At 41.0% G+C, this 57,671-nt stretch carries 35 protein-coding genes (2 of these 35 cut by a window edge); 9 read left to right on the plus strand and 26 right to left on the minus strand.

Features of this window, described 5'->3' with window-relative positions; genetic code table 11:
* Both ACGTJS_RS12770 and ACGTJS_RS12775 read right to left on the minus strand, forming a co-directional pair.
* Positions 1-4,109, minus strand: partial view of a filamentous hemagglutinin N-terminal domain-containing protein gene (locus ACGTJS_RS12770; protein WP_410473280.1) — the 5' portion only. It extends 3,160 nt beyond the left edge of the window; 4,109 of the gene's 7,269 nt are visible here — the first part of the coding sequence; it begins with the start codon at positions 4,107-4,109; its stop codon lies off the left edge, out of view.
* Positions 4,040-4,495, minus strand: coding sequence for an ESPR domain-containing protein (locus ACGTJS_RS12775; protein WP_410472351.1), 456 nt, complete (start codon positions 4,493-4,495; stop codon positions 4,040-4,042). Before ACGTJS_RS12775 ends, ACGTJS_RS12770 begins: the two co-directional genes overlap by 70 nt.
* A gap of 517 nt (positions 4,496-5,012) precedes the next feature.
* Here ACGTJS_RS12775 and ACGTJS_RS12780 point away from each other — a divergent pair.
* From ACGTJS_RS12780 to ACGTJS_RS12790, 3 genes are read left to right on the plus strand one after another with little or no spacing between them, the layout of a single operon-like run.
* Positions 5,013-5,855 (plus strand): integrase core domain-containing protein, encoded by an 843-nt coding sequence (locus tag ACGTJS_RS12780; RefSeq protein WP_410472002.1) that lies wholly within the window; start codon positions 5,013-5,015, stop codon positions 5,853-5,855.
* Positions 5,852-6,556 carry a replication initiation protein RepM gene (gene repM, locus ACGTJS_RS12785; protein WP_410472352.1) on the plus strand — a complete coding sequence of 235 codons (705 nt, stop codon included), beginning with the start codon at positions 5,852-5,854 and terminating at the stop codon, positions 6,554-6,556. The genes ACGTJS_RS12780 and repM (ACGTJS_RS12785) overlap by 4 nt, the downstream gene beginning before the upstream one ends.
* A gap of 33 nt (positions 6,557-6,589) precedes the next feature.
* The gene (locus ACGTJS_RS12790; RefSeq protein WP_410472353.1) at positions 6,590-6,793 is read left to right on the plus strand and encodes a hypothetical protein; all 204 of its coding nucleotides are present in this window, start codon (positions 6,590-6,592) and stop codon (positions 6,791-6,793) included.
* A gap of 40 nt (positions 6,794-6,833) precedes the next feature.
* On the opposite strand, the gene ACGTJS_RS12795 is transcribed toward ACGTJS_RS12790, so the two are convergent.
* The 8 genes from ACGTJS_RS12795 to ACGTJS_RS12830 all read right to left on the minus strand — a co-directional run bounded on the left by ACGTJS_RS12795 (position 6,834) and on the right by ACGTJS_RS12830 (position 19,754).
* Positions 6,834-6,971 (minus strand): IS630 transposase-related protein, encoded by a 138-nt coding sequence (locus ACGTJS_RS12795; RefSeq protein WP_410472347.1) that lies wholly within the window; start codon positions 6,969-6,971, stop codon positions 6,834-6,836.
* Between the two features lie 5 nt (positions 6,972-6,976).
* Entirely contained in the window at positions 6,977-7,198 is a 222-nt protein-coding gene (locus ACGTJS_RS12800; protein WP_410472348.1) for a hypothetical protein, read from the minus strand.
* 2 nt (positions 7,199-7,200) lie between these two features.
* Positions 7,201-7,290 (minus strand): toxin C-terminal domain-containing protein, encoded by a 90-nt coding sequence (locus tag ACGTJS_RS12805; protein ID WP_410472354.1) that lies wholly within the window; start codon positions 7,288-7,290, stop codon positions 7,201-7,203.
* 13 nt (positions 7,291-7,303) lie between these two features.
* The gene (locus tag ACGTJS_RS12810) at positions 7,304-7,786 is read right to left on the minus strand and encodes an Imm42 family immunity protein (protein WP_410472355.1); all 483 of its coding nucleotides are present in this window, start codon (positions 7,784-7,786) and stop codon (positions 7,304-7,306) included.
* 152 nt (positions 7,787-7,938) lie between these two features.
* The gene (locus tag ACGTJS_RS12815) at positions 7,939-8,394 is read right to left on the minus strand and encodes a hypothetical protein (RefSeq protein WP_410472356.1); all 456 of its coding nucleotides are present in this window, start codon (positions 8,392-8,394) and stop codon (positions 7,939-7,941) included.
* A 2-nt stretch (positions 8,395-8,396) separates the two neighbouring features.
* The gene (locus ACGTJS_RS12820) at positions 8,397-11,621 is read right to left on the minus strand and encodes a polymorphic toxin-type HINT domain-containing protein (protein WP_410472357.1); all 3,225 of its coding nucleotides are present in this window, start codon (positions 11,619-11,621) and stop codon (positions 8,397-8,399) included.
* A 334-nt stretch (positions 11,622-11,955) separates the two neighbouring features.
* Entirely contained in the window at positions 11,956-19,368 is a 7,413-nt protein-coding gene (locus ACGTJS_RS12825) for a filamentous hemagglutinin N-terminal domain-containing protein (RefSeq protein WP_410473281.1), read from the minus strand.
* Positions 19,299-19,754, minus strand: a complete 456-nt coding sequence (locus ACGTJS_RS12830) for an ESPR domain-containing protein (protein WP_410472358.1) — start codon at positions 19,752-19,754, stop codon at positions 19,299-19,301. The genes ACGTJS_RS12825 and ACGTJS_RS12830 overlap by 70 nt, the downstream gene beginning before the upstream one ends.
* A gap of 409 nt (positions 19,755-20,163) precedes the next feature.
* Between ACGTJS_RS12830 and ACGTJS_RS12835 the strand changes: the two genes are divergently transcribed.
* Positions 20,164-21,045 (plus strand): POTRA domain-containing protein, encoded by an 882-nt coding sequence (locus tag ACGTJS_RS12835; protein WP_410472359.1) that lies wholly within the window; start codon positions 20,164-20,166, stop codon positions 21,043-21,045.
* On the opposite strand, the gene ACGTJS_RS12840 is transcribed toward ACGTJS_RS12835, so the two are convergent.
* A complete protein-coding gene (locus ACGTJS_RS12840) occupies positions 21,020-21,862 on the minus strand; it encodes an integrase core domain-containing protein (RefSeq protein ID WP_410472002.1) in 843 nt (280 codons plus the stop codon). The two genes, ACGTJS_RS12835 and ACGTJS_RS12840, sit on opposite strands and share 26 nt — an antisense overlap.
* 56 nt (positions 21,863-21,918) lie before the next feature.
* Between ACGTJS_RS12840 and ACGTJS_RS12845 the strand changes: the two genes are divergently transcribed.
* Together ACGTJS_RS12845 and repM (ACGTJS_RS12850) are read left to right on the plus strand one after the other, a co-directional pair.
* Positions 21,919-22,893 (plus strand): ShlB/FhaC/HecB family hemolysin secretion/activation protein, encoded by a 975-nt coding sequence (locus ACGTJS_RS12845; RefSeq protein ID WP_410473282.1) that lies wholly within the window; start codon positions 21,919-21,921, stop codon positions 22,891-22,893.
* A 512-nt stretch (positions 22,894-23,405) separates the two neighbouring features.
* The gene (gene repM, locus ACGTJS_RS12850; protein WP_410472346.1) at positions 23,406-24,338 is read left to right on the plus strand and encodes a replication initiation protein RepM; all 933 of its coding nucleotides are present in this window, start codon (positions 23,406-23,408) and stop codon (positions 24,336-24,338) included.
* A 40-nt stretch (positions 24,339-24,378) separates the two neighbouring features.
* On the opposite strand, the gene ACGTJS_RS12855 is transcribed toward repM (ACGTJS_RS12850), so the two are convergent.
* From ACGTJS_RS12855 to ACGTJS_RS12895, 9 genes are all read right to left on the minus strand, one after another.
* Positions 24,379-24,516, minus strand: a complete 138-nt coding sequence (locus tag ACGTJS_RS12855; protein ID WP_410472360.1) for an IS630 transposase-related protein — start codon at positions 24,514-24,516, stop codon at positions 24,379-24,381.
* Positions 24,517-24,968: 452 nt separating this feature from the next.
* Positions 24,969-25,418, minus strand: coding sequence for a hypothetical protein (locus ACGTJS_RS12860; RefSeq protein ID WP_410472361.1), 450 nt, complete (start codon positions 25,416-25,418; stop codon positions 24,969-24,971).
* Between the two features lie 12 nt (positions 25,419-25,430).
* Positions 25,431-26,720 carry a polymorphic toxin-type HINT domain-containing protein gene (locus ACGTJS_RS12865; protein ID WP_410472362.1) on the minus strand — a complete coding sequence of 430 codons (1,290 nt, stop codon included), beginning with the start codon at positions 26,718-26,720 and terminating at the stop codon, positions 25,431-25,433.
* Between the two features lie 24 nt (positions 26,721-26,744).
* On the minus strand, positions 26,745-27,104 hold the full coding sequence (gene imm40, locus ACGTJS_RS12870; RefSeq protein WP_410472363.1) for an Imm40 family immunity protein: 360 nt from the start codon (positions 27,102-27,104) through the stop codon (positions 26,745-26,747).
* Positions 27,067-27,963, minus strand: coding sequence for a VENN motif pre-toxin domain-containing protein (locus tag ACGTJS_RS12875; protein WP_410472364.1), 897 nt, complete (start codon positions 27,961-27,963; stop codon positions 27,067-27,069). The genes imm40 and ACGTJS_RS12875 overlap by 38 nt, the downstream gene beginning before the upstream one ends.
* Before the next feature lie 525 nt (positions 27,964-28,488).
* On the minus strand, positions 28,489-37,833 hold the full coding sequence (locus tag ACGTJS_RS12880; RefSeq protein ID WP_410472365.1) for a hemagglutinin repeat-containing protein: 9,345 nt from the start codon (positions 37,831-37,833) through the stop codon (positions 28,489-28,491).
* Between the two features lie 25 nt (positions 37,834-37,858).
* On the minus strand, positions 37,859-38,047 hold the full coding sequence (locus tag ACGTJS_RS12885) for a hypothetical protein (protein ID WP_410472366.1): 189 nt from the start codon (positions 38,045-38,047) through the stop codon (positions 37,859-37,861).
* Positions 38,013-38,756: a filamentous hemagglutinin N-terminal domain-containing protein gene (locus ACGTJS_RS12890; RefSeq protein ID WP_410473283.1), complete on the minus strand. Its 744-nt coding sequence runs from the start codon at positions 38,754-38,756 to the stop codon at positions 38,013-38,015. The genes ACGTJS_RS12885 and ACGTJS_RS12890 overlap by 35 nt, the downstream gene beginning before the upstream one ends.
* Positions 38,687-39,142, minus strand: coding sequence for an ESPR domain-containing protein (locus tag ACGTJS_RS12895; RefSeq protein WP_410472351.1), 456 nt, complete (start codon positions 39,140-39,142; stop codon positions 38,687-38,689). Before ACGTJS_RS12895 ends, ACGTJS_RS12890 begins: the two co-directional genes overlap by 70 nt.
* Positions 39,143-39,595: 453 nt before the next feature.
* On the opposite strand from ACGTJS_RS12895, the gene repM (ACGTJS_RS12900) reads away from it, so the two are divergent.
* Together repM (ACGTJS_RS12900) and ACGTJS_RS12905 are read left to right on the plus strand one after the other, a co-directional pair.
* The gene (repM, locus tag ACGTJS_RS12900) at positions 39,596-40,294 is read left to right on the plus strand and encodes a replication initiation protein RepM (protein ID WP_410472367.1); all 699 of its coding nucleotides are present in this window, start codon (positions 39,596-39,598) and stop codon (positions 40,292-40,294) included.
* Between the two features lie 33 nt (positions 40,295-40,327).
* The gene (locus ACGTJS_RS12905) at positions 40,328-40,531 is read left to right on the plus strand and encodes a hypothetical protein (protein ID WP_410472353.1); all 204 of its coding nucleotides are present in this window, start codon (positions 40,328-40,330) and stop codon (positions 40,529-40,531) included.
* A gap of 40 nt (positions 40,532-40,571) precedes the next feature.
* Here ACGTJS_RS12905 and ACGTJS_RS12910 read toward each other — a convergent pair whose 3' ends face one another.
* The 6 genes from ACGTJS_RS12910 to ACGTJS_RS12935 form a co-directional block, all read right to left on the minus strand.
* Positions 40,572-40,709, minus strand: a complete 138-nt coding sequence (locus ACGTJS_RS12910) for an IS630 transposase-related protein (protein ID WP_410472360.1) — start codon at positions 40,707-40,709, stop codon at positions 40,572-40,574.
* Positions 40,710-41,070: 361 nt separating this feature from the next.
* A complete protein-coding gene (locus ACGTJS_RS12915) occupies positions 41,071-41,532 on the minus strand; it encodes a hypothetical protein (RefSeq protein ID WP_410472368.1) in 462 nt (153 codons plus the stop codon).
* A gap of 1 nt (position 41,533) precedes the next feature.
* Entirely contained in the window at positions 41,534-52,558 is an 11,025-nt protein-coding gene (locus ACGTJS_RS12920) for a DNA/RNA non-specific endonuclease (protein WP_410472369.1), read from the minus strand.
* Positions 52,521-53,267 carry a filamentous hemagglutinin N-terminal domain-containing protein gene (locus ACGTJS_RS12925; protein ID WP_410473284.1) on the minus strand — a complete coding sequence of 249 codons (747 nt, stop codon included), beginning with the start codon at positions 53,265-53,267 and terminating at the stop codon, positions 52,521-52,523. Before ACGTJS_RS12925 ends, ACGTJS_RS12920 begins: the two co-directional genes overlap by 38 nt.
* Positions 53,198-53,653, minus strand: coding sequence for an ESPR domain-containing protein (locus ACGTJS_RS12930; RefSeq protein ID WP_410472351.1), 456 nt, complete (start codon positions 53,651-53,653; stop codon positions 53,198-53,200). The genes ACGTJS_RS12925 and ACGTJS_RS12930 overlap by 70 nt, the downstream gene beginning before the upstream one ends.
* A 251-nt stretch (positions 53,654-53,904) precedes the next feature.
* Entirely contained in the window at positions 53,905-54,648 is a 744-nt protein-coding gene (locus ACGTJS_RS12935; RefSeq protein WP_410473285.1) for an ISAs1 family transposase, read from the minus strand.
* 58 nt (positions 54,649-54,706) lie between these two features.
* On the opposite strand from ACGTJS_RS12935, the gene ACGTJS_RS12940 reads away from it, so the two are divergent.
* Positions 54,707-57,671, plus strand: the 5' portion of a protein-coding gene (locus ACGTJS_RS12940) for a hemagglutinin repeat-containing protein (RefSeq protein ID WP_410472370.1). Its footprint extends 80 nt past the window's final position; only the first 2,965 of its 3,045 coding nucleotides appear in the window; it begins with the start codon at positions 54,707-54,709; the stop codon falls past the right edge of the window.

Here is a 57,671-nt window from a genome sequence, read left to right on the forward strand (position 1 = left end):
GTAGCATTGATTAGACCTGATTGGTTGGAGATATCGCTTGCTTGCAATACGGCTTTGCCGTTGGCTAAAATCCCCCGACCTTCGCCTTGGGTGTTTTGGTTATCTAGCAAACCAGTCGTGGTTAAGGTTAGTTGACCATCTTTATCCGCTTGTTGGATACTGCCACCTTGGTTATTTAGGCTTTGAGCAGCTATAGTCACATTATTACCAATGACTTGACCAGCATGGTTGTCCATGACGCCTTGCGTGCTTGAGTTGATATTGGTTTGCGTGCTGATCACACCTTGGTTAGTTAAGGTTTGTTGGGTTAAGTTGATATCTTTGCCCGCTTGAATATTACCGCTCGCTTGGTTAGTCAGTTTTTGGCTGCTTGCGGTAATGGCATCTTGGCTGCTGATGGTAGCATTATTGTTTAAGGTGTCACCGCCGATGTTTAATGCTTGATTGCTATAAATTAAACCAGCATTGGTATTATTGAGGGTGTCTGCGTGGATATCAGCGGTGGTATTGGCTAATAGCTGAGCTTTCGTATCATTATTTAAGGTTCGTGCATTGACGTACAATGCTTGAGCACTTTGGAGTACAGCTTTTTCACCGCTGTTGGCTAGAATGCCAGCGTTTACGGTTAAATCACCTGTGCTGGCAATGACCTGACCTTGGTTATTATTTAAACTGCCTGCGGTGACGGAAAGTTGATCGGCTTGTATACCCCCAATATCATTGTTAAGCGTACCAGACACCGTGGCAGTTAGTTTGCCATTGGATAGCAGTTTGCCCGTTTGGCTATTATCAAGATTTTGGGCAATTAGCGTCGCTGTGCCAGTCCCGGCATGAATGACTTCGCCACCTTGGTTCTGGATATCGCCCGTTGCCATTAAGCTAAGATTGGTGGCATTGCCGCCTAAGTGACCTTGCTGATTGTCAATGGTACCCGTGGTTAATACAAAGTCTTGAGTGCCTGTTTGCTCAAGGGTGCCTCGTTGGTTGGACAGTGATTGCACTTTAAGTTGGTAACTATCGGCTTGCGTTATAGCGGCATTGTGGTTAAGGGCGTTGGCGGTGAAACTGGCTTGTTGGCTAACTTTGTTTTGTGATTGACTTAAATCGATATTACCCAAGGTGTTTAATGACAGATTAACCACTTGATTACGACTGCCGTGGTAGTCGAGTGCTGAACCCGTGACTGTCATACCCCCACTGGCAACATTGTTACCTTGGTTATGCTGTACACCAGTACTGGTGATGGTCAAGTGTTGTGGGGTGGTTGATAAGCTATTATCAGGGCTTAATCCTGCCACCAATCGACTACTTTGGGCTTGATTAAGTTCACCGGTTTGAATTGCTAAACGACCTTGGGCGGCAATCGTTGCTGTGTTGCTCAAATTAGTTTGGTTGTTGATATGCGTATTGGCTAAACTTGAAATGCTGCCACGATTGTTCAAGATTTGACTGTTAAGGTTTAAGTCCCCACGACTGGTTAGCTGAGCTGAGTTGGTGACCGCTTGAGCCGTTAGGACCAAGCTGCCATTATCACTGTAAATAACCCCGTTACCGGTATTGTTTAAATCACCCTTGAGGTTAAGTTGATTGGCTTTTACGGTTCCTGTGGTATTGCTAGCAACCACTTGACCGTCGGTATTGATTAGGGTATGTGCACTAACGGTTAAGCCATCCCCTTGAATTTGTCCTTGGCTATTATCAATATCGCCAGCAATCTGCCAGGTTTGATCGGCTAGGCTTAAGATATTGCCCTTGTCGCTGTTATTTACATTATTTGCGGTTAAACTTAACTGACCATTACCTGCATGTTCAATACGACCCGCTTTATTTTTTAACGTTGGGGTATTGATTATGAAGTTTTGGCTATTGGTGGCAATCTGACCTTGTTGGTTGCTAATACCGCCAGCGAAATTAAAGGTTAAGTCAGCAGTACCACTTTGTCTAATTGAGCCGCGTTGGTTATTTAGCTGGTTGCCTGTTAGTTGCAGGGTTTGACCACTTAGTGTACCGTCTTGGTTATTTAGCGTGCCTTTAGCAACCAGCGTCAACTGATGGATGGCGGTAAGGCTTGCCCCTTTCGTTGATAAATCCCCTTGGCTTGCCATCTCAATATCCGCTGCTTGGGTTTTGCTGCCATTTAAGTCAGTTGGATTGCCTTGTAAGCTAGCTTTGCCGGTCGCAATATGGGTACCACTACTGGTGAGTATACCCACTGCATTCATGGTTAGGTTGGCTGGGGTGGTGCTTAAATTGCCTTGGGTGTCAATGCCTGCGGCTAATATGCCGGTGTTGTTGACGGTTTGGGCGTGAATATTGGTGTTGCCTTGAGCGGCGATTAAACCCGTAGCCGTGTTGGTCAGACTGCCCATGGTAAGCGTATTACCTGTGGTGCCATACAGTTGCCCACTGTTGGTAAGTGTCTGGCTGGTGGTGCTGAGTTTACCACCTGCTACCACACTGCCTTTGTCATTTTTGATATCGGTCGCATGTAAGCTCGCATCACCTTGAGCCATGATATGACCATTTTGGTTGGTCAGGTTGCCTTGGCTATCAAGGTTTAAATTGCCCTCCGCTTGAATCGTGCCTTGGCTGTTGTAAACTTGGGTAGCCGTGATGGTGGCTTGTTTGCCTTGAATACTGCCTTGTTGATTGTTTAATTCACTTGTGCTAAGGCTAATATCGCCTAGGGTGGCTAAGACACCTTGTTGGTTGTTAATTTGCGGGGCGGTGAGGCTAATCCCTTGTTTGGCAACAATTTGCCCTTGTTGGTTGTTAAAACGGGTTAACTGCCAATCGAGTTTGTCAAGTTGGATACGACTGTTGATGTTGTCAATTGCTTGGGTGTTTAATCCATTAACCACAATACTACCTTGGCGTTGATTGGTAACGCTTGGGCTGGTCACTGTCATGGCACCATTGGCAGTGATGACGGCATTATTGCCTTGGTTGACTAAATTGTCCGCTTGGATATTGCCATCGGCGGTTATGGGTGCAAGCACCGGTTGATGGCTGTCCGTTGTCGGTGTGGTAGCGGTTGAGTTTGCCACTTGCTTGGTTGATCCAGTTTGTGCGGTTGATGGGGCAGTGGCTAGGGTTGGGGTAGTCGTCGCTGGGTGCTTGTCGTATAGGCTTTGACCAATGACGGCGTTGTCTTGGTTGGTTAAGTGTTGACTGGTCACATCAAGTTTACCACTGCCGGTTTGTTCAATACGGCCTTGGTTGGCCAGGCTTGGGGTTTTTATATTGACTTGTCCGGCACTGATGAGCCCTGTGTTAGTGATTTGGCTTTGAGTAGTGGCATCGGTTTGGCCATGACTGCTAATGACGCCGCTGTTTTTAAGGGTTGGGCTGTCCAGTTTGACACTATCGGTGCTGCTGCTAACGGTGCCTTGGTTGTCAATACTACCGGTGTGTTTTAGATTTACCCCTTGTTTGGCGTTCATGGAGCCGGTGTTAATGAGGTTACCTTGGTTGTCTAGCGTGAGTGTGCTACTACTGCTGATGTCACCAGCATTGGTCACCCCCATACCTTTGTCGGTACCAATCAGACGAATTCTGCCAGCATACATGCCGCCTAGGCTTGAGATGTCTAAAGCCACGCCCGTGCTTTGATTGACACCGTTGTGACTAATTTTAGTGGTGGCTGGATTGGTTTCATAGCTAACCGTGTTGTTACCCGTAATGACATCAAGCTGTTTGCTGTAAACTTTAGCGTTAAGGGCAGTGGCTTGGCTAATCAGCTGGGTATAGTCGCTTTGGCTATCATCTAAGCCTTTGCCTTCAACGGTCATCTTACCGCTACCTATTTGAAATCCGGTTAAAGTGTCGTTGTTAAAGGTGGGTTTACCGGTGGTGAGCGTGGTACGAGCAGCGTTGATAAAACCACAGCCTGAGCAGGTGATACCCGCGGGATTGGCAATCACCAGTTCGGCTTTACTACCCGTAATTTCGGTGTAGCCAGCTAACTGGCTTGGATTACTAGAATTGACTTGGTTTAAGATGAGTTTGGCTTCACCTTTGGCAAGCCATGGGTTACCCTCTACCCAACCCGCAGTTTGGGTTTGTACATTGGTACGGCTGTTGTTAATAATAGCCCCATGCCTACCGATATCAAATTGACTAAAGGTGTTTTTAGAAACCCTTGGCTATTTGGGCTTTGAATGTTAATTTGGGCTAAGCCATTGGCAGTGTTTAACACCGTGGCTTGCTCATTTTTAGGAGCACCCTTATCTGCAATGATTTGGGTCTGTATCTCAGCATAGGCAACGTTTGCTACTCCTATGCTGACAAGGACAGCAGCAGTGAGACTAACCCATTTGCTATAGCAGTAGTACACGACCTCATTGCTTCCATCTAGTTGGCTGTCAGCTAAAACTACCTTGTTACTATTCGCACCTTGACTACCGGCTTTGCCTTGTGCCACAGTTTTTTCTGAGACAACAACTAATCGACCTAGGTGTTTGTTAAAGATAACACGATACAGACGGCTGTTCATATGGGGTTTCCTAATTTTTATCGGTATTTTAACCCCTATCCGTGTTTTTGTATAGTTTTTTAATAAATTAATAGGGTCTGCTATCGTTAAATTTAAGTTTAGTCTTTGATAAGCCATTCAAAAATTTTTTAATTTGGTTGATGTGATTGTAAACTTTACTAAACACTAAAAAATTAAGTTTTTTTACAATTAAAATTTATATTTATATGATAAATAGTCCAAAAATTCAAAAAATTAAAAATAAATTATCAAAAAATTTGTTTTATTGTTTTATAGCACTTTTTTATTGAGATTTTTTTATTATTTATCATGGGTTTATATGGTGGATTGTTTTTATTTAAAGGGGTTTGGTTACCAATATAAAGGGGTTTGGTTACCAATATAAAGTTAATTTTTATTTTTACTTTTAAAAGTAATTATAATATAATTACTTTTTTATTATTGGATATTTTTATGGGAAATCTAATTTGTAAGATATCCTAGCGTTATTTACAGTATTTAGGATAAAATACTGCAAATGAACATACATAAAAACACCAGACTGCTACCGTTTGAAAGAGAAGCTATTTGGATAGCCTATCATCAAAACAAACAAAGCGTAACATCACTTGCTGAAGAATACAAAGTATCAAGACCAACAATCTACAAGGTATTGAAACTTGCCAGAGTGAAGTTACTAAAACCACAAACCAGTGTCAATAATCGCTTTAAACAAGCGAAATTTGGCATTAAACGCTTAGCTAAAGTTGAAAAGAGTATACAAGACAAACTCAAAAAACAAGCCAAGCGTTATAATAAATCCTATCCTGGTGAGATGGTACACGTAGATACAAAACGCCTACCACTGCTCAAAGGACAAAATAGCAACAGCCCTAGAGAATATCTGTTTGTTGCCATTGATGATTATTCTCGTGAACTGTATGCTTGTATTATGCCAGACAAAACAGCTTTTAGTGCGGCTAAGTTTCTGACAGAACAAGTTATTAAACCTTGCCCTTATACGATTGAGGTGATTTATTCTGACAATGGCACAGAATATAAAGGCACAAAAGACCATGAATTTGTCAAAGCCTGTTATAATAACAACATCAATCAGAAATTCACCAAAGTTGCCAAACCACAAACCAATGGTAAAGCAGAACGAGTAATACGTACGCTCATGGAAATGTGGCATGAACAATGTGAATTTACAGGTAGTGAACATAGAAAGCAAGAATTAACAAGATTTCTTAATTTCTATAATACCGTTAAACCCCATTCATCTTTAACTAAAAAAGATGATATTACTGGCAAAACTCAAACCTTTACTCCTTATGAGTGGTTGGAGTTTTATTTTAAACAAAGTGTAAATAACGCTTGAGGTTCTTACATCTAATTGTTAAAGATAATGCGTTAATTGAAGCAAGTCATAAACTTGGTGAAGTAGGACAACGTCTTATATTGCTTGCAATATTAAAAGCTAGAGAATTCTGCGATAATATTGAGCAATTAAAAGATAAAGAATTAATTATTCATGCCAATGATTATATTAATGCTTTTAATGTAGAAAGACAAAGTGCATATAAGGCTTTAAAACAAGCTGTACTTGGTTTATATAGAGCTGAATGGGGATATAGATATATTAACAATAGGGGTAATTTGGCGGTACGTTACGAACGTTTCACCCAATCTGCCGAATATGTAGAAAATGAAGCCACCGTTAAATTTATGTTTGCTAACGCCATTATTCCGATGTTGGTGGAGCTTGAAAGGGCTTTTACAACTTATGAAATAGAACAAGTGGCAAAATTGCAAAGTCGTTATTCTATGCGATTGTATGAATGTTTAATACGTTTTAAAACCACAAAAATATTAAAAATTAGTTTAGAAGAATTACGTTTTAGATTGGGGTTATTAAGTCATGAATATATTCGTATGAGTGATTTTAAAAAAGATGTATTGAACTTAGCGGTTAAGCAAATCAACGAACACACCGATATTGACGTAAAATACGAACAACAAAAACAAGGGCGGAAAATTGTTGGTTTTACCTTTAGTTTTAAGCAGAAAAAGGATAAATAAAAACCTACCGATGATAATAGTAAACAAAATTCTATGATTAAAATGACTGACAAACAGCGTTTAATGTTTGCTAAAAAACTGGCGAGTTTGCCAGAGTTAGGCAGTTATGCCCCTATCGGAGCTAGTACTGATGATTTTGCAAACAAAATCGCTGATGAACTGCTAGACCCTACCAAATCTGAGTTTTATTTGCCTTTTTTGGGTAGGGTGGGGGTTAATTTGGGGGCGATTTACTAGTACCAATACAAAGAATTTTGCCGTTAAGCTGATGTTTTAACTACTTTATGTTCTGGTTGTTTTTCCAGTTTTGTAAAGTGGTCTTGCTGATTTTGTATTCACTTGCTAGCTTTCGATAGGATATGCCCGATTCGAGTTTCGCTAGTATCATTTGTCGGTAGTCAGTTGAGTATGCCATATATTTTATTGTACCAGTTTTATTTTTCTTTTACTATAGTATAAATTTGCAGCTAGCTCCCTATTTAGAGTTTCAGCGTCTACCAAACTTTCATATAGCTTGATAAGAAAATATTCCAATTTCCAATATTTATCCATATCCCAAATGTGTTTCTTTTCTAAAGAATAATTAAAAGACTCTTCATTCCAAAATATTTCATTACACTCATTATAATGATTAGCAATCATCTTTAATCACCTATCCTTTTCAAATTAGCATCGTATGTACCATCACGAGTTTCTTTTTTATTAATATTTTTTCTTGAATTAGTTTTTTCCATACACCACCATGATTCATTCTTTTTGTAATTCTTCAGGGAGACTCATAATTACCTTTTTAACAGTTCCTTTTTTTAATTTTATCTCTCGAAAAGTTTTACCATTATCCTCACTATAAAATAACCTTTCCATATCATTAGCATAACCCAAATACAATACAAGACACCCATATTCTTCATAACCTTGAAAACAATCTCCAATATCAGCAAGGTCGATTTTAATAACATCTGGAATCTCACCATAGCCTAATTGTTTATCGGTTATATTTTTCAATCCCAATTCTCCATTAGTTACTCCACCAGGATAATATGGATTATTAAAAGCTTTTTTCATGTTATGAAAAATAGCGTTTAGTGTATTGTCAAACCTTTCCTTCTTTGGAAAAAATTCTCCATCAATTAAAATTTTACATATCCCATAATAAAAACTATTGTCTTCTGAAGTTGATATTACTTCCCATAAGATACCAAATTCCAAATTATCATCTATAATTAGCATTAATTTAACCTCTTATTATTATTTTGTTCAGGAAAAGCTTTTTTAAGTTGGCTTTTTACATCATCTGTTGGTTTTAAAGGAGCCTTAGTATCGGCAGTACTACCTGCCCAATGCCAAGTGCCATTATTCGCATCAGTTTTAAAAAGATATTTTTATATAACGAACAAATTTTTATATAGTTCTCTTATATCCTCATAACTACATTGCCATTCTGAATATTTATCTCCATTGGCAGAAAAAATTTCTCTCTCTATGTTTAATGATAATATTTTCTGAATGTCTATTTCATTGTTACTTATATTCAAATAATCTTCTTTAAAAAAAATTTTTTCTTGAATATAAAAGTTATTGTGATTTAAATATATCATCCATGCTCTTAAAAATTCTATGTCCTTAATATCTTGAATATATGTAGGAAGTATTGCTGATTTATTTAAGGTTAATAAAAAATCTAACTGAATTAGCCAGATATCTTTATATTCTTCCAAACTCAAGAATTCGGTTGATATAAAAAAATCTTCGTTTAATTCACCTAAATTGAATTCAACAAAGTATCCAACTTCATTAAATTGGATACCTTCTTTTAAAATTTTTATATAATTTTTCATAACTATTTCTTAACATAATTAAGGTTTGTATCGAAAGTTCCTAATCTGTTGCCTTTAGCATCGAATTTTTTCCAACCATTAGTTACATTGTGCTTATCAATATCAAGTGTGATGTAATCCTTGGTTTTAGGATTATAAAATACTGTTTGCCCATGCGAATTGAAATGAGATTTATTCGCTGGAATCTCACGAGTATATCCTAATTCTTTTGCTTTTTGAGCTGGCACAAAGAAATCTTGAACCTGAGGATTTGTAGGCAGAGGTTTTGATGGAGGGTAAGCTTTTGGATTATAATATCGCCCATCTGAACCTTTATATGCAGTAACACGATTTCCATTTTTATCATTAAACGAATATAATGGTCGCCCGTCAGGAGTAGTTTTTCCAGTATTATAAGCATCTGAAGGTAGACTTTCCCAACAATTATTATGAACCCAAACACCTTCGACCTTATAATTACCCGCAATAAAGTAAGTATGGTCATTATCAACCGTCAGATTATAAGCAGATAATGGTTCATCTTTTACCTCCACATGCTGTACTACTTGCCATTTACCATCTTGTGATAAAAGCTCATATCCCGCTTTAAGATTACTCGCATCTACCCATTGAGCATTTTTAATATCACCTTGATAATTATGACCCTCTGATGATGGCGGTAGAGTTGAATTGTCTTCATTGGTGATACGAGTAAAAAATGGATGAATTTTATTGGAAACAATAGCTTGCGAGTTACCATTCTTATCTTTAATAGTTATATAAACTGTTTGTTGATAAGAATTATTATATTGATTCAAAACTTTTTGATAAGAAACTTCACCTGTAAATTCATTCTTCGCTAAAACCATATCGCCAATTTTAATATCGGCAATCGGTTTATAACCATTTTGAGTTTCTACAATCATGTCGCCACGGAAGGAGCATAAGCCTTTGGCGGGTTTTTGCTGAACAGCAGGTTTCGCCTTACTTACCGTACCTAATCTACCAGTTCCACCACCCCAAAGCTCTGCATTCATTAAATCTGCAATAGCATCCATAGTTCTATTTTCAGCTCGAGCAACATTACCTATACCACGAGTAATAGTGTTACTAAAAGCAAAGTCATTACTCATTGTTACATTTGCTCTAAGATTACCACCTCCTAGAGATTCAATTCTTGTATAATCGCTTGCAAAAGGTGATGTTTTATTTTCAGGAAACCCTGCATAAAAATTAGCAATTTCAGCTTTACATTGAGCATTATTAAATCTGGTTATACAAACGTTTTGAAGCCTCGCATCTTGTTGCTTACTTAAATTCTGATAGTAAGCATTTATACCCTGCTTACAATAATTATCATTTCCACAAGCTTTAAGCTGATCTCCCCATTTTTGTAACTGGACGTGATTTAAATAATTGTTCTCCGTCTGATTAACATTATTAGCAACACCACTTATCTCACCTGTAGTCCCACCAATACCAGCCGATAATCCAACTAAAACAGCTTTTCTAGTCTCATCATCATAGCCTTGATTTTTCAAATACTCATCAACTTTTGGTATCACAAATGCTGTACCACCACCAGCCACAGCCCCTTTAATAGAGCCTGTGCCTAACGCACTAACTGCGGTATGAAGTGCCACACGATAAACACCACCCTCACCCCATTTTTCGGCTTCTTCAGTATTTCCTACATGAATAAGCTCAAGTTGTTTTTGTCCTGCATAATCTCCGACCATTTTCGGAGCTTCCTGCCCAAACGCTTGCGTAATCTGAGTTTGATTGTTAAGTTCAGCATTTAACTGTTCTGCATTAAACGTATTTCTTAACGGCTCATTGAGTATGTCTACAGTCTTATTCGTCACCTGCGACTGCCCTGCCATCCCTGTCACCGCCCCATACGTGGTACTGGTATCACTATCCCCCACCTTACCATAACCAATACCGCTGATAGACGGCGAAGCTAACCCTGTTTTGTTGGCATTTAACCCTGCACTGATACCGCCACTTATCGATTGACCGTGATAATGAATGTGGTTTTGTATATCACCGACTTCTAACCCACCTTTAAACTGAGTCTGATTCGCTTCAGGGGTGGCAGTGGTAAAATATGCCCCATTAAAAGAGCTTTTACCATCAACCACCATATCAGAAGATTGGTACTGTAGCCCTGTCTGCTCAGTCACTTGGGCTAAGTCCATGGAGAGATTGGATTTACCGCCATTGATACTCACATTTTGTGGGATGCCTTGCATAGACACGTCGGCACTAAAGCCTACATTTTTTTGTTTACCGTCATATTTAGCGGTATCTTGACGACTGGTCGCAATAATCCCGCCACCGATGTGACCTGTGGCATAATCACCTTTCACCACCGCACCATCAAGCACCAAGTTACCACCGATGTTTTGATAGGTTGTACCACCGACATTGATATGAGAGTTGGCATTGGTGGTGGTTTCGCCATTGCCATAACCTTTTGCCATATTGGCATTGGCAGTAATACCTGCTCCATTTTGCGTGCTGGCATACACCCCAATGCCAAAGCCATTAGATTTATTACTGGTACGGTCATAGCCTGTACTGGATGCGGCTTGGTAAATCACATCACCTTCAACGTTATTATACAAGTCTCCCACTAAGTTGATGTCACTGCCTGTCACAGTAAAGTCACTGTCTTTACCTTTGCCTGCAATGTTTAACACTAAGTTATTGGCATCAATGCTTGATGCCTCATTTTTACCTGATAGGCTATCTTGCACGCTTTTGTTGGATTGACTGCCAAGTGTGGCTTGAATGCGAGTATTGCCTACCCCAGCTAATCCTTCTTTGCTTAACTCACTTTTTTGTAAGCTATCAACAGCACCTTGTACGCCTTTATCTAAGGTACGCAGCTTACTAAAGCCTGCAATACCCGCCATGACTTTCATTTTCTCACTGTTGGTGGTTTCACCCGCTTTCAGTAGACTATTAATGCTTTGAGCCTGATCGATTAAGCTATTAGACACACTCACGGTTAATCCGCTGGTTTTTTGGCTTTGGATATTGTGTGTTTGCGTTGTGGCAGTAGTATTACTCACGTTTGCCGATTTGGCATTAATCACCACCGTGCCATAATTGAGATCATGCACATTGTTCGTGGTTTGGTTTTTGGCATAGACTTTACTGCCAGTTTGCTGATAATGCTCACCTGCCGTGATAATGGTGTTACCATTTTTAGTTCCGACAATGCTACCAGTATGTGACACACTGTCCGTGCTGTTTTGATTTTGGGTTCTTTGTGTGCCAATGGTGAAGCTGGCACCCCCATTGCCAAATAGCCCAGATTTTTTCTCGCCATGACTGCTACTTTGATGTTCAGTGTTAGTCGCGCATCAATGGTGACGTTTTTTCCACCCTTGATATAGGTGCCTTGCTGACTGATTGCATCGGTTGCCGTTAAATGCACGTTGTTTTTGGCATCAATGATGACACGGTTACCATTAATACTGCCTTTGATGGCTAAATCATTGTTATAACTGTAGTTGTCTTGGTTGGTTTTCTTACTTAACCAGTTTCTTTGGGTGGAGCGACTAGCAGTTTCTACGTTATTGGTTTCTCGACCTTCTTTAAAGCTGATATCCCCATTGTCCGCTTTAAGATAGGTTGTCCCATCTTCACTGTGAATGGTCGCTGCCGTACCAGTAATGTTGCCGTTTTTTGAGCGGATGATGGTGTCACCTTTACTACCACCACACTGCCAACATCTTCAGTATGCCCAGCTTTGATATAGTTGTTGTTATCATGAATGGCGTTGGTTTGATAACCAGTGTTGACGGCATTAAAGGCGATATTGCCACTGCTAATCAGTTGGGTGCTACCACCATGGTTAATCAGCTGACTGGCATTGAAGCTCGTGTTACCTGCCACATCAATGGCTAACGTGGTCAGTGGGTTGCCTTCATTATCCACTTGACCTTTTAAGCCATCTCCCACGTAGATGCTGGCAATTTGGTCAAGCCCAGTACGCCAAGTATTACTTTTGTTTTTTGAGCTTTCTGTGTGATATGTCGTTGAGGTGTTGTTTAAATTACCGCCCACACTCATTGACATAGCACTGTTAGCTTTGATGGTACCACCAATGTTGTTGGTGTCTTTTTTACTATTGATTTGGATAAAGTTACCTTGAATGACACCGCCAGCATTGTTATTGACATTGTTGGCACTCACACGCAAGGCATGATGTCCCACAATGTTACCTGAATTGCTTAAATCCCCTGTGAGTTGTAGGTCAGTGTTGTAACCCGCTACTAAACTGCCATCCCCTTTGATGTCACCAACATTGGAGCGTACATAGACTTTAGGGACGAGGGCTTTTTGGGTTTGTCCATTAGGTAATGTCATGTCTTGTTCAACCAGCCAGACAATATCGGTGGTGAGCTGTGCCACCTGAGAAGCGGTCAGGGCAATACCTGGGCGTAGGTTTAACGCATTGGCACTGGTAATCCCATTGTCCATCAAGGCTTGGTACATGGCATCGTCACTGCGGTAGTCACCTAAGAAGCGTTTACCAGTGAGCACCATGATTTGATCACGAATCATGTGTTGTTCATAGTAGCCATCTCCCAGGCGTTTGTGCATATTGTCCTGATTGAGCCCCAAGCGTTTCATCATGTAGTCGGATGATAACCAGTTTTTATAACCGGCAAACGCAGGGTCAGTGACGATTAGATAGCCGTTGGGGTTGTTGGGGTCGATTTTGTAGAGAGCACTGTTGGGTAAGCTGACAGCGGCCCCTTGGGTGCGAATTTCTTGAGCTTTTTGGGTATTGATGCTTTGGTTTAGTTGGTTGATAAGGTCACTTAAGGTGGCGATATCAACTTTTTGTCCTCCTTGTTGGGCAACCACTAAGTCAGCTAGCTGTTTTTGTTGCTCAGCGGTTAGGTTGACTGGGTTGGTTTTAGTGAAGTCCTGTAAGGCTTTGATGGCGTCTTGGACCCTAGCAAGGCTTGCACGGTCAACTTGTGTGCCGTTATTGGCTGTTTTGACGACTGTTAGGAGCGTTTGTAAATTGCCAATCGCTTGGTTGACAGCTGCCACTTGTTTGGTATCAATTTGAGCTTGATTGGCTTGATTTTGATTGGCAACTGTGACCGCGGTGACATACACGCCACTAACTGGATTATTAATGTTGAGAATTTTTAAATCATAAGGAGTACCTGTTGTTTTAGGATTCAGCGGTTGAGCCATATCTAATGGGGTTGAATTAGTATTTGTACCCCATTTTCCTTTGTAACACCAATTCCCTATACTCCTCCGACAGGTTTCATAAGGGCTATAATGGGTACCATTAAAATTCTCGTAACTGTATTTGGGAGTGATAGTTGTGGCTTCAGCATCCACATTGCCTGCTTGACCATTTACTTTAATGGTACCGCCAGCAATAATTTGGCTTTTATTGGTGTTAAATTTACCCAAGTCAAATACCATGTTACTACCCGAAACAATTCGACTCGGGTCACTAGTCACGGTGTCTTGCCCACTTAATAGCTCTGTATATTTGTAGCCATAATAATTATCATATAGCTCACCCGTTTTTAGAATTTTTAATCTATGGCGTCCGTCATTGTTATCTTCAGACGTAATTTCAACTACTTTTTCATTATAAATTGGATTACTACCATCACCTGAAATGCTATACTCAACTATCGGATTATTTTCAAGGACCTTTAACGCTGTTTTAAAATCCGCATTGATATTATTGAGTGTTTCAGTGGCAATCTGCATCGCACCCAATGACTCAATGGTTGCCCCACGGTTGGTCACGGTGGTGGCTTTGCCAGTGGCATGATTCTCGCTGTCTAAATCACCCCCAATGTGCAACTCACCATTACTTAAAATCTGAGCTTGACCATTAAAATCACTGTTAAATTTACCACGACGTGCCGTATTTGGGTTATTGTTTAAGGTTTTTACCCCAATGTCCAAGCGTTCACGAGCGGCAATTACTGGGGCAGAATTAAGCGTATTGCCTGGGGTGTTATTAAGCGTATCGGCTTTAATCGCTAAATGCGTGCCATAGATACGACCCTCACTTAAATTATTCACCGCATTGCCAGCAGTAATCAAGGTGTCATTACCATTAATTAACCCATGATTGTTGATATCACCAGTGGCGTTTAATAACGTGGAGGCATTACTGACTAATTCACCGGTTTGGGTGTTGTTAATGTCTTTGGCATTGACCGTCAGTTGTTTGTCAGCAGATAACGTACCGTCATTATTTACATTGCCTTGAGTGGTGATGGTTAATTCATTGGCGAGTAATTTATCACCTTTGGCATTGGTATAGTCAACCATTTGGTTAAGTGTCAGGCGATTGCCGCTGATTTCGCCGCCGTTGCTGATAGAACTAGCACTCAAGCTCGTCTCATTAGCTCGAATCACACCGCCAGCATTGGTAATGTTGCCCGTACTGCCTTGAGTGGTAATGGTTTTGGCTTCAATATGTCCGTTAGTGTTAGTTAGGCTTTGTCCCATCGCAACCTGGATGCCTTGATTGGCTAATAGTTGCCCTTGGATGTTATTCAAGGTTTGGGCATGAATCACTAAGTCATTACCTGCCACAATACCTTGATTGAGACTAACTTTGGTTAAATCTTGTTTGGTGTTTTGGTTATCAATACTATTGACGTTTAAAGTCATATTCTTAGTGGCACTGATAAGGCTACCGACTCCCGTGTTGGCTAAACCATTGGCGGTAATCGTGGTACTATCGCCCCACAGTTTACCGCTTTGGTTGTTGAGTGTGGCACTGGTGCCTGTGATGATTAACTGCTGATTACTGCCTATCACTCCTTGTTGATTGTTAATCTCATTGCCTGTGCTGGTGAGCGATAAGGCATCAGTAGCATTGATTAGACCTGATTGGTTGGAGATATCGCTTGCTTGCAATACGGCTTTGCCGTTGGCTAAAATCCCCCGACCTTCGCCTTGGGTGTTTTGGTTATCTAGCAAACCAGTCGTGGTTAAGGTTAGTTGACCATCTTTATCCGCTTGTTGGATACTGCCACCTTGGTTATTTAGGCTTTGAGCAGCTATAGTCACATTATTACCAATGACTTGACCAGCATGGTTGTCCATGACGCCTTGCGTGCTTGAGTTGATATTGGTTTGCGTGCTGATCACACCTTGGTTAGTTAAGGTTTGTTGGGTTAAGTTGATATCTTTGCCCGCTTGAATATTACCGCTCGCTTGGTTAGTCAGTTTTTGGCTGCTTGCGGTAATGGCATCTTGGCTGCTGATGGTAGCATTATTGTTTAAGGTGTCACCGCCGATGTTTAATGCTTGATTGCTATAAATTAAACCAGCATTGGTATTATTGAGGGTGTCTGCGTGGATATCAGCGGTGGTATTGGCTAATAGCTGAGCTTTCGTATCATTATTTAAGGTTCGTGCATTGACGTACAATGCTTGAGCACTTTGGAGTACAGCTTTTTCACCGCTGTTGGCTAGAATGCCAGCGTTTACGGTTAAATCACCTGTGCTGGCAATGACCTGACCTTGGTTATTATTTAAACTGCCTGCGGTGACGGAAAGTTGATCGGCTTGTATACCCCCAATATCATTGTTAAGCGTACCAGACACCGTGGCAGTTAGTTTGCCATTGGATAGCAGTTTGCCCGTTTGGCTATTATCAAGATTTTGGGCAATTAGCGTCGCTGTGCCAGTCCCGGCATGAATGACTTCGCCACCTTGGTTCTGGATATCGCCCGTTGCCATTAAGCTAAGATTGGTGGCATTGCCGCCTAAGTGACCTTGCTGATTGTCAATGGTACCCGTGGTTAATACAAAGTCTTGAGTGCCTGTTTGCTCAAGGGTGCCTCGTTGGTTGGACAGTGATTGCACTTTAAGTTGGTAACTATCGGCTTGCGTTATAGCGGCATTGTGGTTAAGGGCGTTGGCGGTGAAACTGGCTTGTTGGCTAACTTTGTTTTGTGATTGACTTAAATCGATATTACCCAAGGTGTTTAATGACAGATTAACCACTTGATTACGACTGCCGTGGTAGTCGAGTGCTGAACCCGTGACTGTCATACCCCCACTGGCAACATTGTTACCTTGGTTATGCTGTACACCAGTACTGGTGATGGTCAAGTGTTGTGGGGTGGTTGATAAGCTATTATCAGGGCTTAATCCTGCCACCAATCGACTACTTTGGGCTTGATTAAGTTCACCGGTTTGAATTGCTAAACGACCTTGGGCGGCAATCGTTGCTGTGTTGCTCAAATTAGTTTGGTTGTTGATATGCGTATTGGCTAAACTTGAAATGCTGCCACGATTGTTCAAGATTTGACTGTTAAGGTTTAAGTCCCCACGACTGGTTAGCTGAGCTGAGTTGGTGACCGCTTGAGCCGTTAGGACCAAGCTGCCATTATCACTGTAAATAACCCCGTTACCGGTATTGTTTAAATCACCCTTGAGGTTAAGTTGATTGGCTTTTACGGTTCCTGTGGTATTGCTAGCAACCACTTGACCGTCGGTATTGATTAGGGTATGTGCACTAACGGTTAAGCCATCCCCTTGAATTTGTCCTTGGCTATTATCAATATCGCCAGCAATCTGCCAGGTTTGATCGGCTAGGCTTAAGATATTGCCCTTGTCGCTGTTATTTACATTATTTGCGGTTAAACTTAACTGACCATTACCTGCATGTTCAATACGACCCGCTTTATTTTTTAACGTTGGGGTATTGATTATGAAGTTTTGGCTATTGGTGGCAATCTGACCTTGTTGGTTGCTAATACCGCCAGCGAAATTAAAGGTTAAGTCAGCAGTACCACTTTGTCTAATTGAGCCGCGTTGGTTATTTAGCTGGTTGCCTGTTAGTTGCAGGGTTTGACCACTTAGTGTACCGTCTTGGTTATTTAGCGTGCCTTTAGCAACCAGCGTCAACTGATGGATGGCGGTAAGGCTTGCCCCTTTCGTTGATAAATCCCCTTGGCTTGCCATCTCAATATCCGCTGCTTGGGTTTTGCTGCCATTTAAGTCAGTTGGATTGCCTTGTAAGCTAGCTTTGCCGGTCGCAATATGGGTACCACTACTGGTGAGTATACCCACTGCATTCATGGTTAGGTTGGCTGGGGTGGTGCTTAAATTGCCTTGGGTGTCAATGCCTGCGGCTAATATGCCGGTGTTGTTGACGGTTTGGGCGTGAATATTGGTGTTGCCTTGAGCGGCGATTAAACCCGTAGCCGTGTTGGTCAGACTGCCCATGGTAAGCGTATTACCTGTGGTGCCATACAGTTGCCCACTGTTGGTAAGTGTCTGGCTGGTGGTGCTGAGTTTACCACCTGCTACCACACTGCCTTTGTCATTTTTGATATCGGTCGCATGTAAGCTCGCATCACCTTGAGCCATGATATGACCATTTTGGTTGGTCAGGTTGCCTTGGCTATCAAGGTTTAAATTGCCCTCCGCTTGAATCGTGCCTTGGCTGTTGTAAACTTGGGTAGCCGTGATGGTGGCTTGTTTGCCTTGAATACTGCCTTGTTGATTGTTTAATTCACTTGTGCTAAGGCTAATATCGCCTAGGGTGGCTAAGACACCTTGTTGGTTGTTAATTTGCGGGGCGGTGAGGCTAATCCCTTGTTTGGCAACAATTTGCCCTTGTTGGTTGTTAAAACGGGTTAACTGCCAATCGAGTTTGTCAAGTTGGATACGACTGTTGATGTTGTCAATTGCTTGGGTGTTTAATCCATTAACCACAATACTACCTTGGCGTTGATTGGTAACGCTTGGGCTGGTCACTGTCATGGCACCATTGGCAGTGATGACGGCATTATTGCCTTGGTTGACTAAATTGTCCGCTTGGATATTGCCATCGGCGGTTATGGGTGCAAGCACCGGTTGATGGCTGTCCGTTGTCGGTGTGGTAGCGGTTGAGTTTGCCACTTGCTTGGTTGATCCAGTTTGTGCGGTTGATGGGGCAGTGGCTAGGGTTGGGGTAGTCGTCGCTGGGTGCTTGTCGTATAGGCTTTGACCAATGACGGCGTTGTCTTGGTTGGTTAAGTGTTGACTGGTCACATCAAGTTTACCACTGCCGGTTTGTTCAATACGGCCTTGGTTGGCCAGGCTTGGGGTTTTTATATTGACTTGTCCGGCACTGATGAGCCCTGTGTTAGTGATTTGGCTTTGAGTAGTGGCATCGGTTTGGCCATGACTGCTAATGACGCCGCTGTTTTTAAGGGTTGGGCTGTCCAGTTTGACACTATCGGTGCTGCTGCTAACGGTGCCTTGGTTGTCAATACTACCGGTGTGTTTTAGATTTACCCCTTGTTTGGCGTTCATGGAGCCGGTGTTAATGAGGTTACCTTGGTTGTCTAGCGTGAGTGTGCTACTACTGCTGATGTCACCAGCATTGGTCACCCCCATACCTTTGTCGGTACCAATCAGACGAATTCTGCCAGCATACATGCCGCCTAGGCTTGAGATGTCTAAAGCCACGCCCGTGCTTTGATTGACACCGTTGTGACTAATTTTAGTGGTGGCTGGATTGGTTTCATAGCTAACCGTGTTGTTACCCGTAATGACATCAAGCTGTTTGCTGTAAACTTTAGCGTTAAGGGCAGTGGCTTGGCTAATCAGCTGGGTATAGTCGCTTTGGCTATCATCTAAGCCTTTGCCTTCAACGGTCATCTTACCGCTACCTATTTGAAATCCGGTTAAAGTGTCGTTGTTAAAGGTGGGTTTACCGGTGGTGAGCGTGGTACGAGCAGCGTTGATAAAACCACAGCCTGAGCAGGTGATACCCGCGGGATTGGCAATCACCAGTTCGGCTTTACTACCCGTAATTTCGGTGTAGCCAGCTAACTGGCTTGGATTACTAGAATTGACTTGGTTTAAGATGAGTTTGGCTTCACCTTTGGCAAGCCATGGGTTACCCTCTACCCAACCCGCAGTTTGGGTTTGTACATTGGTACGGCTGTTGTTAATAATAGCCCCATGCCCACCGATATCAAATTGACTAAAGGTGTTTTTAGAAACCCTTGGCTATTTGGGCTTTGAATGTTAATTTGGGCTAAGCCATTGGCAGTGTTTAACACCGTGGCTTGCTCATTTTTAGGAGCACCCTTATCTGCAATGATTTGGGTCTGTATCTCAGCATAGGCAACGTTTGCTACTCCTATGCTGACAAGGACAGCGACAGTGAGACTAACCCATTTGCTATAGCAGTAGTACACGACCTCATTGCTTCCATCTAGTTGGCTGTCAGCTAAAACTACCTTGTTACTATTCGCACCTTGACTACCGGCTTTGCCTTGTGCCACAGTTTTTTCTGAGACAACAACTAATCGACCTAGGTGTTTGTTAAAGATAACACGATACAGACGGCTGTTCATATGGGGTTTCCTAATTTTTATCGGTATTTTAACCCCTATCCGTGTTTTTGTATAGTTTTTTTAATAAATTAATAGGGTCTGCTATCGTTAAATTTAAGTTTAGTCTTTGATAAACAGTTGATGGCTTTTTCAATTTATAGTTATTTAAAATAGTAACTGGACAAAAAATAATGATAGAACAATTGGTATGGGTGGAAATAAGTCAAAACAAAAATCAGGTAAACCTAGAAAATCAATGACAAACTCATAGGTTGTGTTGATATATTGTTCTATCTTTTTTAAAATATACATTATTAATAAAAAAAACAAAATTTGACATTTTTGTTTTTTTATTAACTTAATGAACTATACAACAAGTACCTATATGATGATAGTTAATCACCAAGTACAGTAAAATCAAAGGTTTAAAATGAATTTATCCATTCAAAAATCCAATTTAACAACCAGTCAAACCATACTTTCAAAAACCTTGATTGCTATATTTGGTGTATCATTGGGACAAGTCAGCTATGCCCAGACACCTGAACAAATTGCCAATCAACAAGTCCAGTACCAACAACAAAAACAGGCTGAACAACAACAAAAGCTAATCCCTAACACCAATGTTCAGATTGAGCTACCAAATGCTAAAGTTGAACCACCAACACCAAAAATGGATGTACATAATCCTTGTTTTGTCATTTCCAAAATCGCCTATACCACATTGGATAAAACCCATTTATCCATTTTGGGGAACTTTGATTTTGCTTTAACACCATTAACACATGGCAAACAGCGTATTACTGGACAATGTTTAAACATCCATGATATCAATCGTATTGTCAGCGATGTACAAAATCGTATCATTCAACGTGGCTATAGTACCACACGTGTATTGATTGGCAATCAAAATTTAAAAAATGGTACATTACAATTAACCATTATTCCTGGCTTTGTGGATAAAATCAAGGCAGATACAGCAGATAGTCCTTTAGCAATCTATACCAATCCCACAGGGCTACCTGCTAATTTTGCGACTGCATTGCCTATTAAATCTGGTGATTTATTAAATATTCGTGATTTAGAGACAGGGCTAGAAAATCTAAAACGTGTTCCTACTGCCAATGCTGATTTTACGATTAAGCCAAGTAGTTTACAATTTGCAGGCTATAGCGATATTGAGATTAAGTATCATCAGACCAAAAAAGTGCGTTATGGTGTTACCATTGATGATTCTGGTTCAAAATCTACAGGTAAATATCAGGGTGGCTTAACATGTAAGAACCTCAAGCGTTATTTACACTTTGTTTAAAATAAAACTCCAACCACTCATAAGGAGTAAAGGTTTGAGTTTTGCCAGTAATATCATCTTTTTTAGTTAAAGATGAATGGGGTTTAACGGTATTATAGAAATTAAGAAATCTTGTTAATTCTTGCTTTCTATGTTCACTACCTGTAAATTCACATTGTTCATGCCACATTTCCATGAGCGTACGTATTACTCGTTCTGCTTTACCATTGGTTTGTGGTTTGGCAACTTTGGTGAATTTCTGATTGATGTTGTTATTATAACAGGCTTTGACAAATTCATGGTCTTTTGTGCCTTTATATTCTGTGCCATTGTCAGAATAAATCACCTCAATCGTATAAGGGCAAGGTTTAATAACTTGTTCTGTCAGAAACTTAGCCGCACTAAAAGCTGTTTTGTCTGGCATAATACAAGCATACAGTTCACGAGAATAATCATCAATGGCAACAAACAGATATTCTCTAGGGCTGTTGCTATTTTGTCCTTTGAGCAGTGGTAGGCGTTTTGTATCTACGTGTACCATCTCACCAGGATAGGATTTATTATAACGCTTGGCTTGTTTTTTGAGTTTGTCTTGTATACTCTTTTCAACTTTAGCTAAGCGTTTAATGCCAAATTTCGCTTGTTTAAAGCGATTATTGACACTGGTTTGTGGTTTTAGTAACTTCACTCTGGCAAGTTTCAATACCTTGTAGATTGTTGGTCTTGATACTTTGTATTCTTCAGCAAGTGATGTTACGCTTTGTTTGTTTTGATGATAGGCTATCCAAATAGCTTCTCTTTCAAACGGTAGCAGTCTGGTGTTTTTATGTATGTTCATTTGCAGTATTTTATCCTAAATACTGTAAATAACGCTAGGATATCTTACACTTAACAATTAGTATTGATAATCCAACATGGCATAATGATTTATTTTATTTAAGTTATAGCCGTGATTTGGGCAACAAAGTTAATGATAATCAATATGGTGATAAAGGTAGTGAAAATTATTCGTTAGGCTATGTTGTGCCTATCAAAAATGTATTATTTTCTGCCAATGCAAGTCATTACACTTATAAGCAAACAGTCGCAGGAGCAAACCAAGATTATCAATATAGTGGTGAATCAAATAATGCTAATCTTACCGCAAGTTGGTTAGCTTCTCGTGATAACAAAAGCAAAACTTTATTGAATTTTGGTGGGTTTGTTAAGTCGCAAAAGAATTTTATTGATGATACAGAGGTTGATGTTCAACGTAGAAAAGTCGTAGGGTTTAATGCAGGTGTACGACATGAGACACGCTTTGGACAAAAGCAGTTAATCTCTGATTTTAGTATACAACGTGGTACAGGTGCTTTTGGGGCTTTAACACCACCTGAAAGTTTGTTTAATGAAGGAACGGTTCGGACACCAATTTATAAGTTAAATGTAAACTTTATTACACCGATTGCGTTGGGGGATTATCAGTTGGGCTATCAGGCAAGTTTAAAGGGACAATATGCGAATACAGCTCTTGTTCCAAGTGAGAGGTTGGCGATTGGTGGACGTTATACGGTGCGTGGTTTTGATGGTGAGCGGACATTATCAGGGGATATGGGGGCGATTTTTCGTCAAGATTTTAGTTTTCCTATCAAGCAGTCTAATCATAATCTATATTTTGGGTTAGATGCTGGTACAGTGGCGATGCAGAACAAGGAACAGGATAATTTGTTACTGGGTCATACGTTGGTTGGTGGTGCGGTTGGGTTTAAAGGTGAGTTTAAGCCGTTACGGTTAAGTTATGATGTTTTTGCAGGTTATCCGATTAGACAACCTGAGTACTTTGGTAAAAAGGAATGGACTGGTGGGGTAAGTTTGGGGTTAGAGTTTTGAGCGTTTTTTGTTGAGTTTTTAAGTTCATTGAAAATCAAATAAGTAAAGGCAATGGGGTTAACTATTTAAGTTTGTTATAGATTAAAATCTATAAATAGAAATATTTTTAAAGACTACTACAGATTTACCACTCCCTCCCACGTGCTGATGATTTACATAATTATGCGATTAAGTTGCATTAAAATATGGGATAAAGCCTTAATAAATAACAGATTTAAAAATAGTTTACCTATACAACATGATGCAAATTTATGCAAATATCAGGAGTATAATTTTATCTAAATTCATCTATCATAGAAAATATTATAAAAATTTTTTTCTTTTATTATTTTAATAATTTTAAATATTTTAGACCAAATTCCATTGGTATAAGTATTTGATTTTATTATTTATTTTCTAGGTTTTTTAATGAATATAACACCGTTTAAGGGACGATATAACACCGTTTAAGGGAAATTTGACAACAAAAAAAATAAGGTATAATAACAACATATTTATTTTTGGTTATAAAAATGTCAAAGAACCTGATTGTTAAAGATAATGCTTTAATTAACGCCAGTTATAATCTTGAACTTATAGAGCAACGGTTGATATTACTTGCCATAGGTCAATCAAGGAAGATTGGTCAAGACTTTAATGCCCATAGTAGATTAAAAATTAGTGTATCTGATTATATTAATATTTATAGTACTCACGGTAAAAGTGTATATGAAAATATAAAAAAAGCATGTAAAGTGCTTTTTGAAAGGCAATTCACTTACATGGAAAACACAGCAAAAGGAAAAAGAATAGCTACAACTCGTTGGGTATCTGAAATAGCCTATATTGATGAAGCAGGTATGATTGATTTAACTTTTGCTCCTGCAGTCATACCGTTGATTAATTTGTTAGAAAAGCATTTTACCAGTTATGAATTAGAACAAGTAGCAGGATTAAATAGTAAATACGCAGTTAGACTGTATGAATTGGTTATTGCTTGGCGTACAACTAGTAAAACTCCCATGCTTTCTGTTGATGAATTAAGGCAAAAGTTAGGCGTAGTTAATGGTGAATACCAAAAAATGGAAGTGTTGAAACGCAGGGTTTTAGATTTCTCCGTGCAACAAATCAATGAAAAAACAGATATTGACGTAAAATACGAACAACAAAAACAAGGGCGGAAAATTATTGGCTTTACCTTTAGTTTTAAACAGAAAAAGAATAGACAAAAATCTACTAATGATAATAGTAAACAAAATTCTATGATTAAAATGACTGAAAAACAGCGTCTAATGTTTGCTAAAAAACTGGCGAATTTGCCAGAGTTAGGCAGTTATGCCCCTATTGGAGCTAGTACTGATGAGTTTGCAAACAAAATCGCTGATGAACTGCTAGACCCCACCAAATCCAAGTTTTATTTGCCTTTTTTGGGTAGGGTGGGGTTTAATTTGGGGACGATTTACTAGTACCAATACAAAGAATTTTGCCGTTAAGCTGATGTTTTAACTACTTTATGTTCTGGTTGTTTTTCCAGTTTTGTAAAGTGGTCTTGCTGATTTTGTATTCACTTGCTAGCTTTCGATAGGATATGCCCGATTCGAGTTTCGCTAGTATCATTTGTCGGTAGTCTTGTGAGTATGCCATACATTTTATTGTAGCATTTTTTTATTTCTATTACTATATTATTTTGCTCCATATACTACTTCAAATTTATATTGTGGATAATTTTTCTGTAACTTATTTATTGCATTTTGTGTTGCTTGACGTAATTTTGGAGAATCACCTTCCAAATTAAATCTAAAATGTTTTATATTATTTATTTCATTCAAACTAGGTATATTTTGACTTCCCCCTGTTGCACTCCACTCGGGATTTTCGATTACATTAACAGTCCTACCACGGTCTTCAAAGGTATGAAGTTTTTGACCATTCTTAATTTGTGTGGTCGCCTCTCGGGGTATGATAGCCCAACGATCTTTATTATGAACCCAAACCCCATCAAGACCACCAATACCTTTAACAAAGAAAGTATTTTTAGTATTTAAAAAATTGATTTCTTAAGTACTTATAAATGTAACATAAAAGTTATAAATTTTTTAGAACTCATCAACTGATCTCATCCAATAGGGCATATCTGTTTCTTTGAGATCATTATAATATTCTAATGATTGTTTTTCATCATACCAATAATAAGGCACATCAGAAATAATTAATCTTAACACTCCTTCATTTTCAGAATTACTTATCATGAAAACCATTTGTTCATATAATCTTTGTACAGCAGCTATAATTTCTTTATAAATTTCGATATTCTCTTTAGAAATTAAAATCTTTTCATCCAATTTATAATTTTGTAAAATATTTTCTGCATCAGAAATTGTTAAATATTGTTTATATAATTTGTAATATATATCATAAAAATCTTTATTTTTATATTCAAGTTTTTCCAAAATATACTCAAAAAATGAGTTAATTTTATTTCTTTCACCTAATCTAATCGTCAACATAGGACCGCGTAACCCAACAGTTAAAATATTATTAGTCATAAATCAACTCTCCTATTCAATAAACTTAATTTTGTCTTTAGATATAATTCCGTTAGACTTTTCTTCAATTTGCTGCCTAATATAAAGCAAATCAGCATCTGAGTAACTCTGACCCCTTAAATCAATTCTGACTTCTTGAATCATTCCCTCTGGTAAGTGATTTACCCTTTCAATAGCTTGCTCAGCAATATTGCTAATTAAACCACTACGGTTGTTATGAATATCATAGTTTTTAACTTCAATACTACAAGTTGTTCCAATACACCAATCTGGTCTAACCGAGTCAGTTGTTCCATACGGAACTTCCTTACCGTCTTTATAACTGACTTGCTCACGAGCCCCTTCTGGCAATAATCTCCCAACATCGCGTTCTGACTGCTGTGGGGTAGGTCGTCCTTCACCTGTTTCCTCTATCACTCTTACTCTTTCAGGTATTTTGTGGTCGCTACTAACATAAGTATTTGTTTGTGGATCTTTAGCTACAAGCCTATTATTACCCTGAGTATATGAAACGTCTGGAGCATTAGCATTTACTATTTCAGCTTTACCATCCTTGATAGCAACTTCTATAATCTTCCCATCCTGAGTTATGGTTGGGATGCGTTTCATAATCGGTTGTTTATTTAAGTCCAAACCAATCTGATAATCCGAATAAGTTACTTGATGTCCATCAATAATCTCTACTGTTGGATTATCTCCATGAGCAGTGAAACAATTTTTATTATGAACCCAGACCCCATCAAGACCGCCAATTCCTTTAACAAAGAAAGTATGGTCAGTATTAACCTCCAAGTTATAACTGTTTAATGGCGTTTTAACAGTATACACTTCTGAAATAACTTGCCACTCACCATTTGAGCCAAGCACTTTATAACCTTTCTTCAAATCACCTGCATTAATCCAATAAGCATTTTTAATATCACCATGATATTCTTTGCCAATAGATGGTTTTGCAGGATTGATATCATTTCCATAACTTGAAAAGTACGGATGTAAGCTATCTGATACAATCTGCTGACTATGTCCATGACTATCAGTGATAGTAACGTAAGTCGTATCAGGGTCAATACTGTTCATGGTATGAAGAACTTTTTGATATCCCATGAGTCCAGTTTTTTCATTTTTTGACCAAACCATATCACCAATTTGAATTTCATTAATCGACTTATAGCCGTTAATGGTACGGACTTCCATATCACCACGGAAGGAGCAGTTCACCTCTTTTGCTAATGTAGAACCAGTTTCTTCAACCGAGTTAAGCTTTCTAGCAAAGGTTAACGCTCGTGAAAGATATGTGGTCAAGTTTTGCCAGTATTCTAAACTTAATTACTTACTTAAAATAAAGGATACATACAAATTCTCTCCAGTTAATCTATTTAAATATATATTGGCCGTCTCTATACTCTCTGAAAAATTATAACCTTCATAATACCAATTATCATAAGTAGCAATGAATTGACCATCTTGAAATTTTTCGTATACATCACCACCTAATATTAGAACTTTTTCATGAATACACAAAACAAAAAAATCTTGAATTAGCTCCAAGGGTATTACGAACTCATTTATACCCTTACTTTCTAAGCTATAACCAGCTTTTATGTAAAAATCTAATATTTTTTTATTCATTTTGCAGTTTCTCTCAATTTTATTTTGGAACAAATAATCGATGATTAATATTCCCATTTGGCTCTCTGATATATTCAAAAACGCCTTTTTTACCTCTATAGCTTCCAGGTATTTCTAATTTATCTCTTACGATTCCATCTTTTCCAGTTACTTTTGATACAGTTCCATACTTGGCAAAACCATCTACCGACTGTGGGAATGAGTGATAGTCCCCTGAAGAAGCTTGTATTTTTACTTTTTGTGTGTATTTAGCTCCATCAAAAAAGTTTTCTGCTTTAATAATGTTTTTTGTTGCTTCTGCTACTCTTTCAGCCTTAATAGCTACAGATGCACCAGCAGGTAAAAAAGGCACTATTGTAGCAGCACCATCATATATTAAACCCACACCGTCAATTGTTGCTGAACCATAATTTCCTTCTGAAATATTATATCCGAACGATGCTGCTCCTATCCCAACATTTGCAATGTCCCATACAGTTTCAATAGCATTATCCTCAACCGCCACTTTTGCCATTTCCCCAGCATTCACCGCACTAGCCACATCGCCAGTCGTAGCCCCTACCCCAATCCCTGCAAGGCTCACAATACTACTCACCGTCTGCTTCTGCTCAGCCAAAAGCTCGCTTGGCTTATCCACCCCAAACAGATACTTTGACACTGCCTCAGCACTCGCCTCAGCCCCCATTGCCGACAATGCCCCTGTGGTAACATCATTCCCCGACGCTGCACTCACTGCTGCCGCTAAAACACCATGAGCGAGAATATGAGGAGCTGACCCCTCGCCATTTCTATCACCGCCATCAAGACCATTTAGGGCATCATTTTTTTTAAAATACTGCCCAATCTTATAAGCGACTTGTGGGCTTACTGCTCTTACTGTGTCGCCTAGTATACCATTTGAGTTGGGAGCGTACAAGACGGAGGTGATGCCGTCAAAGAGTGTTAGGTTTGTTCAATTTTTTAGTATTCTTCAGAATTAGTTTAAATTTTCAAAAATACTTTAAAATATGCATCCTTGCACTATATAATACATGAAAAACCAAACAAACCATAATTATTCCATACCAAATCAGAGAAAATTTAATATAAAATTTTCTATTGATTATGTAATGCCTTAGCAATAAAAAAATTGCTGGCATAAACCAAAGCATAATAAATGATACTCCATAAAAAGCATCTTGCATATTTCTAAATCTAGTTGCGTAAACAAATAAAGAATCATGATCGTCAAAAAAATCAAATAAAAGAAACAAAAACAAAGAAATACTGGGAAATATGCCTACACATGAAAGTATGTAAATAAATTTTCTTTGATGAATTTTATCTATTTTTTTTAAAAAAATATCAGAAATCAATTTTAGGTACACAAAAAATCCAAAAATACCGAAACTTATCATATAGTAAAAATTAATAACGAGCAAGAGTAAAGTGATTACATCTATCATTTTTGACATTCCTGCACTTCAGGCATATCTTTACAACCAGTATTAAACCTATGTTGAGGGTTTAAGAATTCACCACCAACTTGATGATCTACATACCATTGAGTAACAGGTAACCATGAATTGTAATATTTTTCATGAATTGTTTGCAATGCTGGGTCATATTGTTCATTATACAATCTTTTGTAACTCCAACTATTTGTTTCATTCTGATAATTTTGGTAAATATACTGAAATTCTGGTTTTCCCTTTTTCATAATAGCATCACCAGCCTCGGAAATCCAACCAGAAAAACCAGTGTTATCAGCTATCTTTAACTGACCTCTCGAATGTTTTTCTGCCACTCTAAACCAAGGTTGTCCTGTATAACCATACATTGCTCCATAATAGTTTGCTCTATCATCAAGCGTTTTGATTGCACTATAACCAAAACCATTAGCAATGTTTAATGCATTTTTTGTAGAATCATTTATATCACTGGATTTGGCATAATGATTGCGTTTTGTTCCAATATATTCCAATGCAGATTTCATCTGTTGGTAACAAGAATAACTATTAGGGCTAGCTGTACAAGTTTGTTTTAATTTTAAATCTTGTTCTTTGGATATCTTGTCATACTGTAAGTTACAGTTTTCTAGCCCCCCTCTAATACAAAGAATTTTGTTGTTAAACTGATCATGACTCAAATAATTCCCTTGCGTCTGCCCCAAATTATTAGCAGTACTCGCTGTACTGTCGCCAATGGTTGCTCCTAGTCCTGCAGAGAGAGTAAGTAGAGTGATGTCTCTGGTTTCTTTGTTAAATCCTTGTTCTGTGAGATATTCGTCAATTTTTGGGATGGTGTAGGCGGTTGTGCCTGCAGACAGTCCACCTTGTATTGTTCCTGTCGCCAACAATCCAGTTGCTGTATGCAAAGCCACACGGTAAATACCACCCTCACCCCACTTATCGGCTTCTTCAGTATTTCCTGCATGAATAAGTTCAAGTTGTTTTTGTCCTGCATAATCTCCGACCATTTTCGGAGCTTCCTGCCCAAACGCTTGCGTAATCTGAGTTTGATTGTTAAGTTCAGCATTTAACTGACCTGCATTAAACGTATTTCTTAACGGCTCATTGAGTATGCCTACAGTCTTATTCGTCACCTGCGACTGCCCTGCCATCCCTGTCACCGCCCCATACGTGGTACTGGTATCACTATCCCCCACCTTACCATAACCAATACCGCTGATAGACGGCGAAGCTAACCCTGTTTTGTTGGCATTTAACCCTGCACTGATACCGCCACTTATCGATTGACCGTGATAATGAATGTGGTTTTGTATATCACCGACTTCTAACCCACCTTTAAACTGAGTCTGATTCGCTTCAGGGGTGGCAGTGGTAAAATATGCCCCATTAAAAGAGCTTTTACCATCAACCACCATATCAGAAGATTGGTACTGTAGCCCTGTCTGCTCAGTCACTTGGGCTAAGTCCATGGAGAGATTGGATTTACCGCCATTGATACTCACATTTTGTGGGATGCCTTGCATAGACACGTCGGCACTAAAGCCTACATTTTTTTGTTTACCGTCATATTTAGCGGTATCTTGACGACTGGTCGCAATAATCCCGCCACCGATGTGACCTGTGGCATAATCACCTTTCACCACCGCACCATCAAGCACCAAGTTACCACCGATGTTTTGATAGGTTGTACCACCGACATTGATATGAGAGTTGGCATTGGTGGTGGTTTCGCCATTGCCATAACCTTTTGCCATATTGGCATTGGCAGTAATACCTGCTCCATTTTGCGTGCTGGCATACACCCCAATGCCAAAGCCATTAGATTTATTACTGGTACGGTCATAGCCTGTACTGGATGCGGCTTGGTAAATCACATCACCTTCAACGTTATTATACAAGTCTCCCACTAAGTTGATGTCACTGCCTGTCACAGTAAAGTCACTGTCTTTACCTTTGCCTGCAATGTTTAACACTAAGTTATTGGCATCAATGCTTGATGCCTCATTTTTACCTGATAGGCTATCTTGCACGCTTTTGTTGGATTGACTGCCAAGTGTGGCTTGAATGCGAGTATTGCCTACCCCAGCTAATCCTTCTTTGCTTAACTCACTTTTTTGTAAGCTATCAACAGCACCTTGTACGCCTTTATCTAAGGTACGCAGCTTACTAAAGCCTGCAATACCCGCCATGACTTTCATTTTCTCACTGTTGGTGGTTTCACCCGCTTTCAGTAGACTATTAATGCTTTGAGCCTGATCGATTAAGCTATTAGACACACTCACGGTTAATCCGCTGGTTTTTTGGCTTTGGATATTGTGTGTTTGCGTTGTGGCAGTAGTATTACTCACGTTTGCCGATTTGGCATTAATCACCACCGTGCCATAATTGAGATCATGCACATTGTTCGTGGTTTGGTTTTTGGCATAGACTTTACTGCCAGTTTGCTGATAATGCTCACCTGCCGTGATAATGGTGTTACCATTTTTAGTTCCGACAATGCTACCAGTATGTGACACACTGTCCGTGCTGTTTTGATTTTGGGTTCTTTGTGTGCCAATGGTGAAGCTGGCACCCCCATTGCCAAATAGCCCAGATTTTTTCTCGCCATGACTGCTACTTTGATGTTCAGTGTTAGTCGCTGCATCAATGGTGACGTTTTTTCCACCCTTGATATAGGTGCCTTGCTGACTGATTGCATCGGTTGCCGTTAAATGCACGTTGTTTTTGGCATCAATGATGACACGGTTACCATTAATACTGCCTTTGATGGCTAAATCATTGTTATAACTGTAGTTGTCTTGGTTGGTTTTCTTACTTAACCAGTTTCTTTGGGTGGAGCGACTAGCAGTTTCTACGTTATTGGTTTCTCGACCTTCTTTAAAGCTGATATCCCCATTGTCCGCTTTAAGATAGGTTGTCCCATCTTCACTGTGAATGGTCGCTGCCGTACCAGTAATGTTGCCGTTTTTTGAGCGGATGATGGTGTCACCTTGGCCTACCACCACACTGCCAACATCTTCAGTATGCCCAGCTTTGATATAGTTGTTGTTATCATGAATGGCGTTGGTTTGATAACCAGTGTTGACGGCATTAAAGGCGATATTGCCACTGCTAATCAGTTGGGTGCTACCACCATGGTTAATCAGCTGACTGGCATTGAAGCTCGTGTTACCTGCCACATCAATGGCTAACGTGGTCAGTGGGTTGCCTTCATTATCCACTTGACCTTTTAAGCCATCTCCCACGTAGATGCTGGCAATTTGGTCAAGCCCAGTACGCCAAGTATTACTTTTGTTTTTTGAGCTTTCTGTGTGATATGTCGTTGAGGTGTTGTTTAAATTACCGCCCACACTCATTGACATAGCACTGTTAGCTTTGATGGTACCACCAATGTTGTTGGTGTCTTTTTTACTATTGATTTGGATAAAGTTACCTTGAATGACACCGCCAGCATTGTTATTGACATTGTTGGCACTCACACGCAAGGCATGATGTCCCACAATGTTACCTGAATTGCTTAAATCCCCTGTGAGTTGTAGGTCAGTGTTGTAACCCGCTACTAAACTGCCATCCCCTTTGATGTCACCAACATTGGAGCGTACATAGACTTTAGGGACGAGGGCTTTTTGGGTTTGTCCATTAGGTAATGTCATGTCTTGTTCAACCAGCCAGACAATATCGGTGGTGAGCTGTGCCACCTGAGAAGCGGTCAGGGCAATACCTGGGCGTAGGTTTAACGCATTGGCACTGGTAATCCCATTGTCCATCAAGGCTTGGTACATGGCATCGTCACTGCGGTAGTCACCTAAGAAGCGTTTACCAGTGAGCACCATGATTTGATCACGAATCATGTGTTGTTCATAGTAGCCATCTCCCAGGCGTTTGTGCATATTGTCCTGATTGAGCCCCAAGCGTTTCATCATGTAGTCGGATGATAACCAGTTTTTATAACCGGCAAACGCAGGGTCAGTGACGATTAGATAGCCGTTGGGGTTGTTGGGGTCGATTTTGTAGAGAGCACTGTTGGGTAAGCTGACAGCGGCCCCTTGGGTGCGAATTTCTTGAGCTTTTTGGGTATTGATGCTTTGGTTTAGTTGGTTGATAAGGTCACTTAAGGTGGCGATATCAACTTTTTGTCCTCCTTGTTGGGCAACCACTAAGTCAGCTAGCTGTTTTTGTTGCTCAGCGGTTAGGTTGACTGGGTTGGTTTTAGTGAAGTCCTGTAAGGCTTTGATGGCGTCTTGGACCCTAGCAAGGCTTGCACGGTCAACTTGTGTGCCGTTATTGGCTGTTTTGACGACTGTTAGGAGCGTTTGTAAATTGCCAATCGCTTGGTTGACAGCTGCCACTTGTTTGGTATCAATTTGAGCTTGATTGGCTTGATTTTGATTGGCAACTGTGACCGCGGTGACATACACGCCACTAACTGGATTATTAATGTTGAGAATTTTTAAATCATAAGGAGTACCTGTTGTTTTAGGATTCAGCGGTTGAGCCATATCTAATGGGGTTGAATTAGTATTTGTACCCCATTTTCCTTTGTAACACCAATTCCCTATACTCCTCCGACAGGTTTCATAAGGGCTATAATGGGTACCATTAAAATTCTCGTAACTGTATTTGGGAGTGATAGTTGTGGCTTCAGCATCCACATTGCCTGCTTGACCATTTACTTTAATGGTACCGCCAGCAATAATTTGGCTTTTATTGGTGTTAAATTTACCCAAGTCAAATACCATGTTACTACCCGAAACAATTCGACTCGGGTCACTAGTCACGGTGTCTTGCCCACTTAATAGCTCTGTATATTTGTAGCCATAATAATTATCATATAGCTCACCCGTTTTTAGAATTTTTAATCTATGGCGTCCGTCATTGTTATCTTCAGACGTAATTTCAACTACTTTTTCATTATAAATTGGATTACTACCATCACCTGAAATGCTATACTCAACTATCGGATTATTTTCAAGGACCTTTAACGCTGTTTTAAAATCCGCATTGATATTATTGAGTGTTTCAGTGGCAATCTGCATCGCACCCAATGACTCAATGGTTGCCCCACGGTTGGTCACGGTGGTGGCTTTGCCAGTGGCATGATTCTCGCTGTCTAAATCACCCCCAATGTGCAACTCACCATTACTTAAAATCTGAGCTTGACCATTAAAATCACTGTTAAATTTACCACGACGTGCCGTATTTGGGTTATTGTTTAAGGTTTTTACCCCAATGTCCAAGCGTTCACGAGCGGCAATTACTGGGGCAGAATTAAGCGTATTGCCTGGGGTGTTATTAAGCGTATCGGCTTTAATCGCTAAATGCGTGCCATAGATACGACCCTCACTTAAATTATTCACCGCATTGCCAGCAGTAATCAAGGTGTCATTACCATTAATTAACCCATGATTGTTGATATCACCAGTGGCGTTTAATAACGTGGAGGCATTACTGACTAATTCACCGGTTTGGGTGTTGTTAATGTCTTTGGCATTGACCGTCAGTTGTTTGTCAGCAGATAACGTACCGTCATTATTTACATTGCCTTGAGTGGTGATGGTTAATTCATTGGCGAGTAATTTATCACCTTTGGCATTGGTATAGTCAACCATTTGGTTAAGTGTCAGGCGATTGCCGCTGATTTCGCCGCCGTTGCTGATAGAACTAGCACTCAAGCTCGTCTCATTAGCTCGAATCACACCGCCAGCATTGGTAATGTTGCCCGTACTGCCTTGAGTGGTAATGGTTTTGGCTTCAATATGTCCGTTAGTGTTAGTTAGGCTTTGTCCCATCGCAACCTGGATGCCTTGATTGGCTAATAGTTGCCCTTGGATGTTATTCAAGGTTTGGGCATGAATCACTAAGTCATTACCTGCCACAATACCTTGATTGAGACTAACTTTGGTTAAATCTTGTTTGGTGTTTTGGTTATCAATACTATTGACGTTTAAAGTCATATTCTTAGTGGCACTGATAAGGCTACCGACTCCCGTGTTGGCTAAACCATTGGCGGTAATCGTGGTACTATCGCCCCACAGTTTACCGCTTTGGTTGTTGAGTGTGGCACTGGTGCCTGTGATGATTAACTGCTGATTACTGCCTATCACTCCTTGTTGATTGTTAATCTCATTGCCTGTGCTGGTGAGCGATAAGGCATCAGTAGCATTGATTAGACCTGATTGGTTGGAGATATCGCTTGCTTGCAATACGGCTTTGCCGTTGGCTAAAATCCCCCGACCTTCGCCTTGGGTGTTTTGGTTATCTAGCAAACCAGTCGTGGTTAAGGTTAGTTGACCATCTTTATCCGCTTGTTGGATACTGCCACCTTGGTTATTTAGGCTTTGAGCAGCTATAGTCACATTATTACCAATGACTTGACCAGCATGGTTGTCCATGACGCCTTGCGTGCTTGAGTTGATATTGGTTTGCGTGCTGATCACACCTTGGTTAGTTAAGGTTTGTTGGGTTAAGTTGATATCTTTGCCCGCTTGAATATTACCGCTCGCTTGGTTAGTCAGTTTTTGGCTGCTTGCGGTAATGGCATCTTGGCTGCTGATGGTAGCATTATTGTTTAAGGTGTCACCGCCGATGTTTAATGCTTGATTGCTATAAATTAAACCAGCATTGGTATTATTGAGGGTGTCTGCGTGGATATCAGCGGTGGTATTGGCTAATAGCTGAGCTTTCGTATCATTATTTAAGGTTCGTGCATTGACGTACAATGCTTGAGCACTTTGGAGTACAGCTTTTTCACCGCTGTTGGCTAGAATGCCAGCGTTTACGGTTAAATCACCTGTGCTGGCAATGACCTGACCTTGGTTATTATTTAAACTGCCTGCGGTGACGGAAAGTTGATCGGCTTGTATACCCCCAATATCATTGTTAAGCGTACCAGACACCGTGGCAGTTAGTTTGCCATTGGATAGCAGTTTGCCCGTTTGGCTATTATCAAGATTTTGGGCAATTAGCGTCGCTGTGCCAGTCCCGGCATGAATGACTTCGCCACCTTGGTTCTGGATATCGCCCGTTGCCATTAAGCTAAGATTGGTGGCATTGCCGCCTAAGTGACCTTGCTGATTGTCAATGGTACCCGTGGTTAATACAAAGTCTTGAGTGCCTGTTTGCTCAAGGGTGCCTCGTTGGTTGGACAGTGATTGCACTTTAAGTTGGTAACTATCGGCTTGCGTTATAGCGGCATTGTGGTTAAGGGCGTTGGCGGTGAAACTGGCTTGTTGGCTAACTTTGTTTTGTGATTGACTTAAATCGATATTACCCAAGGTGTTTAATGACAGATTAACCACTTGATTACGACTGCCGTGGTAGTCGAGTGCTGAACCCGTGACTGTCATACCCCCACTGGCAACATTGTTACCTTGGTTATGCTGTACACCAGTACTGGTGATGGTCAAGTGTTGTGGGGTGGTTGATAAGCTATTATCAGGGCTTAATCCTGCCACCAATCGACTACTTTGGGCTTGATTAAGTTCACCGGTTTGAATTGCTAAACGACCTTGGGCGGCAATCGTTGCTGTGTTGCTCAAATTAGTTTGGTTGTTGATATGCGTATTGGCTAAACTTGAAATGCTGCCACGATTGTTCAAGATTTGACTGTTAAGGTTTAAGTCCCCACGACTGGTTAGCTGAGCTGAGTTGGTGACCGCTTGAGCCGTTAGGACCAAGCTGCCATTATCACTGTAAATAACCCCGTTACCGGTATTGTTTAAATCACCCTTGAGGTTAAGTTGATTGGCTTTTACGGTTCCTGTGGTATTGCTAGCAACCACTTGACCGTCGGTATTGATTAGGGTATGTGCACTAACGGTTAAGCCATCCCCTTGAATTTGTCCTTGGCTATTATCAATATCGCCAGCAATCTGCCAGGTTTGATCGGCTAGGCTTAAGATATTGCCCTTGTCGCTGTTATTTACATTATTTGCGGTTAAACTTAACTGACCATTACCTGCATGTTCAATACGACCCGCTTTATTTTTTAACGTTGGGGTATTGATTATGAAGTTTTGGCTATTGGTGGCAATCTGACCTTGTTGGTTGCTAATACCGCCAGCGAAATTAAAGGTTAAGTCAGCAGTACCACTTTGTCTAATTGAGCCGCGTTGGTTATTTAGCTGGTTGCCTGTTAGTTGCAGGGTTTGACCACTTAGTGTACCGTCTTGGTTATTTAGCGTGCCTTTAGCAACCAGCGTCAACTGATGGATGGCGGTAAGGCTTGCCCCTTTCGTTGATAAATCCCCTTGGCTTGCCATCTCAATATCCGCTGCTTGGGTTTTGCTGCCATTTAAGTCAGTTGGATTGCCTTGTAAGCTAGCTTTGCCGGTCGCAATATGGGTACCACTACTGGTGAGTATACCCACTGCATTCATGGTTAGGTTGGCTGGGGTGGTGCTTAAATTGCCTTGGGTGTCAATGCCTGCGGCTAATATGCCGGTGTTGTTGACGGTTTGGGCGTGAATATTGGTGTTGCCTTGAGCGGCGATTAAACCCGTAGCCGTGTTGGTCAGACTGCCCATGGTAAGCGTATTACCTGTGGTGCCATACAGTTGCCCACTGTTGGTAAGTGTCTGGCTGGTGGTGCTGAGTTTACCACCTGCTACCACACTGCCTTTGTCATTTTTGATATCGGTCGCATGTAAGCTCGCATCACCTTGAGCCATGATATGACCATTTTGGTTGGTCAGGTTGCCTTGGCTATCAAGGTTTAAATTGCCCTCCGCTTGAATCGTGCCTTGGCTGTTGTAAACTTGGGTAGCCGTGATGGTGGCTTGTTTGCCTTGAATACTGCCTTGTTGATTGTTTAATTCACTTGTGCTAAGGCTAATATCGCCTAGGGTGGCTAAGACACCTTGTTGGTTGTTAATTTGCGGGGCGGTGAGGCTAATCCCTTGTTTGGCAACAATTTGCCCTTGTTGGTTGTTAAAACGGGTTAACTGCCAATCGAGTTTGTCAAGTTGGATACGACTGTTGATGTTGTCAATTGCTTGGGTGTTTAATCCATTAACCACAATACTACCTTGGCGTTGATTGGTAACGCTTGGGCTGGTCACTGTCATGGCACCATTGGCAGTGATGACGGCATTATTGCCTTGGTTGACTAAATTGTCCGCTTGGATATTGCCATCGGCGGTTATGGGTGCAAGCACCGGTTGATGGCTGTCCGTTGTCGGTGTGGTAGCGGTTGAGTTTGCCACTTGCTTGGTTGATCCAGTTTGTGCGGTTGATGGGGCAGTGGCTAGGGTTGGGGTAGTCGTCGCTGGGTGCTTGTCGTATAGGCTTTGACCAATGACGGCGTTGTCTTGGTTGGTTAAGTGTTGACTGGTCACATCAAGTTTACCACTGCCGGTTTGTTCAATACGGTTGGTTAAGGCTTGGGGTTTTTATATTGACTTGTCCGGCACTGATGAGCCCTGTGTTAGTGATTTGGCTTTGAGTAGTGGCATCGGTTTTAGTATGACTGCTAATGACGCCGCTGTTTTTAAGGGTTGGGCTGTCCAGTTTGACACTATCGGTCTTTGCTAACGGTGCCTTGGTTGTCAATACTACCGGTGTGTTTTAGATTTACCCCTTGTTTGGCGTTCATGGAGCCGGTGTTAATGAGGTTACCTTGGTTGTCTAGCGTGAGTGTGCTACTACTGCTGATGTCACCAGCATTGGTCACCCCCATACCTTTGTCGGTACCAATCAGACGAATTCTGCCAGCATACATGCCGCCTAGGCTTGAGATGTCTAAAGCCACGCCCGTGCTTTGATTGACACCGTTGTGACTAATTTTAGTGGTGGCTGGATTGGTTTCATAGCTAACCGTGTTGTTACCCGTAATGACATCAAGCTGTTTGCTGTAAACTTTAGCGTTAAGGGCAGTGGCTTGGCTAATCAGCTGGGTATAGTCGCTTTGGCTATCATCTAAGCCTTTGCCTTCAACGGTCATCTTACCGCTACCTATTTGAAATCCGGTTAAAGTGTCGTTGTTAAAGGTGGGTTTACCGGTGGTGAGCGTGGTACGAGCAGCGTTGATAAAACCACAGCCTGAGCAGGTGATACCCGCGGGATTGGCAATCACCAGTTCGGCTTTACTACCCGTAATTTCGGTGTAGCCAGCTAACTGGCTTGGATTACTAGAATTGACTTGGTTTAAGATGAGTTTGGCTTCACCTTTGGCAAGCCATGGGTTACCCTCTACCCAACCCGCAGTTTGGGTTTGTACATTGGTACGGCTGTTGTTAATAATAGCCCCATGCCTACCGATATCAAATTGACTAAAGGTGTTTTTAGAAACCCTTGGCTATTTGGGCTTTGAATGTTAATTTGGGCTAAGCCATTGGCAGTGTTTAACACCGTGGCTTGCTCATTTTTAGGAGCACCCTTATCTGCAATGATTTGGGTCTGTATCTCAGCATAGGCAACGTTTGCTACTCCTATGCTGACAAGGACAGCAGCAGTGAGACTAACCCATTTGCTATAGCAGTAGTACACGACCTCATTGCTTCCATCTAGTTGGCTGTCAGCTAAAACTACCTTGTTACTATTCGCACCTTGACTACCGGCTTTGCCTTGTGCCACAGTTTTTTCTGAGACAACAACTAATCGACCTAGGTGTTTGTTAAAGATAACACGATACAGACGGCTGTTCATATGGGGTTTCCTAATTTTTATCGGTATTTTAACCCCTATCCGTGTTTTTGTATAGTTTTTTAATAAATTAATAGGGTCTGCTATCGTTAAATTTAAGTTTAGTCTTTGATAAGCCATTCAAAAATTTTTTAATTTGGTTGATGTGATTGTAAACTTTACTAAACACTAAAAAATTAAGTTTTTTTACAATTAAAATTTATATTTATATGATAAATAGTCCAAAAATTCAAAAAATTAAAAATAAATTATCAAAAAATTTGTTTTATTGTTTTATAGCACTTTTTTATTGAGATTTTTTTATTATTTATCATGGGTTTATATGGTGGATTGTTTTTATTTAAAGGGGTTTGGTTACCAATATAAAGGGGTTTGGTTACCAATATAAAGTTAATTTTTATTTTTACTTTTAAAAGTAATTATAATATAATTACTTTTTTATTATTGGATATTTTTATGGGAAATCTAATTGTTAAAGATAATGCGTTAATTGAAGCAAGTCATAAACTTGGTGAAGTAGGACAACGTCTTATATTGCTTGCAATATTAAAAGCTAGAGAATTCTGCGATAATATTGAGCAATTAAAAGATAAAGAATTAATTATTCATGCCAATGATTATATTAATGCTTTTAATGTAGAAAGACAAAGTGCATATAAGGCTTTAAAACAAGCTGTACTTGGTTTATATAGAGCTGAATGGGGATATAGATATATTAACAATAGGGGTAATTTGGCGGTACGTTACGAACGTTTCACCCAATCTGCCGAATATGTAGAAAATGAAGCCACCGTTAAATTTATGTTTGCTAACGCCATTATTCCGATGTTGGTGGAGCTTGAAAGGGCTTTTACAACTTATGAAATAGAACAAGTGGCAAAATTGCAAAGTCGTTATTCTATGCGATTGTATGAATGTTTAATACGTTTTAAAACCACAAAAATATTAAAAATTAGTTTAGAAGAATTACGTTTTAGATTGGGGTTATTAAGTCATGAATATATTCGTATGAGTGATTTTAAAAAAGATGTATTGAACTTAGCGGTTAAGCAAATCAACGAACACACCGATATTGACGTAAAATACGAACAACAAAAACAAGGGCGGAAAATTGTTGGTTTTACCTTTAGTTTTAAGCAGAAAAAGGATAAATAAAAACCTACCGATGATAATAGTAAACAAAATTCTATGATTAAAATGACTGACAAACAGCGTTTAATGTTTGCTAAAAAACTGGCGAGTTTGCCAGAGTTAGGCAGTTATGCCCCTATCGGAGCTAGTACTGATGATTTTGCAAACAAAATCGCTGATGAACTGCTAGACCCTACCAAATCTGAGTTTTATTTGCCTTTTTTGGGTAGGGTGGGGGTTAATTTGGGGGCGATTTACTAGTACCAATACAAAGAATTTTGCCGTTAAGCTGATGTTTTAACTACTTTATGTTCTGGTTGTTTTTCCAGTTTTGTAAAGTGGTCTTGCTGATTTTGTATTCACTTGCTAGCTTTCGATAGGATATGCCCGATTCGAGTTTCGCTAGTATCATTTGTCGGTAGTCTTGTGAGTATGCCATACATTTTATTGTAGCATTTTTTTATTTCTATTACTATATTATTTTGCTCCATATACTACTTCAAATTTATATTGTGGATAATTTTTCTGTAACTTATTTATTGCATTTTGTGTTGCTTGACGTAATTTTGGAGAATCACCTTCCAAATTAAATCTAAAATGTTTTATATTATTTATTTCATTCAAACTAGGTATATTTTGACTTCCCCCTGTTGCACTCCACTCGGGATTTTCGATTACATTAACAGTTCTACCACGGTCTTCAAAGGTATTTTTCTTTAGACACGAAAAAGCAGTCTAAAAATACCTAACTAAATCCCTTAGCGTGCTATCTTTTCCGTTCGATATGCTGAACTGTATAACTAATAAAATTCACTCTTGGGGTTTCCTGACGTACCTGTGCCTTTATGCTTTATACGTTCCAACCATAAATCTTTTGGGATTCCTAATTTACTAGATTCTTCTTCACTTAAATCACTAATTCCTTTCATAATCAAATTTACCCAACTATCTTCTTCTGGGATATAAGCAAAATTCATTTTAAACTTTCCGTCTTTACTAAGATGAACTTCAAAATGTGTCCACTTTTCATTGGCAAAAATTTTGCATTTTTGTAGCTTTTGTATTAAATTTCTCAATTGAATAAATAAATTGCTTGGTAAATTAATAAATTCCTTCTGGTTATTTAATAAAATATTTGTGCACCCTATTTGAGAAGATGTATCATATATGAAGCCATCAAATATGATAGCTATTGCATCACTTGACATTATTGAAGCTAGTATATTAGCAATTTCTTGATAAATTTTTTGATCATCATTCATTTTATTTACCTGTCGGAGTGTTTTTTAAACTTAAAGGTTTCATTGGTATATTGTTTATCGTTTGATAAATAATAAATTCATTTGGTCTATTACTGTTGCCAATATAAATAGGTTCAATTTTTATCTGAACACTTTCGCCTAACTCTAAATGACTTTTCCAATTACTTTCTAATTGATACCATCGTCCACCATTTCTATTTAAAGTAGAATTCATGGGTACAATGTTAACTTTTTCACCCATTCCTCTAAACATAGACGATATAAGATGTCCACCGTCATCGTTAGCAAGCTTATCAGTTCCTCCCGCTTTTCTTTGCTCGTTCAAATTACGGTGAGGATCAGCCCATGCTGTATCTAGTTTTAAATCTGCTTCAACTGAATGAACTCGTGAGTATGCATCAGTTTGATATTTGTAACCATCTGTTGTGTAGTAAGTTTGATTTGGTTGTGGTTTTTTGCCTTCAGGATTCCATGACTTCCCCTTTTCACCTGGCGTAAGTGTTTTTGAGCCATCTTCATTTAAAGTGACATCAGGTTTCTTACTATCTATAATTTGAACTTTAGGATTTTTTACACCTGTTATTTTTACCTCAACAAACTTGGGAGCATTCGGATTGGTAACTAGGTCTGGATTAGCAATGGTTGCTTTCCTTTCCATAAAAGTATTGCCCTTAGAATCAATACCAGTTTTATAGTCTGAAAAAGTAACATCATGACCATCAATTTTCTTAGTTTCAGGGTTTTCTCCTACATCTAAGAAGCAATTTTTATTATGAACCCAAACCCCATCAAGACCACCAATACCTTTGACAAAGAAAGTATGGTCAGTATTAACTTCCAAATTGTAACTATTTAATGGCATTTTAACAGTATACACTTCTGAAATAACTTGCCACTCACCATTTGAGCCAAGAACCTTATAACCTTTCTTCAAATCACCTGCATTAATCCAATAGGCATTTTTAATATCGCCATGATACTCTTTGCCTATAGACGGCTTTGCAGGATCAATATCATTACCGTAGCTTGAAAAATAAGGATGTAAGCTGTCTGATACGATTTGTTGACTATTTCCACGACTATCAGTGATAGTAACATAAGTCGTATCTGGATCGATGCTGTTCATGGTATGAAGAACTTTTTGATATCCCATGAATCCAGTCTTTTCATTTTTTGCCCAAACCATATCACCGATTTGGATTTCATTGATAGATTTATAACCGTTAATTGTCCGAACTTCCATATCACCACGGAAGGAGCAATTGACTTCTTTAACATTAATCTCATTATTATGAATTTTATTATTGTTATTCTTTGACGATATTTGAGAAGTAGCCGTTGTTTTAGCCGTTGTTTTAGCCGTTGTTTTAGCCGTTGTTTTAGCTGTTGTTTTAGCCGTTGTTTTAGCTGTTGTTTTAGCCGTTGTTTTAGCTGTTGTTTTAGCTGTTGTTTTAGCTGTTGTTTTAGCCGTTGTTTTAGCCGTTGTTTTAGCTACTGATGTCGTTGTTCCACCTTTCCCACCCAGAAGAATACCCCCTGAAACTCTAGCTAAATTTTCATAAGCCTCATCTTTACCATCCCGTAAATCTTTATTGAACTGGATTGCGTCCTGTTTAGTTTTACCACTTTTTACATTATTTACAGCGGTTTTCACTCCAGAAACTATTTGATTAGCCTTTTCCTCATTATCTCTCTGACCATCTTTACAATAGCTTCCTCCTGTTAAACAATGAATGCCTGTTGCTAAAGTATTTGCAGCAGTATCCGCAGTCCAGAAAACACCATTTATAGCATCTCCTCCTGCCTTAATACTACCTCTAACCCCTGGATTACCATATTGATTTGCAAAATTTTCTACTTTTTGTGTTATTTTAGAGGAGTAATCCTTATAAAACTGAGTATTATCCTCCACCGCCACCTTTGCCATTTCCCCAGCACTCACCGCACTAGCCACATCGCCAGTCGTAGCCCCTACCCCAATCCCTGCAAGGCTTACAATACTAGTCACCGTCTGCTTCTGCTCAGCCAAAAGCTCGCTTGGCTTATCCACCCCAAACAGATACTTTGACACTGCCTCAGCACTCGCCTCAGCCCCTATTGCCGACAATGCCCCTGTGGTAACATCATTCCCCGTCGCTGCACTCACTGCTGCCGCTAAAACACCATGAGCGAGAATATGAGGAGCTGACCCCTCGCCATTTCTATCACCGCCATCAAGACCATTTAGGGCATCATTTTTTTTAAAATACTGTCCAATCTGATACGACACTTCAGGAGCAACCGCCCTTGCCACATAGCCTGTTGCCCCATTGCTATTTGGAGCAAAGATAGCACTCGTGATACCATCAAATATCACCATGTCATGTTGCTGTTTATCGGCTTTGGCAATTAAGTTCTTGTACTCTTGGCTGTTTTTATCAGCAATTTTCTCCGCCTTATCCCGCAGTTCTTGTTCTTTTTGAGCCATCTCACCCCGATACTCACGACGTTTGGTATCAAACGCCTGCGTAATCTGAGTTTGATTGTTAAGTTCAGCATTTAACTGACCTGCATTAAACGTATTTCTTAACGGCTCATTGAGTATGCCTACAGTCTTATTCGTCACCTGCGACTGCCCTGCCATCCCTGTCACCGCCCCATACGTGGTACTGGTATCACTATCCCCCACCTTACCATAACCAATACCGCTGATAGACGGCGAAGCTAACCCTGTTTTGTTGGCATTTAACCCTGCACTGATACCGCCACTTATCGATTGACCGTGATAATGAATGTGGTTTTGTATATCACCGACTTCTAACCCACCTTTAAACTGAGTCTGATTCGCTTCAGGGGTGGCAGTGGTAAAATATGCCCCATTAAAAGAGCTTTTACCATCAACCACCATATCAGAAGATTGGTACTGTAGCCCTGTCTGCTCAGTCACTTGGGCTAAGTCCATGGAGAGATTGGATTTACCGCCATTGATACTCACATTTTGTGGGATGCCTTGCATAGACACGTCGGCACTAAAGCCTACATTTTTTTGTTTACCGTCATATTTAGCGGTATCTTGACGACTGGTCGCAATAATCCCGCCACCGATGTGACCTGTGGCATAATCACCTTTCACCACCGCACCATCAAGCACCAAGTTACCACCGATGTTTTGATAGGTTGTACCACCGACATTGATATGAGAGTTGGCATTGGTGGTGGTTTCGCCATTGCCATAACCTTTTGCCATATTGGCATTGGCAGTAATACCTGCTCCATTTTGCGTGCTGGCATACACCCCAATGCCAAAGCCATTAGATTTATTACTGGTACGGTCATAGCCTGTACTGGATGCGGCTTGGTAAATCACATCACCTTCAACGTTATTATACAAGTCTCCCACTAAGTTGATGTCACTGCCTGTCACAGTAAAGTCACTGTCTTTACCTTTGCCTGCAATGTTTAACACTAAGTTATTGGCATCAATGCTTGATGCCTCATTTTTACCTGATAGGCTATCTTGCACGCTTTTGTTGGATTGACTGCCAAGTGTGGCTTGAATGCGAGTATTGCCTACCCCAGCTAATCCTTCTTTGCTTAACTCACTTTTTTGTAAGCTATCAACAGCACCTTGTACGCCTTTATCTAAGGTACGCAGCTTACTAAAGCCTGCAATACCCGCCATGACTTTCATTTTCTCACTGTTGGTGGTTTCACCCGCTTTCAGTAGACTATTAATGCTTTGAGCCTGATCGATTAAGCTATTAGACACACTCACGGTTAATCCGCTGGTTTTTTGGCTTTGGATATTGTGTGTTTGCGTTGTGGCAGTAGTATTACTCACGTTTGCCGATTTGGCATTAATCACCACCGTGCCATAATTGAGATCATGCACATTGTTCGTGGTTTGGTTTTTGGCATAGACTTTACTGCCAGTTTGCTGATAATGCTCACCTGCCGTGATAATGGTGTTACCATTTTTAGTTCCGACAATGCTACCAGTATGTGACACACTGTCCGTGCTGTTTTGATTTTGGGTTCTTTGTGTGCCAATGGTGAAGCTGGCACCCCCATTGCCAAATAGCCCAGATTTTTTCTCGCCATGACTGCTACTTTGATGTTCAGTGTTAGTCGCTGCATCAATGGTGACGTTTTTTCCACCCTTGATATAGGTGCCTTGCTGACTGATTGCATCGGTTGCCGTTAAATGCACGTTGTTTTTGGCATCAATGATGACACGGTTACCATTAATACTGCCTTTGATGGCTAAATCATTGTTATAACTGTAGTTGTCTTGGTTGGTTTTCTTACTTAACCAGTTTCTTTGGGTGGAGCGACTAGCAGTTTCTACGTTATTGGTTTCTCGACCTTCTTTAAAGCTGATATCCCCATTGTCCGCTTTAAGATAGGTTGTCCCATCTTCACTGTGAATGGTCGCTGCCGTACCAGTAATGTTGCCGTTTTTTGAGCGGATGATGGTGTCACCTTTACTTACCACCACACTGCCAACATCTTCAGTATGCCCAGCTTTGATATAGTTGTTGTTATCATGAATGGCGTTGGTTTGATAACCAGTGTTGACGGCATTAAAGGCGATATTGCCACTGCTAATCAGTTGGGTGCTACCACCATGGTTAATCAGCTGACTGGCATTGAAGCTCGTGTTACCTGCCACATCAATGGCTAACGTGGTCAGTGGGTTGCCTTCATTATCCACTTGACCTTTTAAGCCATCTCCCACGTAGATGCTGGCAATTTGGTCAAGCCCAGTACGCCAAGTATTACTTTTGTTTTTTGAGCTTTCTGTGTGATATGTCGTTGAGGTGTTGTTTAAATTACCGCCCACACTCATTGACATAGCACTGTTAGCTTTGATGGTACCACCAATGTTGTTGGTGTCTTTTTTACTATTGATTTGGATAAAGTTACCTTGAATGACACCGCCAGCATTGTTATTGACATTGTTGGCACTCACACGCAAGGCATGATGTCCCACAATGTTACCTGAATTGCTTAAATCCCCTGTGAGTTGTAGGTCAGTGTTGTAACCCGCTACTAAACTGCCATCCCCTTTGATGTCACCAACATTGGAGCGTACATAGACTTTAGGGACGAGGGCTTTTTGGGTTTGTCCATTAGGTAATGTCATGTCTTGTTCAACCAGCCAGACAATATCGGTGGTGAGCTGTGCCACCTGAGAAGCGGTCAGGGCAATACCTGGGCGTAGGTTTAACGCATTGGCACTGGTAATCCCATTGTCCATCAAGGCTTGGTACATGGCATCGTCACTGCGGTAGTCACCTAAGAAGCGTTTACCAGTGAGCACCATGATTTGATCACGAATCATGTGTTGTTCATAGTAGCCATCTCCCAGGCGTTTGTGCATATTGTCCTGATTGAGCCCCAAGCGTTTCATCATGTAGTCGGATGATAACCAGTTTTTATAACCGGCAAACGCAGGGTCAGTGACGATTAGATAGCCGTTGGGGTTGTTGGGGTCGATTTTGTAGAGAGCACTGTTGGGTAAGCTGACAGCGGCCCCTTGGGTGCGAATTTCTTGAGCTTTTTGGGTATTGATGCTTTGGTTTAGTTGGTTGATAAGGTCACTTAAGGTGGCGATATCAACTTTTTGTCCTCCTTGTTGGGCAACCACTAAGTCAGCTAGCTGTTTTTGTTGCTCAGCGGTTAGGTTGACTGGGTTGGTTTTAGTGAAGTCCTGTAAGGCTTTGATGGCGTCTTGGACCCTAGCAAGGCTTGCACGGTCAACTTGTGTGCCGTTATTGGCTGTTTTGACGACTGTTAGGAGCGTTTGTAAATTGCCAATCGCTTGGTTGACAGCTGCCACTTGTTTGGTATCAATTTGAGCTTGATTGGCTTGATTTTGATTGGCAACTGTGACCGCGGTGACATACACGCCACTAACTGGATTATTAATGTTGAGAATTTTTAAATCATAAGGAGTACCTGTTGTTTTAGGATTCAGCGGTTGAGCCATATCTAATGGGGTTGAATTAGTATTTGTACCCCATTTTCCTTTGTAACACCAATTCCCTATACTCCTCCGACAGGTTTCATAAGGGCTATAATGGGTACCATTAAAATTCTCGTAACTGTATTTGGGAGTGATAGTTGTGGCTTCAGCATCCACATTGCCTGCTTGACCATTTACTTTAATGGTACCGCCAGCAATAATTTGGCTTTTATTGGTGTTAAATTTACCCAAGTCAAATACCATGTTACTACCCGAAACAATTCGACTCGGGTCACTAGTCACGGTGTCTTGCCCACTTAATAGCTCTGTATATTTGTAGCCATAATAATTATCATATAGCTCACCCGTTTTTAGAATTTTTAATCTATGGCGTCCGTCATTGTTATCTTCAGACGTAATTTCAACTACTTTTTCATTATAAATTGGATTACTACCATCACCTGAAATGCTATACTCAACTATCGGATTATTTTCAAGGACCTTTAACGCTGTTTTAAAATCCGCATTGATATTATTGAGTGTTTCAGTGGCAATCTGCATCGCACCCAATGACTCAATGGTTGCCCCACGGTTGGTCACGGTGGTGGCTTTGCCAGTGGCATGATTCTCGCTGTCTAAATCACCCCCAATGTGCAACTCACCATTACTTAAAATCTGAGCTTGACCATTAAAATCACTGTTAAATTTACCACGACGTGCCGTATTTGGGTTATTGTTTAAGGTTTTTACCCCAATGTCCAAGCGTTCACGAGCGGCAATTACTGGGGCAGAATTAAGCGTATTGCCTGGGGTGTTATTAAGCGTATCGGCTTTAATCGCTAAATGCGTGCCATAGATACGACCCTCACTTAAATTATTCACCGCATTGCCAGCAGTAATCAAGGTGTCATTACCATTAATTAACCCATGATTGTTGATATCACCAGTGGCGTTTAATAACGTGGAGGCATTACTGACTAATTCACCGGTTTGGGTGTTGTTAATGTCTTTGGCATTGACCGTCAGTTGTTTGTCAGCAGATAACGTACCGTCATTATTTACATTGCCTTGAGTGGTGATGGTTAATTCATTGGCGAGTAATTTATCACCTTTGGCATTGGTATAGTCAACCATTTGGTTAAGTGTCAGGCGATTGCCGCTGATTTCGCCGTTGCTGATAGAACTAGCACTCAAGCTCGTCTCATTAGCTCGAATCACACCGCCAGCATTGGTAATGTTGCCCGTACTGCCTTGAGTGGTAATGGTTTTGGCTTCAATATGTCCGTTAGTGTTAGTTAGGCTTTGTCCCATCGCAACCTGGATGCCTTGATTGGCTAATAGTTGCCCTTGGATGTTATTCAAGGTTTGGGCATGAATCACTAAGTCATTACCTGCCACAATACCTTGATTGAGACTAACTTTGGTTAAATCTTGTTTGGTGTTTTGGTTATCAATACTATTGACGTTTAAAGTCATATTCTTAGTGGCACTGATAAGGCTACCGACTCCCGTGTTGGCTAAACCATTGGCGGTAATCGTGGTACTATCGCCCCACAGTTTACCGCTTTGGTTGTTGAGTGTGGCACTGGTGCCTGTGATGATTAACTGCTGATTACTGCCTATCACTCCTTGTTGATTGTTAATCTCATTGCCTGTGCTGGTGAGCGATAAGGCATCAGTAGCATTGATTAGACCTGATTGGTTGGAGATATCGCTTGCTTGCAATACGGCTTTGCCGTTGGCTAAAATCCCCCGACCTTCGCCTTGGGTGTTTTGGTTATCTAGCAAACCAGTCGTGGTTAAGGTTAGTTGACCATCTTTATCCGCTTGTTGGATACTGCCACCTTGGTTATTTAGGCTTTGAGCAGCTATAGTCACATTATTACCAATGACTTGACCAGCATGGTTGTCCATGACGCCTTGCGTGCTTGAGTTGATATTGGTTTGCGTGCTGATCACACCTTGGTTAGTTAAGGTTTGTTGGGTTAAGTTGATATCTTTGCCCGCTTGAATATTACCGCTCGCTTGGTTAGTCAGTTTTTGGCTGCTTGCGGTAATGGCATCTTGGCTGCTGATGGTAGCATTATTGTTTAAGGTGTCACCGCCGATGTTTAATGCTTGATTGCTATAAATTAAACCAGCATTGGTATTATTGAGGGTGTCTGCGTGGATATCAGCGGTGGTATTGGCTAATAGCTGAGCTTTCGTATCATTATTTAAGGTTCGTGCATTGACGTACAATGCTTGAGCACTTTGGAGTACAGCTTTTTCACCGCTGTTGGCTAGAATGCCAGCGTTTACGGTTAAATCACCTGTGCTGGCAATGACCTGACCTTGGTTATTATTTAAACTGCCTGCGGTGACGGAAAGTTGATCGGCTTGTATACCCCCAATATCATTGTTAAGCGTACCAGACACCGTGGCAGTTAGTTTGCCATTGGATAGCAGTTTGCCCGTTTGGCTATTATCAAGATTTTGGGCAATTAGCGTCGCTGTGCCAGTCCCGGCATGAATGACTTCGCCACCTTGGTTCTGGATATCGCCCGTTGCCATTAAGCTAAGATTGGTGGCATTGCCGCCTAAGTGACCTTGCTGATTGTCAATGGTACCCGTGGTTAATACAAAGTCTTGAGTGCCTGTTTGCTCAAGGGTGCCTCGTTGGTTGGACAGTGATTGCACTTTAAGTTGGTAACTATCGGCTTGCGTTATAGCGGCATTGTGGTTAAGGGCGTTGGCGGTGAAACTGGCTTGTTGGCTAACTTTGTTTTGTGATTGACTTAAATCGATATTACCCAAGGTGTTTAATGACAGATTAACCACTTGATTACGACTGCCGTGGTAGTCGAGTGCTGAACCCGTGACTGTCATACCCCCACTGGCAACATTGTTACCTTGGTTATGCTGTACACCAGTACTGGTGATGGTCAAGTGTTGTGGGGTGGTTGATAAGCTATTATCAGGGCTTAATCCTGCCACCAATCGACTACTTTGGGCTTGATTAAGTTCACCGGTTTGAATTGCTAAACGACCTTGGGCGGCAATCGTTGCTGTGTTGCTCAAATTAGTTTGGTTGTTGATATGCGTATTGGCTAAACTTGAAATGCTGCCACGATTGTTCAAGATTTGACTGTTAAGGTTTAAGTCCCCACGACTGGTTAGCTGAGCTGAGTTGGTGACCGCTTGAGCCGTTAGGACCAAGCTGCCATTATCACTGTAAATAACCCCGTTACCGGTATTGTTTAAATCACCCTTGAGGTTAAGTTGATTGGCTTTTACGGTTCCTGTGGTATTGCTAGCAACCACTTGACCGTCGGTATTGATTAGGGTATGTGCACTAACGGTTAAGCCATCCCCTTGAATTTGTCCTTGGCTATTATCAATATCGCCAGCAATCTGCCAGGTTTGATCGGCTAGGCTTAAGATATTGCCCTTGTCGCTGTTATTTACATTATTTGCGGTTAAACTTAACTGACCATTACCTGCATGTTCAATACGACCCGCTTTATTTTTTAACGTTGGGGTATTGATTATGAAGTTTTGGCTATTGGTGGCAATCTGACCTTGTTGGTTGCTAATACCGCCAGCGAAATTAAAGGTTAAGTCAGCAGTACCACTTTGTCTAATTGAGCCGCGTTGGTTATTTAGCTGGTTGCCTGTTAGTTGCAGGGTTTGACCACTTAGTGTACCGTCTTGGTTATTTAGCGTGCCTTTAGCAACCAGCGTCAACTGATGGATGGCGGTAAGGCTTGCCCCTTTCGTTGATAAATCCCCTTGGCTTGCCATCTCAATATCCGCTGCTTGGGTTTTGCTGCCATTTAAGTCAGTTGGATTGCCTTGTAAGCTAGCTTTGCCGGTCGCAATATGGGTACCACTACTGGTGAGTATACCCACTGCATTCATGGTTAGGTTGGCTGGGGTGGTGCTTAAATTGCCTTGGGTGTCAATGCCTGCGGCTAATATGCCGGTGTTGTTGACGGTTTGGGCGTGAATATTGGTGTTGCCTTGAGCGGCGATTAAACCCGTAGCCGTGTTGGTCAGACTGCCCATGGTAAGCGTATTACCTGTGGTGCCATACAGTTGCCCACTGTTGGTAAGTGTCTGGCTGGTGGTGCTGAGTTTACCACCTGCTACCACACTGCCTTTGTCATTTTTGATATCGGTCGCATGTAAGCTCGCATCACCTTGAGCCATGATATGACCATTTTGGTTGGTCAGGTTGCCTTGGCTATCAAGGTTTAAATTGCCCTCCGCTTGAATCGTGCCTTGGCTGTTGTAAACTTGGGTAGCCGTGATGGTGGCTTGTTTGCCTTGAATACTGCCTTGTTGATTGTTTAATTCACTTGTGCTAAGGCTAATATCGCCTAGGGTGGCTAAGACACCTTGTTGGTTGTTAATTTGCGGGGCGGTGAGGCTAATCCCTTGTTTGGCAACAATTTGCCCTTGTTGGTTGTTAAAACGGGTTAACTGCCAATCGAGTTTGTCAAGTTGGATACGACTGTTGATGTTGTCAATTGCTTGGGTGTTTAATCCATTAACCACAATACTACCTTGGCGTTGATTGGTAACGCTTGGGCTGGTCACTGTCATGGCACCATTGGCAGTGATGACGGCATTATTGCCTTGGTTGACTAAATTGTCCGCTTGGATATTGCCATCGGCGGTTATGGGTGCAAGCACCGGTTGATGGCTGTCCGTTGTCGGTGTGGTAGCGGTTGAGTTTGCCACTTGCTTGGTTGATCCAGTTTGTGCGGTTGATGGGGCAGTGGCTAGGGTTGGGGTAGTCGTCGCTGGGTGCTTGTCGTATAGGCTTTGACCAATGACGGCGTTGTCTTGGTTGGTTAAGTGTTGACTGGTCACATCAAGTTTACCACTGCCGGTTTGTTCAATACGGCCTTGGTTGGCCAGGCTTGGGGTTTTTATATTGACTTGTCCGGCACTGATGAGCCCTGTGTTAGTGATTTGGCTTTGAGTAGTGGCATCGGTTTGGCCATGACTGCTAATGACGCCGCTGTTTTTAAGGGTTGGGCTGTCCAGTTTGACACTATCGGTGCTGCTTGCTAACGGTGCCTTGGTTGTCAATACTACCGGTGTGTTTTAGATTTACCCCTTGTTTGGCGTTCATGGAGCCGGTGTTAATGAGGTTACCTTGGTTGTCTAGCGTGAGTGTGCTACTACTGCTGATGTCACCAGCATTGGTCACCCCCATACCTTTGTCGGTACCAATCAGACGAATTCTGCCAGCATACATGCCGCCTAGGCTTGAGATGTCTAAAGCCACGCCCGTGCTTTGATTGACACCGTTGTGACTAATTTTAGTGGTGGCTGGATTGGTTTCATAGCTAACCGTGTTGTTACCCGTAATGACATCAAGCTGTTTGCTGTAAACTTTAGCGTTAAGGGCAGTGGCTTGGCTAATCAGCTGGGTATAGTCGCTTTGGCTATCATCTAAGCCTTTGCCTTCAACGGTCATCTTACCGCTACCTATTTGAAATCCGGTTAAAGTGTCGTTGTTAAAGGTGGGTTTACCGGTGGTGAGCGTGGTACGAGCAGCGTTGATAAAACCACAGCCTGAGCAGGTGATACCCGCGGGATTGGCAATCACCAGTTCGGCTTTACTACCCGTAATTTCGGTGTAGCCAGCTAACTGGCTTGGATTACTAGAATTGACTTGGTTTAAGATGAGTTTGGCTTCACCTTTGGCAAGCCATGGGTTACCCTCTACCCAACCCGCAGTTTGGGTTTGTACATTGGTACGGCTGTTGTTAATAATAGCCCCATGCCTACCGATATCAAATTGACTAAAGGTGTTTTTAGAAACCCTTGGCTATTTGGGCTTTGAATGTTAATTTGGGCTAAGCCATTGGCAGTGTTTAACACCGTGGCTTGCTCATTTTTAGGAGCACCCTTATCTGCAATGATTTGGGTCTGTATCTCAGCATAGGCAACGTTTGCTACTCCTATGCTGACAAGGACAGCAGCAGTGAGACTAACCCATTTGCTATAGCAATAGTACACGACCTCATTGCTTCCATCTAGTTGGCTGTCAGCTAAAACTACCTTGTTACTATTCGCACCTTGACTACCGGCTTTGCCTTGTGCCACAGTTTTTTCTGAGACAACAACTAATCGACCTAGGTGTTTGTTAAAGATAACACGATACAGACGGCTGTTCATATGGGGTTTCCTAATTTTTATCGGTATTTTAACCCCTATCCGTGTTTTTGTATAGTTTTTTAATAAATTAATAGGGTCTGCTATCGTTAAATTTAAGTTTAGTCTTTGATAAACAGTTGATGGCTTTTTCAATTTATAGTTATTTAAAATAGTAACTGGACAAAAAATAATGATAGAACAATTGGTATGGGTGGAAATAAGTCAAAACAAAAATCAGGCAGACCTAGAAAATCAACAGGGCAAAATCAAACTTACCCAACAAAAGTTTTACCGAATACAACTTGCTCAAGAATATCATGATTCCAACCACAACGCTTAACAATAGACTTAACACTACCCTTGATACCTGAAGACTTAATTAAAGACACCGAAGCCCTTCTAAACAAAGCCATATTCTTAGTAGCTTGTTGTTCACGAATACGACAGCTATCTTCTTTAAAAGTCACATCAAGCACATAATGTAAACTATTTTCAATCGCCCAATGTCGTTTGATAACATAATTAAGCTGTTCTGGATTAATAGATAATGAGCTAATGTAATACGCAGTTTGGGTCGTCTGTTCACCTGTTTTTTTATCATGTCTGATTCTGACAATCTCAATGATACTGTTTAGATAGGCACTGATTGAGTGGAGGGCGGTTAGTTTGTCATCACTGTTTTGGTAGCTTTGTTTTAAGGTTTTGCCATCAATGGCGATGATGGTTAGGTCTTGTTGTTCTCTGATACTGTTTATCCAGTTGATGTAGCTGTTTAGTAATGTTTCAGCTTCAATTAGGCTTATTACTCGTTTTATGGTTGAGGCGGATGGGATGCCGTTGTCGTAGCCCAAAAATTTTTTTAGCCATGTTTGTTTTTGTTTGCCAAATTCGCTAATTTCTTCCCAGCCTTCTGCTCCAGATAATATGCCACATAGTGTTAAAAATAGTATGTCTATTAGTCTGTGTTTGATGTTGATGTCTGTTCCTCGGTCTTCGATCTTCGATGATACTGAAATGTTCTATAAAGCTCATGGGTTCTCCTTTTTAGAAGTATTTTATGAGTTTTTTGTCTTTTTGACAATTTGTAAACTTTATTTTATTAATTTTGATTTTGCCCTGACCATCACCCTAAAAGACGGTAGCAAACAAACCGTACTCGTACCCAAAGTCTATGTGCGTGCCAACGTCAGTGACTTAAAAGGCGATGGTAGCCTTATTGCTGCCCGCAATGTCGACATGCAGCTGACTGGTGACCTATCAAACCAAGGTAACATTGTGGCACACAATGGACTGCGTATCAATGCCAGTAACCTTAACAATCAAAACGGTGGACTTATCCAAGGCAACTTTGTCCAAGTTAACACCAAAAATGATTTAAACAACATCGGTGCAACGCTTAAAGCAGGCAGTGCCATGGCACTGGATGTCGGTGGCAAACTCAATAACAGTAGCACCACCCATCATAGCGAAAGTCAAGCAGGTCAAAGCAATGCCTGGCGTACTGGTATCGACCAAATTGGTCAAATCTATGTCGGCGATGGCTTAAAAGATAAAAAGGATGAAAATGGTCGACCACTTACTACGCTTAGTATTGATGTGACGGGTGATGCCACCTTTAACGCCGCTCAACTGGTCAACGCTGGCGGTACCACCCGTTTGGTAGCGGAAGGGGATATCAAATTCAACGCTGTTAACACAGGCTATCAAACCAATGCCATTGGTGACAGCAACAACTACTATAAAGTGGGTCAAACCCAAGATATGGGTAGCGTCCTTGTGACCAGTGGCGACACCTTTATCAAAGGCAACAACGTTACAGGCACCGCCACGACCATCCAAAGTGGCGGCAACACCATCATCAATGCTGACAACAACATTGCCTTTAAAGAAGGACGAGCAACCCAAAACCTATCAACTGCAAATCGCACCACGGACAAAGGCTTCTTAAGCAGTAAAACCACCCAAGACCGCTACGACATGACCAGTGATACAGCCATTGGCAGTCACATTGATGGTGACAAAGTCTCTATCACTGCCAAAAATGACGTCCATCTCACCGCCACCGATGTCATTAGTGACCATGGTACCTATGTTAAAGCCGGCAATAACCTAACCATTGATGCCGCCGAAAATCGTTACAGCGAAAGCTCAAGCCATGACAAGAAAAAATCTGGCGTGTTTGGTACAGGTAGTGGACTTGGCTTTACCATTGGCTCACAAAAGACCCAAAACCAAAACAGCACTAAACAAACCTGGCATACTGGCAGCAACATTGGCACCAACGATGGTAACACCGTGCTGACGGCAGGTAACCATTACCAACAAACAGGTAGCGTGGTCTCAGCAGGTAATGAAAGCAACAACAATGTCCATGACTTAAGCCGTGGCACGGTCATTATCAATGCCAAATCAGCCACCATTCAAAATACCACGGCAACCACCGAAAGTCACAGCAGCCAAAGCCAAAAAACCACAGGCTTAACCGTGAGTGTATCAAATAGTCTAGTTGACCATGTACAGGGTATCAGAAGTGTGGTAAAATCTGGCGAAACCACCAACTCAGACCAAATGAAAGTCATGGCTGGGGTGGCAGCGGTTGCTAAAACCCGGACGCTAAGACACAGTGTACAGCAAAGTACCAAAGACTTTAATGACCCAAGCAAACATGCCCCAGATGGCACCAAGCTTGATGGTCAAAAAGACACGGCTGACAAATTGGGCAGTATTGGCAACACCCGTATTCAAGCAACTATCGGCAGTCAATCAAGCAAAAGCACCCAAGACAGTTTATCAGGCAAAAACGAAGCCTCACAAATCAATGCCAACAACGCCATCTTTAACATTCAAGGGGCAAGTAAAGATAGTGACTTAACCTTTATTGGCAGTGACTTAAATCTTAAAGGTGACCGCTACAACAACGTAGAAGGCGATGTTATTGAACAAGCTGCCACTGGCACTGGGTATGACCGTAGTACCAACAAATCAAGCGGCTATGGGATTGGGGTGTATGCTGATACCAAAGGCAGTGCAGGGATTAGTGCCAATGCCAATATGGCAAAAGCTTATGGTAATGGCGAAACTACCACCAATGCCAACAGCCATATCAATGTGGCAGGTACCACTTACCAAAACGTGGGTGGTGACTATGTCGTAGATGGGGCAGTGGAAAAAGGCAACCGTATGACGGGTCATATTGGTGGGGCAATTAAAGCCACCAGCCGTCAGGATACCGCTACATATGATGGTAAACAGACCAATGCTGGGTTTAGTGCAGATATTGATTTAGTCAAACAAGGAGCAGGGAGCAGTTTATCTATCAATGGCGGTCGTACTCGAGCAAACGCCGATTATGCAGCGGTGACTGAGCAGACAGGCTTACAGTATCAATCATCCGATGTGGTGGTAGAGGGTAAGAGTACGTTTAAAGGGGCGTACTTTACGACGGCAACGCCACAAGACAACAAAACCCAGTTTAAGGGTGGGTTAGAAGTTAGTGATATTGAGAACCATAGCCAGTATAAGGCGGATGGGATTAATGTTGGGTTGTCTGCTGGTTTAACCCCACAAGGCAATTATAAGTCAGGCGGTATTAGTGGGATTGGTTATGGCAAGGATGGTGATAGCCAAACCAGTACGACGTATGGTGCGGTGACTGGGGTTGCTGGTAAGTCGGAGGTGACGACTGCCAATGTGGCTAGCCTCAATGAGGTATTGCAAAATAATTTTGATAAAGATAGGGTCAATGCGGAGATTGGGGCTCAGGTTCAGGTAAGTCAGGCGTTTGATACGGAGCGTCGTAGCTATCGCATGGAGATGGCGAAAAAAGAGCAAGATTTAAGGGATAAGGCGAAAGAAGCTGAGAAACAAGGAGACCAAGAGAAAGCCCGTGAGTTGGCTGCCAAAGCGGATAAACAGCAACATGATATGGTGATATTTGATGGTATCACTAGTGCTATATTTGCTCCGAATACCAATGGGGTGACAGGCTATATGGCAAGAGCGATTGCCCCTGAGGTGTCTTATCAGATTGGACAATACT

The sequence above is a fragment of the Faucicola mancuniensis genome (genome assembly GCF_046523945.1).
Classification (GTDB): domain Bacteria; phylum Pseudomonadota; class Gammaproteobacteria; order Pseudomonadales; family Moraxellaceae; genus Faucicola; species Faucicola mancuniensis.

Bases quoted from the DNA above. Each gene is read 5' to 3' on its own strand.
- ACGTJS_RS12775 (WP_410472351.1), bottom strand. From the start codon at position 4,495: ATGAACAGCCGTCTGTATCGTGTTATCTTTAACAAACACCTAGGTCGA.
- ACGTJS_RS12780 (WP_410472002.1), top strand. From the start codon at position 5,013: ATGAACATACATAAAAACACCAGACTGCTACCGTTTGAAAGAGAAGCT.
- ACGTJS_RS12790 (WP_410472353.1), top strand. From the start codon at position 6,590: ATGATTAAAATGACTGACAAACAGCGTTTAATGTTTGCTAAAAAACTG.
- ACGTJS_RS12795 (WP_410472347.1), bottom strand. From the start codon at position 6,971: ATGGCATACTCAACTGACTACCGACAAATGATACTAGCGAAACTCGAA.
- ACGTJS_RS12800 (WP_410472348.1), bottom strand. From the start codon at position 7,198: ATGATTGCTAATCATTATAATGAGTGTAATGAAATATTTTGGAATGAA.
- ACGTJS_RS12805 (WP_410472354.1), bottom strand. From the start codon at position 7,290: ATGGAAAAAACTAATTCAAGAAAAAATATTAATAAAAAAGAAACTCGT.
- ACGTJS_RS12810 (WP_410472355.1), bottom strand. From the start codon at position 7,786: ATGCTAATTATAGATGATAATTTGGAATTTGGTATCTTATGGGAAGTA.
- ACGTJS_RS12815 (WP_410472356.1), bottom strand. From the start codon at position 8,394: ATGAAAAATTATATAAAAATTTTAAAAGAAGGTATCCAATTTAATGAA.
- ACGTJS_RS12830 (WP_410472358.1), bottom strand. From the start codon at position 19,754: ATGAACAGCCGTCTGTATCGTGTTATCTTTAACAAACACCTAGGTCGA.
- ACGTJS_RS12835 (WP_410472359.1), top strand. From the start codon at position 20,164: ATGAATTTATCCATTCAAAAATCCAATTTAACAACCAGTCAAACCATA.
- ACGTJS_RS12840 (WP_410472002.1), bottom strand. From the start codon at position 21,862: ATGAACATACATAAAAACACCAGACTGCTACCGTTTGAAAGAGAAGCT.
- repM (WP_410472346.1), top strand. From the start codon at position 23,406: ATGTCAAAGAACCTGATTGTTAAAGATAATGCTTTAATTAACGCCAGT.
- ACGTJS_RS12855 (WP_410472360.1), bottom strand. From the start codon at position 24,516: ATGGCATACTCACAAGACTACCGACAAATGATACTAGCGAAACTCGAA.
- ACGTJS_RS12860 (WP_410472361.1), bottom strand. From the start codon at position 25,418: ATGACTAATAATATTTTAACTGTTGGGTTACGCGGTCCTATGTTGACG.
- imm40 (WP_410472363.1), bottom strand. From the start codon at position 27,104: ATGGGAATATTAATCATCGATTATTTGTTCCAAAATAAAATTGAGAGA.
- ACGTJS_RS12895 (WP_410472351.1), bottom strand. From the start codon at position 39,142: ATGAACAGCCGTCTGTATCGTGTTATCTTTAACAAACACCTAGGTCGA.
- repM (WP_410472367.1), top strand. From the start codon at position 39,596: ATGGGAAATCTAATTGTTAAAGATAATGCGTTAATTGAAGCAAGTCAT.
- ACGTJS_RS12905 (WP_410472353.1), top strand. From the start codon at position 40,328: ATGATTAAAATGACTGACAAACAGCGTTTAATGTTTGCTAAAAAACTG.
- ACGTJS_RS12910 (WP_410472360.1), bottom strand. From the start codon at position 40,709: ATGGCATACTCACAAGACTACCGACAAATGATACTAGCGAAACTCGAA.
- ACGTJS_RS12915 (WP_410472368.1), bottom strand. From the start codon at position 41,532: ATGAATGATGATCAAAAAATTTATCAAGAAATTGCTAATATACTAGCT.
- ACGTJS_RS12930 (WP_410472351.1), bottom strand. From the start codon at position 53,653: ATGAACAGCCGTCTGTATCGTGTTATCTTTAACAAACACCTAGGTCGA.